Annotated in this window: 46 protein-coding genes, 1 tRNA gene, 1 pseudogene and 1 CRISPR repeat array (1 of these 49 running past the window's edge); of the genes and pseudogenes, 5 read left to right on the plus strand and 43 right to left on the minus strand. The window is 66.5% G+C overall.

What is annotated here, in order from left to right; all coding sequences use genetic code 11:
* From cas2e to SAHL_RS00100, 20 genes are all read right to left on the minus strand, one after another.
* A partial coding sequence (gene cas2e, locus SAHL_RS00005) for a type I-E CRISPR-associated endoribonuclease Cas2e (RefSeq protein ID WP_123589366.1) occupies window positions 1-194 on the minus strand: 194 nt, incomplete at its 3' end.
* Window position 195: 1 nt separating this feature from the next.
* On the minus strand, window positions 196-1,116 hold the full coding sequence (gene cas1e, locus SAHL_RS00010) for a type I-E CRISPR-associated endonuclease Cas1e (protein ID WP_123589367.1): 921 nt from the start codon (window positions 1,114-1,116) through the stop codon (window positions 196-198).
* Between the two features lie 22 nt (window positions 1,117-1,138).
* Window positions 1,139-1,843 carry a type I-E CRISPR-associated protein Cas6/Cse3/CasE gene (gene cas6e, locus SAHL_RS00015; protein WP_342782216.1) on the minus strand — a complete coding sequence of 235 codons (705 nt, stop codon included), beginning with the start codon at window positions 1,841-1,843 and terminating at the stop codon, window positions 1,139-1,141.
* Entirely contained in the window at window positions 1,840-2,583 is a 744-nt protein-coding gene (gene cas5e / locus SAHL_RS00020; RefSeq protein ID WP_221177761.1) for a type I-E CRISPR-associated protein Cas5/CasD, read from the minus strand. The genes cas6e and cas5e overlap by 4 nt, the downstream gene beginning before the upstream one ends.
* Window positions 2,583-3,656, minus strand: a complete 1,074-nt coding sequence (cas7e, locus tag SAHL_RS00025) for a type I-E CRISPR-associated protein Cas7/Cse4/CasC (protein ID WP_123589369.1) — start codon at window positions 3,654-3,656, stop codon at window positions 2,583-2,585. The genes cas5e and cas7e overlap by 1 nt, the downstream gene beginning before the upstream one ends.
* Window positions 3,657-3,691: 35 nt before the next feature.
* Window positions 3,692-4,369: a type I-E CRISPR-associated protein Cse2/CasB gene (gene casB / locus SAHL_RS00030; protein ID WP_123589370.1), complete on the minus strand. Its 678-nt coding sequence runs from the start codon at window positions 4,367-4,369 to the stop codon at window positions 3,692-3,694.
* The gene (gene casA / locus SAHL_RS00035; RefSeq protein WP_342782217.1) at window positions 4,362-6,080 is read right to left on the minus strand and encodes a type I-E CRISPR-associated protein Cse1/CasA; all 1,719 of its coding nucleotides are present in this window, start codon (window positions 6,078-6,080) and stop codon (window positions 4,362-4,364) included. Before casA ends, casB begins: the two co-directional genes overlap by 8 nt.
* A gap of 423 nt (window positions 6,081-6,503) precedes the next feature.
* Complete coding sequence (gene cas3 / locus SAHL_RS00040; RefSeq protein ID WP_123589371.1) at window positions 6,504-9,185, minus strand: CRISPR-associated helicase Cas3'; 2,682 nt, start codon at window positions 9,183-9,185, stop codon at window positions 6,504-6,506.
* A gap of 161 nt (window positions 9,186-9,346) precedes the next feature.
* Window positions 9,347-9,619 carry a type II toxin-antitoxin system RelE family toxin gene (locus SAHL_RS00045; RefSeq protein ID WP_123589574.1) on the minus strand — a complete coding sequence of 91 codons (273 nt, stop codon included), beginning with the start codon at window positions 9,617-9,619 and terminating at the stop codon, window positions 9,347-9,349.
* Entirely contained in the window at window positions 9,603-9,827 is a 225-nt protein-coding gene (gene relB / locus SAHL_RS00050) for a type II toxin-antitoxin system RelB family antitoxin (protein WP_123589575.1), read from the minus strand. The genes SAHL_RS00045 and relB overlap by 17 nt, the downstream gene beginning before the upstream one ends.
* Window positions 9,828-9,910: 83 nt before the next feature.
* Window positions 9,911-11,345: a CRISPR direct-repeat array (repeat unit 29 nt; unit sequence CGGTTCATCCCCGCGCATGCGGGGAACGG).
* 271 nt (window positions 11,346-11,616) lie between these two features.
* Complete coding sequence (locus tag SAHL_RS00055; protein ID WP_148045432.1) at window positions 11,617-12,798, minus strand: sensor histidine kinase; 1,182 nt, start codon at window positions 12,796-12,798, stop codon at window positions 11,617-11,619.
* 111 nt (window positions 12,799-12,909) lie between these two features.
* The gene (locus SAHL_RS00060; protein ID WP_123589373.1) at window positions 12,910-13,494 is read right to left on the minus strand and encodes a cyclodeaminase/cyclohydrolase family protein; all 585 of its coding nucleotides are present in this window, start codon (window positions 13,492-13,494) and stop codon (window positions 12,910-12,912) included.
* 104 nt (window positions 13,495-13,598) lie between these two features.
* A complete protein-coding gene (locus SAHL_RS00065; RefSeq protein ID WP_123589374.1) occupies window positions 13,599-15,407 on the minus strand; it encodes an IucA/IucC family protein in 1,809 nt (602 codons plus the stop codon).
* Complete coding sequence (locus tag SAHL_RS00070; protein WP_123589375.1) at window positions 15,404-16,012, minus strand: GNAT family N-acetyltransferase; 609 nt, start codon at window positions 16,010-16,012, stop codon at window positions 15,404-15,406. Before SAHL_RS00070 ends, SAHL_RS00065 begins: the two co-directional genes overlap by 4 nt.
* A 48-nt stretch (window positions 16,013-16,060) precedes the next feature.
* The gene (locus SAHL_RS00075) at window positions 16,061-17,386 is read right to left on the minus strand and encodes a lysine N(6)-hydroxylase/L-ornithine N(5)-oxygenase family protein (RefSeq protein WP_245968338.1); all 1,326 of its coding nucleotides are present in this window, start codon (window positions 17,384-17,386) and stop codon (window positions 16,061-16,063) included.
* 7 nt (window positions 17,387-17,393) lie between these two features.
* Window positions 17,394-18,977 (minus strand): pyridoxal phosphate-dependent decarboxylase family protein, encoded by a 1,584-nt coding sequence (locus tag SAHL_RS00080; protein ID WP_123589377.1) that lies wholly within the window; start codon window positions 18,975-18,977, stop codon window positions 17,394-17,396.
* Between the two features lie 143 nt (window positions 18,978-19,120).
* On the minus strand, window positions 19,121-21,400 hold the full coding sequence (locus SAHL_RS00085) for a TonB-dependent siderophore receptor (protein WP_184947062.1): 2,280 nt from the start codon (window positions 21,398-21,400) through the stop codon (window positions 19,121-19,123).
* A gap of 288 nt (window positions 21,401-21,688) precedes the next feature.
* Window positions 21,689-22,543: an SDR family oxidoreductase gene (locus tag SAHL_RS00090; protein ID WP_123589379.1), complete on the minus strand. Its 855-nt coding sequence runs from the start codon at window positions 22,541-22,543 to the stop codon at window positions 21,689-21,691.
* A 123-nt stretch (window positions 22,544-22,666) separates the two neighbouring features.
* Entirely contained in the window at window positions 22,667-23,488 is an 822-nt protein-coding gene (locus SAHL_RS00095) for a thioesterase family protein (protein WP_123589380.1), read from the minus strand.
* Window positions 23,489-23,872: 384 nt separating this feature from the next.
* A complete protein-coding gene (locus tag SAHL_RS00100) occupies window positions 23,873-24,520 on the minus strand; it encodes an HAD hydrolase-like protein (protein WP_123589381.1) in 648 nt (215 codons plus the stop codon).
* 190 nt (window positions 24,521-24,710) lie between these two features.
* Between SAHL_RS00100 and SAHL_RS00105 the strand changes: the two genes are divergently transcribed.
* Entirely contained in the window at window positions 24,711-25,097 is a 387-nt protein-coding gene (locus SAHL_RS00105) for a septal ring lytic transglycosylase RlpA family protein (RefSeq protein ID WP_123589382.1), read from the plus strand.
* A 652-nt stretch (window positions 25,098-25,749) separates the two neighbouring features.
* Here the strand turns inward: SAHL_RS00105 and SAHL_RS00110 are convergent.
* Both SAHL_RS00110 and SAHL_RS00115 read right to left on the minus strand, forming a co-directional pair.
* Window positions 25,750-27,408 carry an FAD-binding dehydrogenase gene (locus tag SAHL_RS00110; protein ID WP_123589383.1) on the minus strand — a complete coding sequence of 553 codons (1,659 nt, stop codon included), beginning with the start codon at window positions 27,406-27,408 and terminating at the stop codon, window positions 25,750-25,752.
* Window positions 27,409-27,469: 61 nt separating this feature from the next.
* A complete protein-coding gene (locus SAHL_RS00115; protein WP_123589384.1) occupies window positions 27,470-28,618 on the minus strand; it encodes an alpha/beta fold hydrolase in 1,149 nt (382 codons plus the stop codon).
* Between the two features lie 126 nt (window positions 28,619-28,744).
* Between SAHL_RS00115 and SAHL_RS00120 the strand changes: the two genes are divergently transcribed.
* From SAHL_RS00120 to SAHL_RS00130, 3 genes are all read left to right on the plus strand, one after another.
* On the plus strand, window positions 28,745-29,809 hold the full coding sequence (locus tag SAHL_RS00120) for an aldo/keto reductase (RefSeq protein WP_123589385.1): 1,065 nt from the start codon (window positions 28,745-28,747) through the stop codon (window positions 29,807-29,809).
* A 102-nt stretch (window positions 29,810-29,911) separates the two neighbouring features.
* On the plus strand, window positions 29,912-30,760 hold the full coding sequence (locus SAHL_RS00125) for a PHP domain-containing protein (protein ID WP_123589386.1): 849 nt from the start codon (window positions 29,912-29,914) through the stop codon (window positions 30,758-30,760).
* A gap of 86 nt (window positions 30,761-30,846) precedes the next feature.
* Complete coding sequence (locus SAHL_RS00130; protein ID WP_123589387.1) at window positions 30,847-31,677, plus strand: hypothetical protein; 831 nt, start codon at window positions 30,847-30,849, stop codon at window positions 31,675-31,677.
* A gap of 506 nt (window positions 31,678-32,183) precedes the next feature.
* Here the strand turns inward: SAHL_RS00130 and SAHL_RS00135 are convergent.
* The 8 genes and pseudogenes from SAHL_RS00135 to SAHL_RS00170 form a co-directional block, all read right to left on the minus strand.
* Window positions 32,184-33,752, minus strand: coding sequence for a sulfite reductase subunit alpha (locus tag SAHL_RS00135; RefSeq protein ID WP_221177762.1), 1,569 nt, complete (start codon window positions 33,750-33,752; stop codon window positions 32,184-32,186).
* Window positions 33,753-33,981: 229 nt separating this feature from the next.
* The gene (locus SAHL_RS00140) at window positions 33,982-35,913 is read right to left on the minus strand and encodes a NirA family protein (RefSeq protein ID WP_123589388.1); all 1,932 of its coding nucleotides are present in this window, start codon (window positions 35,911-35,913) and stop codon (window positions 33,982-33,984) included.
* A 49-nt stretch (window positions 35,914-35,962) separates the two neighbouring features.
* Window positions 35,963-38,635, minus strand: coding sequence for a nitrate reductase (locus SAHL_RS00145; RefSeq protein ID WP_123589577.1), 2,673 nt, complete (start codon window positions 38,633-38,635; stop codon window positions 35,963-35,965).
* Window positions 38,636-38,673: 38 nt separating this feature from the next.
* Window positions 38,674-39,903 (minus strand): annotated as a pseudogene (locus SAHL_RS00150) (NAD(P)/FAD-dependent oxidoreductase); the annotation flags it as partial.
* 13 nt (window positions 39,904-39,916) lie between these two features.
* A complete protein-coding gene (locus SAHL_RS00155; protein ID WP_123589390.1) occupies window positions 39,917-41,281 on the minus strand; it encodes an MFS transporter in 1,365 nt (454 codons plus the stop codon).
* Between the two features lie 9 nt (window positions 41,282-41,290).
* Window positions 41,291-42,610, minus strand: coding sequence for a CmpA/NrtA family ABC transporter substrate-binding protein (locus SAHL_RS00160; protein WP_123589578.1), 1,320 nt, complete (start codon window positions 42,608-42,610; stop codon window positions 41,291-41,293).
* 348 nt (window positions 42,611-42,958) lie between these two features.
* Window positions 42,959-43,531 (minus strand): ANTAR domain-containing response regulator, encoded by a 573-nt coding sequence (locus SAHL_RS00165; RefSeq protein ID WP_245965432.1) that lies wholly within the window; start codon window positions 43,529-43,531, stop codon window positions 42,959-42,961.
* A gap of 92 nt (window positions 43,532-43,623) precedes the next feature.
* Window positions 43,624-44,799 (minus strand): DUF6607 family protein, encoded by a 1,176-nt coding sequence (locus SAHL_RS00170; RefSeq protein ID WP_221177763.1) that lies wholly within the window; start codon window positions 44,797-44,799, stop codon window positions 43,624-43,626.
* Window positions 44,800-45,003: 204 nt separating this feature from the next.
* Here SAHL_RS00170 and SAHL_RS17665 point away from each other — a divergent pair, with 204 nt between their 5' ends.
* Window positions 45,004-45,168: a hypothetical protein gene (locus SAHL_RS17665; RefSeq protein ID WP_184947066.1), complete on the plus strand. Its 165-nt coding sequence runs from the start codon at window positions 45,004-45,006 to the stop codon at window positions 45,166-45,168.
* A gap of 898 nt (window positions 45,169-46,066) precedes the next feature.
* Here SAHL_RS17665 and SAHL_RS00175 read toward each other — a convergent pair.
* The 13 genes from SAHL_RS00175 to SAHL_RS00235 form a co-directional block, all read right to left on the minus strand.
* Window positions 46,067-46,276 (minus strand): hypothetical protein, encoded by a 210-nt coding sequence (locus SAHL_RS00175; protein ID WP_123589392.1) that lies wholly within the window; start codon window positions 46,274-46,276, stop codon window positions 46,067-46,069.
* 753 nt (window positions 46,277-47,029) lie between these two features.
* Window positions 47,030-47,103 (minus strand) — tRNA-Gln (locus SAHL_RS00180).
* 50 nt (window positions 47,104-47,153) lie between these two features.
* Complete coding sequence (gene rpsI / locus SAHL_RS00185; RefSeq protein ID WP_123589393.1) at window positions 47,154-47,546, minus strand: 30S ribosomal protein S9; 393 nt, start codon at window positions 47,544-47,546, stop codon at window positions 47,154-47,156.
* Between the two features lie 4 nt (window positions 47,547-47,550).
* Window positions 47,551-47,979, minus strand: a complete 429-nt coding sequence (gene rplM / locus SAHL_RS00190; RefSeq protein WP_123589394.1) for a 50S ribosomal protein L13 — start codon at window positions 47,977-47,979, stop codon at window positions 47,551-47,553.
* A 104-nt stretch (window positions 47,980-48,083) separates the two neighbouring features.
* Window positions 48,084-48,671, minus strand: coding sequence for a nitroreductase family protein (locus SAHL_RS00195; protein WP_123589395.1), 588 nt, complete (start codon window positions 48,669-48,671; stop codon window positions 48,084-48,086).
* A 4-nt stretch (window positions 48,672-48,675) separates the two neighbouring features.
* Window positions 48,676-49,245, minus strand: coding sequence for an LPS-assembly lipoprotein LptE (locus tag SAHL_RS00200; protein WP_123589396.1), 570 nt, complete (start codon window positions 49,243-49,245; stop codon window positions 48,676-48,678).
* 30 nt (window positions 49,246-49,275) lie between these two features.
* Complete coding sequence (gene leuS / locus SAHL_RS00205; RefSeq protein WP_123589397.1) at window positions 49,276-51,714, minus strand: leucine--tRNA ligase; 2,439 nt, start codon at window positions 51,712-51,714, stop codon at window positions 49,276-49,278.
* Window positions 51,715-52,039: 325 nt separating this feature from the next.
* The gene (gene lnt / locus SAHL_RS00210; RefSeq protein WP_123589398.1) at window positions 52,040-53,551 is read right to left on the minus strand and encodes an apolipoprotein N-acyltransferase; all 1,512 of its coding nucleotides are present in this window, start codon (window positions 53,549-53,551) and stop codon (window positions 52,040-52,042) included.
* Window positions 53,552-53,677: 126 nt separating this feature from the next.
* Complete coding sequence (locus SAHL_RS00215; protein WP_123589399.1) at window positions 53,678-54,541, minus strand: HlyC/CorC family transporter; 864 nt, start codon at window positions 54,539-54,541, stop codon at window positions 53,678-53,680.
* Between the two features lie 57 nt (window positions 54,542-54,598).
* The gene (gene ybeY, locus SAHL_RS00220; RefSeq protein ID WP_123589580.1) at window positions 54,599-55,066 is read right to left on the minus strand and encodes an rRNA maturation RNase YbeY; all 468 of its coding nucleotides are present in this window, start codon (window positions 55,064-55,066) and stop codon (window positions 54,599-54,601) included.
* 4 nt (window positions 55,067-55,070) lie between these two features.
* Window positions 55,071-56,063: a PhoH family protein gene (locus SAHL_RS00225; protein ID WP_123589400.1), complete on the minus strand. Its 993-nt coding sequence runs from the start codon at window positions 56,061-56,063 to the stop codon at window positions 55,071-55,073.
* 25 nt (window positions 56,064-56,088) lie between these two features.
* Complete coding sequence (gene miaB, locus SAHL_RS00230; RefSeq protein WP_123589401.1) at window positions 56,089-57,453, minus strand: tRNA (N6-isopentenyl adenosine(37)-C2)-methylthiotransferase MiaB; 1,365 nt, start codon at window positions 57,451-57,453, stop codon at window positions 56,089-56,091.
* An 86-nt stretch (window positions 57,454-57,539) separates the two neighbouring features.
* Window positions 57,540-57,671 carry the final stretch of a cyclic nucleotide-binding domain-containing protein gene (locus SAHL_RS00235; protein WP_184947069.1) on the minus strand. 612 nt of this gene lie beyond the right edge of the window, so the window shows 132 of its 744 coding nt (coding positions 613-744); its start codon lies off the right edge, out of view — the gene reads right to left on this strand; it ends in the stop codon at window positions 57,540-57,542.

Below are 57,671 nucleotides of genomic sequence, written 5' to 3' on the forward strand. Positions count from 1 at the left end.
TCGTGGCGGCTGGCCCAGGCCATGACCACATTGCCGTCCTCTGCCAATCCATTGATCTGTTCCCAGATCATTTCGCGTACGCGTTTGCTGACGTCGCCCACGTAAACGCCCGCGCGAACTTCGAGCAGCCAGACCGCGAGTCGCCCTCGCAGGCGTGGCGGCACCGCTTCGGTTACGACCGTCACCATGGCCATGTCAGCCGCTCCGGTGGCCGGCGTCGCCGAGCGAATCCGGGGTGGGGATTGCCGGCGGTACCTGTTCGGGCGCCGGTGGTGGCGGCTCGATCTCGCCGGCGGCGAGGATTTCCTCGATCATCGGTATCAGACGATTCAGCAGTTTCGTCTTGGAGAACGCATCGCGGCACGCTATTCGCACTTCGCGATCGGGTTTCGTTACACCGCGAGCAGCTACTTTGAAGGCGGCTGGCACGACGGTATCGAATTTGACGATGTCGGCGACGTCGTAGACGAAGCTCTGCGGCTTGCCGGTATGCAGAAAGCCGATGGCCGGTGCGTATCCGGCGGCCAGGATGGCGGCTTCGGTAATGCCGTAAAGACACGCTGTGGCAGCCGAGAGACTTTTGTTGATCGGATCCGAGGCGTCCCAGTTGTTGGGATCGTAGCGCCGCCCGCGCCATTGCAGGCCGTGCTGCTTGGCGAGTTGCTGATAGAGCTTGCGTACTCGGGCGCCTTCGATACCGCGAAGCTGGTCCACACTGCGCCGCGATGGCGGCGCCTCGCCGAAGCGCAGTTCGAACATCTTTCGAACGACCTTCAAGCGCAGGTCGTCCTCCAGCGCGAGCCGGGCCTGATACAACAACTTGTCCGAACGCGCCCCGCCCGGCTGGCCCGCGCTGTACAACCGCACGCCGGCTTCGCCGACCCAGATCAATAACGTACCCACGGTCGAGGCGAGCTTGACCGCAGCATGCGAAACGCGCGTCCCCGGTTCCAGCAATAGACAGGCGGTGGTGCCCACCGGAATATGCATGCGCTCGCCGTTGACCTCGTCGATAACGACGAACGCGCCGTCGCGCACGTCGATCTGGCCACGGCCGATGAAGATCATCGAACGACGTTCTTTGACGGGGATGGGCTTGAGGGGCATGTAGGCCATGGGAAGAGCCGGCGTCGAGGCGTCAGTCGACGCGACGAATCAGCATCAGGCCGCAACCGAATGCTTTGGCGCGACCAAAGCCGCGGGCCATCGCTTCGATAAACCGATCGGCGTCCGTAACTTCCAGTAGGCCACTATAATCGACACTAGAAAATTGAACGGTTCGATTCCCGCCGTTGCGCTTACTCAATTCGTGCTGCCGATAGGTTTCGACGGCAGTTTCAGCTCGCAGCGCGAAGCCCGCCTTATCGCCCTGCCTCGCCAACCACCGTATGGCGGCGGCTTCCATTGCAGCCTGGCATTCAGGGCTGTTGCGGTCAGCCTGCGGAAAACCGAATTTCGCATGCATCATCACGTCGCTACGCTGCGAACGTTTGCCGGCGCCGGCCGGGCGCGCAACCGTAGGGTTGGCGCGTAACTTGAATCCGAGCCGATCCCCCGACCGGAGCTGCGGATCGAAACGCTTGGATTCGACCTCAAGCCAATCGAATGATTGCGCTGGCTCGCGATCCGAGAGCACATAGAACAGCGGCAAACCTTTCGGCACGGCCGAGGGGCTTTGCTCGCTTTCGATTTCCTGGCGAAACAGAAACCGGCGTTGATCATCGTCCGAAAAGAGCTTCCAGAGCAATTGATGGGCCGCGTAGGCGTCGCCCACAAGGACACGCAGAAGAGTGTCGCGATCAAGCTGGTTCATATCCAATCGAACCCGTGATAACAGCATCATCTGCCTCCCGAGCCGCGGGCGTAGCGTCGAAATTCCAGACGCGGGCCGAATTGCCAACGGCGACGATCACGCGGCATATCCCACACATCGCTGGATTCGACACCGGCGGTATCGCCATCCAGATCTGGCGCCTCGCCTTCCCAGGCATAGAGCATGTCGTGTGCTGGCACGAGCACGTCTTTTGTTTCGCCGGCGATCGGTGGAAACGCATGATCCAGCGCTTCACGCCAGTTCTCGGCCGAGATGCAACGCGGCGCCAAGGGCGCGGCCGGCGGGCAGGCCCGGCGCCCAAAGTAAAGCGCGAAGCGTGGGCGCGCCAATGCCTCGGCCAGTTCGTCTAACAGACCTTCATCAGCGCCCGGGCTCGACCGCAGCGCGATAATCCATAGCCCGTCGCTGCGATAGTCGCGTTTGGAAATGATGGTACCGAGCTCGCTGGACGGGCGATCGAGTTCGTCGCGACGCGTATGGAAGCGCTGCCCTTTACGACTCGGCGGCATCTGAACCGTGTGATAGTCGCGCAAGAGGCGACCCGGCGAATACTGCTTGACCGCAAGCCGGATGTTTTGATTCAAGGTGTCCAGCCGCCCAGTTTCGTCGCGGCGAATACCCAATGCCGCAGCCAGTAGCCCCACAACGGCGGAACGGCCCGGGTAGCTGGCCGTAGGCCGTTCTTCGCCTACTGCCGGCGTGCCCCAACTGGCGAGCGGCGCATACAGCCGAAAGACGAGATAACGCATCACGCCCGGTCGCCCGTCACGAAATCACGCAGGCCGCCCAACGTGCCGTAACCGTCGAGCAGATTGAGCTGGGGCTCGCCCGCCTCGAGCGTGCAAAAGGCATAGCGCCCATCAGCGCCGGCCCCATAGACGTCGTCGAAACGTTGCGCCTGGACCTCGAGTCGCTGGATCGCCTCCATGCCGAAATCTTCGCCGCTGACCGGGCGCATGAACGCAACGGACAGACTGCGAGGCTGTTCGTCGCCGCGCTCTGCCAACGTATAAACAGCGCGGGCCCGCGAGCCGAAGCTGTTCTGCTTGCCCTTGGGCGAGGTCTTGGTAATCGCTTCGACGAGTGCTGCCACACCGCGATCGGCCAGGTCGGCGTCGCCGGCGAGGTTTTCGATCAGCTGTTGGCGATCGATGCAGATGTACGAATAGAACAGGCCGGCACCGAAACCGAGCTCGCCGATGTGACCGGCGCCGCGATCCTCATCACCCGGGTTGAGATCGTCGACCGCGGTGAAATAATCGTCCTCGACCTCGGCTGCGTGCACGGTAATGGCATGGGCCACTTGGCACGATGCATCCACGTTGTATTTAGGCGACGCGGCCAACATTCGGCCGAACAACGCAATGTCCACCGCCCGCGGCCGAGCGCGTAGCAGATCAAGCTCTGTTTTTTCTGGCGCACGCTTTTCTTCGGCCAACACGTCGCTCAAGTCATAAACGGCCTGCCATTCCTCGGGCGCCACGTGTACGAGTTGACGCGTTTCCACCTGATCTTTTGGGACGTCGCCGAATACACCGGCAATCTGATTGGACCAAGTGCGTGCTTTTTTCTCGTCGATGCCGGCGTCAACCAAACGTTGCTGCACGTGGGCGCCCAATCGCTTGGTGCGTGTACCCCGGTCGTCTCCCATGGCTGTCTGAAACACATCGGACGTGCGCCAGGTCCGTTTCAGACTTTGGGACGACACGCGAAGACGCTTGGCGCCGCCCATGATCGCCGTCTTGGGCCGGCCGAGATCATCGCGATTGAGGTTGGCCGGCGGATAGGCCGTCAAGACGTGCAGTTGAATGAAATCGCTCATTGGTTCCCCCGAAACTGAATAATGGAACGGCCCGCTCAGCCGTCGATGGATTTGTAGCGCGCGACCTGGCCGAAATAGGCCTCCGCCCAGCGGAAGGCCAACCGTTTGCCAGGGTCATCCGGCCACCGCTGCCCGGCCCGCTCGGCAAACCACAGCAAGACGTCGTCGGCCAAAAGCACTGGGCTCAACGACGAGCCGCGCAGCATGGCAAGCACGCGTCGCAGGCGGCGCACCAACTCCTCCGGACTGCGGCTTTCCTGCAATTGCTGGAACCGTAATGCGGACACGACCGGCTCTCCGGTGTCGCCCTGCTCCTTGCCTGCCTCGGCCGCGAACGATTGCCCGACCGCATCGCCCTTAACTTCGGCCAATAGCATGGCCACGCACGCCCACGCGGCGATATTCAGGTTATCTGCGTCGTCGCCGGCCGCTTTCTGCTGTGTGTACCAGAGCCGTCTAAAGCCTTCGGTCATGGCAGCGGCCTCGGGCGTTTCGCTGCGCCGCAGAACCGCTCGCAAACCCGGCGACCAGGGCCGGACGGCGAGACCGATTTTTTCCGCCTCTGCCGGAGTGAGCGCCAAACGCTGCCACCAGCGTCGAACCGCCCCGGCAGCCGCGGGTTGGCGACGCAATATGAGGCATCGATTCAATTCCGCACGCTCTCGCGCATTGGTCTCGTCTCGGCTCTGCTCCGGCGTCTCGGACTCAACCATTCGTTATCTCCTCGTCGGGCTGTCGGGTTTCATCGCGCGCTTTCAGATCGAATCCGCCGCGTTCCGCGAATAAAGCCACGGCATTTCGCTTCTTGGATTTCTTCGCGCCGCCAGCCAACCAGATACTCAACCAACGCCGCTCACGCACGCTGCGCTCCATCTGGCGCAGATCCGGCGCGCCGGAAAGCGCCTGCTCGTCGAACAATCGAAAGGCGGCGCGTCGCAGGGCGCGATACCACGCGCGGGCTGCTTCGGGTGGTAAGAAATTAATAGCGTCTTCGCCGTCGACCGCATCGCGCAGCGTGCGTATGAGCACGAAGAAATCGGCCTGTGTGGCCTGAAAAAACGCACCGGCGAGGTGGCTGGTATCGCCCCCGGCTTCCTTCGGGCGTTTGAACCAGGCATGCCGAATGCGATCGGAAACCTCGCGCGCCGTAGCCTGCGCCAGATCAACGCATTCGGACACCCATTCCCGAAGCACATCGCGCCGATCACCCGGTACCGCGACGAGCGGCATCTGCATATCCGTCCAGCCGCGCGCCTTCATGTTGTCGAGGTCGAAACCGTGAACCCACAAGCGCGCCTGTCGCGATAACACAGTGTCAGTCTTGCCGTCCTCGAACTCTTCCCAATAGAACGGGTACTTCGCGCCGATATAGTCGCGAACCACGACCGCAGGCAATGCGCCAACGCGCTCGTCATCATCGAAAACGAAGGCGCTCCAGTGACGATAATCGATGCCGCCGGGGCGGCCTTTCTGCGACCAGGGCGTCGTATCCGGCTTCTTGGGATCGTGGCGATACGGGGTTAGCGGATGCCGCCACGGGCCTTCGTAATTGATACCGTAATTCTTGGCACGCACTTCGGCGACCGTCGTTTCGCTCTCGCCGCCACAGATGTCGCAGACCGCAGCGTGCTCTTCGAACAACAAACGGAACCGGCGCGGCATCGACCAATAGACGTGCAGCGGATGCAGCATTTCCGGGTATTGAGCAGATCCGGCCTTCTCGCTGGTCGGTGTTGCGCCCATCCACGGGAAGACGGTCGCGTCGTCGGCTTGCGGCGCGGTGAACTGCTGCCCTTTCTGGGTGATCTGCGCCTTTGGCACGACATTCAGCCACAGCTTCTGCCATAGCGAACTATCCGGGTCGTCCGGCAGCACGAGCGTTGTCAACGGGCCGCCACCGCGCATACCGGTTCGAAACCCCGCTCCACCAGCTGGGCCGCTGGCTTGAATCGTGTACAGCGCGATCGCCGCGCAATCCGGGCAGAGCCGCTCGGCGACACCTCGCTTGATGAAGAAATCGGTATTGTTCTTTATGCCGTTCGCGCCGGGCGCGTCGACTAGCAGGCTCGATACCGACGACAACGAGGCGCTGTCGAGCGGATCTCTATCCTGCATGAAGCGCGGGCCAGTACCATCAAGGTTGAAAGCGCCTGCAAATGGGGTGAATAGCTCGGCCAGCTTCTCTGGCGACGGTGGTGACTCGTAAAGATCTAGCCATTCAGCTTCGCCCTCGGGCGATAAAGCAGTCTGCAGCAATCCGATTAAAAACTGATATGTCGCGCCGAGGAAGTCCGCGCGCGGCATAACGATGTCAGTCAAGTCGGGGCGTGATAGCTGACAAGGCTCGACTCTTAAAACGAGATCATCTCTTCGCTCCGCGAAAAGCCACTGGTCGCATATCAGATTCATAAGCCTCGCCCCCATACCTTCAACGTACCAAGCACGAAGATCATCTCACAATAATAAGACGAATGGTATATCTGCGGCTTGATTCTCAGCTGTAGGTCACGCACTATACGAACGTTCCCGTAATTAAGCGGGATGAACCGACGAATGGCATGTCTGCGGCAGCCATAGTCAACCGTTCCCCGCACCAGCGGGGTCTTAAATCCGCAATTAACGCACCGAACAGCTATGGTTATGACGAGGTTTATGTCTTATGTGGAAAGCCAGAGAACGAGCCGGAGTGATTAGAAACTCGAGTCAATCAAAGTCTTTGAACAAACAGCGTTCTAGGCCTGAGCACGCGACCTCATCAACAAGGCTGACCAAGGCACTAGCATTCGGTCACGAGAAACGTCCGGCAACCGCCGCCCTCGATGCAGGCACGGATCTCCCTGTTCCTCACTAGGGAATAATCGAAAGTCGAAGTCCGTATACGGCATCGTAAGCATTCGAGGGATCATCGGCGACGACCCAGGGCCGAGCGAACGCCAACGATCGATATCGTTGGACAAGTCGCTCCCAGGCCGGCTCTTGCACCGACGATAACTCGGCCAGCTTAGCGACTTGGCTCTCGCGCAAGCGGATCTGGCTCAGCGTCGCCGCGTGTGCGACCGCACCCGCCCACGGCACTAGCTCACCCGATTCCTCGCGAAGCAGCACGACCTGTCGGCTTGGCTCATCGGAGAGCCGCGTTCCGATTTCGCGCTCGGGTTGCCACCGATCCGGATTGCCGCCGTAGCCGGCGGGCAGATCGAGTGCATTGAAGCGGGCCATACTGCGATCCGCCATCGCCTTGCCTTCGCGTTCGTCACTGGCCTCGCGCAACCCCTCTGGCAGCCATGTTTCGGCCGGCTCACCGTAGACGTCCTCGATTAGTTTTCGCGCATCGCGCGGCAGATGCAGGCCATGACACTCGCGCAGTACGCGTTGCGTGAGCCAGCACAGCCCCGGGTCTCGATAGACGGCATGCGTGCCCGGCAAGCCGCGACGCAGCCATTCCGCATCCGGATCGTCGGCCCAGCTCGGTGCCAGCACGTGCATCGTGGGCGCGGCGCGTTCGCCGCGACCGTGCCGTTGCAGGCGTCCGGCGCGCTGAATCAGTGCATCGATCGGGGCCAGGTCACTGATCAGGCGATCGACGTCACAATCGAGGGATTCCTGGAACACCTGCGTGGCGACCAGCACCCGTCCAGATCGCTCGTCCGGCGTTGACGATTTGCCGAGGCAATCCAGCACCTGCTGCTCGATGCGCTGACGATCGATCATGGCGTAGCGCGCATGGAACAGCGTGCAGCGCTCGGAGTCTGAGTGAGCGCCGCGAACCAGCTCATAGGCCCGAATGGCGTCGTCCACCGTATTGCGCACCCATGCGATCGACTCGCCCCGCTCGACCGCGGCCATCACGACATCGAGCGCTGCCTGCTCATCGGCAAGCCAAGCTACGGCGACGTGTCGATGTGCGGCATCGGGCGTCGTCAGCGGTTGTTCCGCGATTGCACCATCCGATCCGACGGCGGTGAATAAGGGAAAATCATCCGCGCGCGGTGCCGACAGCGATGCCTGGCAGCCGCGCTGCCACGCCGCAACCAGCGCGGCTCGCATGGACTGCGGCAGCGTAGCTGTCAGTAGGATAGCGCTGCCACCCTCGCCGGCGTGATATTCGAGCAACGTTTCCAACAGCCGTTGCATGTAGACGTCGTAGGCATGCACTTCGTCGATGACCAGCACCTTGCCGGCCAAGCCGAACAGTCGCAGCGACTGATGTCGGAACGCGAGCAGGCCCATTAGCACTTGATCGATGGTGCCGACACCGACGTCCGCGAGAAGCGCTTTCTTTCGTGAATCCGCCAGCCAGCGATTACAGGCGGCGGCGTTGCTGGGCTCGCCGCTGGCGTGATCTCCCGTGCCTGCCAGCACCTTGTCGACGGCGTGTTGGAAAACCTCGTTGAGCTCTCGCGCGCCATGCGCAAGCACGCATGACGGTGCCGATTCGGCGGTAAAAAACCGTCGGTGCAAGGCACCAAGCCTCGCGTACATGGCATTCGACGTGGCCATCGTCGGAAGGGCGAAAAACAGCCCCCGCGCGTCACCGGCATCGAGCAAGCGCTGGGCGAGAATACAGGCCGCTTCGGTCTTGCCGGAGCCAGTCAGATCCTCGAGAACGAAAAGCTGCGAGCCACCACCGACCGGATACTGCTCCGCCTGTTTTTGCAACGGTGTCGGCACGATGTTCGAGCCGTCGAACCAGGCGTTCAATCCGGTAAACGGCACCGGCTCCGGCGCGCAATCCAGTCCACTGGCGCGCACCGCGTTGGCCGCCTGCGGCAATGCGAAATCGCGCCAGTAATCCGATAGCGCGATCTCGTTGGCCTGAAAATCGAAGAAGTCCTCGTTGGAACCGAGCCAATCGCTCGCGACTGCCCAGCCGGCAATCCGCCAGCTCTGTCGATTCCACTGCTCGCACCAGTTGGGGTCCAACAGTTGCTCGACCGGCCATTCCGGCGCCATGAGCTCGGCCCAGTGTTCGACAAAACTTGTGGCGGCGTTCGTGTCGTCAGCCGATTCATCGTTGGCAAAGAAACGCTCGACGCGATGGTTCGCAGCGTCCACAGGCTGGCCGTGATGGCCAAAAATCGGCGCAACCAGATGTGACAAGCCGGCACTCATCTGCGCGCGACTTTGTCGATCGACGCGAACATCCGGCCACCTCAGTACGCCCTCCCGACGCCAGCGCCGCTGGTTCGCTTGCCAGAGAACCGCCCCAAGGCAGTCATGCCGCACCGTGTTTTCGTAACGCTCGAGCGGTGGCACCAATGACACGCCCGAAACGACCGCCAGCCCTTGGAAGGAACGTGCGAATTTCCCGATATCGTGCAAACCCAGCAGAAACACCAGCAATCGGCGCAGACGACCCGGCTCTATCCGGAGCCGATGCGCCAATTCGCGCAAAAGAGGCGCTTGTGGTGCCAGCAATTGCCACCCGACGGCCGCCACATCCAGATTGTGATAAGGCAACAGATGACACGGCGCTCCAGGACCATCGTTACGTCGCGTCTTACCCCAGTAGAGAAAATAATTGCCCATCAGCCACTAGGTTGGGATGTTGCAGCTTTCCATCCTAACGAGCTTGACTGGCTCAAGAGACGTTCCACGCCGACAACGGCGATCACTTTCAGCCTTCGAGGCAAGCATTTGGTTAGCGAACCAGCTACCTATTATTCCGCTGCGCATGCGGCGACAGCGGTTTAGCGCGGCCGATAAACATGCTTCCGATGCGCAATACGAACAACCAGAACGCGAAGGACGTCATCCTGAATATCACATACAAGTCGATAGTCGCCGACGCGAAATCGCCAGTATTCCCGCAATTCGCCTTGAAGACTTTTTGCTAAGTGGCGGGGCTCATCCGCTACAGCCACACGCTCGCGCAAGTAATTAGAGATCCGCCGCGCTGTTGGCGGATCGAGCTTCTCCAGAGTCTTGCGCGCGGTCTCGGTCAGCTCAATCCGCCAGGCCAAGATCACGCTCTATATCGTCAAGATCGTAGGTGGCCTCGCTACCGTCTTCGAGACGGGTCATCACCTGATCAGCTAAATAAATATCTTCCAGATCCTCGATCTGGCTTTCAACGGCTTGGCGCACGTAAAACGTTTTCGTTCGCCCGGTCAGCTGCGCCAACCGAGCTAGCCGTGCATCCAGTTCGTCGTCAGCACGGAAATTGATCATTCGGCTCATAGTCGCACCCCGTATGATTTACATGTAAATCATACGAATTGAAACGAGAATTTCAACTCGTTTTCCAAGGCTCGCGGTTTATCCCCGCGCATGCGGGGAACGGACGACCTGGCCGACACCAAGCATGCAAAGTGGCGGTTCATCCCCGCGCATGCGGGGAACGGCCAATGGTCTAGTCGTGGGCCGCTTTGCGTGGCGGTTCATCCCCGCGCATGCGGGGAACGGCTCCACCAGTTAGGCCCCTGTTTTTACAGGGGCGGTTCATCCCCGCGCATGCGGGGAACGGGTGCAGGCGGCCCGGGCCGTCGCCGCGCAGCTTGGTTCATCCCCGCGCATGCGGGGAACGGGCCGGACGCCTGCTGCAACCCGCGCACGGCGCCGGTTCATCCCCGCGCATGCGGGGAACGGGCGCTGTAGCGCAAATCGACAAGACCGGGATCGCGGTTCATCCCCGCGCATGCGGGGAACGGGCATCGCTGGGGTGGGGATGACTAGGCAGCATGCGGTTCATCCCCGCGCATGCGGGGAACGGAGGGGCACACAGTTTGCGGATGCGGCGAGAGCCGGTTCATCCCCGCGCATGCGGGGAACGGTCGATGTGCCGCAGCTCGCGGGCTACTACGAGCGGTTCATCCCCGCGCATGCGGGGAACGGCGATACACGCCGCTGCCCAGATCGGTGCCGCCCGGTTCATCCCCGCGCATGCGGGGAACGGGCGACAGATTGCATCGAATTGCCTCGCGCATTCCGGTTCATCCCCGCGCATGCGGGGAACGGTCAAGGTATTGCGTCCGCATCGCATGCGGGATCGGTTCATCCCCGCGCATGCGGGGAACGGAGCCCGATATCGTGTCCCGAGTTTCACTAATACGGTTCATCCCCGCGCATGCGGGGAACGGACCAGTTTGGCGGCATTCTGCTGGATCAGCTCCGGTTCATCCCCGCGCATGCGGGGAACGGCGATTTCTCGGCGATATCGCGAGTAAATGTGCCGGTTCATCCCCGCGCATGCGGGGAACGGCTGCTGGTCGCCTAGTTCGGTAGTGAAGTGAACGGTTCATCCCCGCGCATGCGGGGAACGGATCCAGGCTTTACTCTGGGCCTGTGCGTCTTTCGGTTCATCCCCGCGCATGCGGGGAACGGCGTCGCATTCTTCGTAGGGCAATATTTCGATCTGGTTCATCCCCGCGCATGCGGGGAACGGACCGTCTATCAGCGCCCTTCGAAGCACTATTACGGTTCATCCCCGCGCATGCGGGGAACGGCGTGTAAATCCGCAGCGCGACGGCCATTACATCGGTTCATCCCCGCGCATGCGGGGAACGGCCACTCTGTGCCGTACCTGAGGCCGCAAGCCACGGTTCATCCCCGCGCATGCGGGGAACGGGCGCTCGATAGTTGGCCGCCGGTAAACGTGTTCGGTTCATCCCCGCGCATGCGGGGAACGGCGTGGCCGCTGCGATTCGGGCCGACGGACGCACGGTTCATCCCCGCGCATGCGGGGAACGGTCTAAATGTAAACGGCTGTTTATATTATTGAAAACAGACCCTGAATTTTCCACCAGACAAACTGATCAGTTATTGATCATTTCCGATTGTTAAACATCAGGCCTACGCAAGGCCGCAAACCGTGCCGACGTACGGCTAATCGAAAGACCGCCAGCACAGCGGGTTATTGTTCCTTGCTAAGACAATCCTCGACCATCACGGGGCGCATCGCCAAGCAGCACCTTTGGCGATGATTCGGGCGAATCGGGTTCGTGCCGCGCCGGGGCCCGGCCTACGAGTCGCCGGAATCGTGGGCTTGCATTGCTGTTTCGGGCACGCGGATTCGGACGGTGGTGCCGTTGTTCTCGTATATCTCGATCCGAGCGCCGAGCTGGTCGCCGAGCGAGGATATGAGCTCGCGGCCGAGGCCCTGCGGAGCGTCGTCGGGCATGCCGCGACCGTTGTCGGCGACGACCACGAGGATGTCGCCGTCGGCGTGCTCGAGGGTGACGTGCACTTCGCCGCCCGAGCTATCGGGAAAGCCGTGCCGGGCGCTGTTGGCGATGAGTTCGTTGACCATCAGTGCCAGCGGAATGGCGCGATCGAGGTCGACGAACACGGCGTCGACCGACGAGCGCACGCGCACGGGGTGGTCGTCGTTGCTGTAGAAGGCGTCAAGTTCACCACAGATCTCGTGCAGATAGCCGCCGAACTCGATGTCGCGTGTCTGCCCGTCCCGATAGAGACGGTTGTAGATGCGCCCGAGCGCGGCCACACGGTTGCCGACGGCTCGAAGACGGGCCTTGGCGTTGGCATCGTCCAGACGCGCGGTCTCGACCGCCAGCAGGTTGCTCACGACCTGCAGGTTGTTCTTGACGCGGTGGTTGAGCTCGTCGAGCAGGGTGTTCTTCTCCTCGATCAGCGCGTCCTTCTCGCGCAGCGCCTGTTCGAGTTCGGACTCGATCCGCCCCCGCTCGATGCCGGAGGCGAGCACATGGGCCAGCGACTGCAGAAAGTCGACGTCGTCCTCGTCGAAGGTGCCGTCGGCGGAGGCGTCGGCTTCGAGCACGCCGAACGGCTCGCCCGTGCCCTGGATGATGACGTTGATCGCGCGGGTCACCCCGTGTTCGATCAACAGTTCAGGGGTGCGGAACCGTTCCTCGCTGGACAGATGGTTGCTGACGACCGGCTCGCCGGTGCGCAGCGCGTAGCCGGCCGGCGAGTCCATGCCGGCGCCCACGGTGGCACGGCCGACCACGCCTGGCTGCCAGCCGATGCCGGTATAGACACGCAGCCACTCGTCATCCGGCTCGTACTTGAGCACTTTCGCCAGATTCGACTGCACGCCCTCGGCGGCGATGCGGGTCGCCTCCTGGGCGAGCACTGCGAAATCGTGGCTGTTCAACGCATACAGCCCCAGATCGGATACCAGGGACTGCTGGCGCAGACGGTACTCGAGGCCTTGCTGTCCCATCGTCTTCACCCTCTGACCGGCGCCACGGCAGATGCGGCGTCGTTTTCGCAAAATACTGTACGTGGACGGCGATCACGCACCGATGCCCGGATCCGGGCGAGGACGCGAAGCTTAACCGCTTGCCGACAAACGCTCCAGCGCGTGATCCGCGGCCGTCTGTAATTGTTCGCGTGTGCGTGCGAGCGCCTCGCGTTCGCCGGCATCGTCGAGGTTACGCACGTTGGCGTCGACGTTCAGCAACACCACGGCGAGCCCGGAATGCAGCAGGCGTGCGCCGGCGTCGGTATCGCTGTGCAGGCTCTCGCGGGTGAGCCCGCGCGCGGCCACCGCCAGTTCGAGCGCCTCCAGACAGCAGCGAGCGGTATCCACCGGTACGCGGTTGATGCGTTCGACGGCCGCCTGCAGCGCGCCCTCGCCCGCCGTGTCCCGGCGCGCCGCGAGGTAGGCGTTGAACGCCTGCACGTCCTCATCGGCGTAATCGCCGAGCGCGGCGAGCTGGGCGTCGGCGCGCTCGATCAGCCGTGCGCGCTCGGCCCAGGCCGCCTTGGACTCGCTGATACGCAGCCCCTTGAGCACGAGCGCCAGGCCGATCGCTGCGGAACTGGCCGCCGCCGCGCCGCAGCCGGGCATGGAGCGCGACTCGATCGCGTCGCGGAATTCGCCGAGAGTCATCTGCCAGAGACTGTGTTCGGCCATGGTATGCGTTTGTGCCGATCGACCAGACCGGCATTATCCCATGTCCGACCCACGAGCCAAGCGCTCGTTAACCGGCGCCGGGCGCCGGTCGGACACGCGGCCGGCTAGAGATCGGCGATCGGATTGGCCAGCGTGCCGGCGAACTGCAGATGGCCGGCCGGATCGTCGAGATCGATCATCTGGGCGTTGTTGCGCAGCTGCAGCCGATTGAGACAGGAGCGCTTGAACGCGGGCGCGAACAGGTCGTAACGCGCGAACTTGTCGGCGAACTCGGGATGCGCGGCCTGGTAGGCGCGCACGCAGTCGGCCACCCGCTGCCAGAACGCCTGCGGCGGATAGCCGCGCTCGTCGGCGAGGATGTCCGCGATATAGCGAAAGATCAGATCGAACAGATCGGTGAACAAGCTCAACACCTTGAGCTCTTCCGGCACCTCGACCGCCAGGCGGGCGACCTCGCCGGGCAGTTCGACGTCGGTGTTCATGATGCCCACCTCCTCGGCGATGTCCTTCATGATCGCGCGCACCGGCACGTTGTCCTCCAGCACGAGAATGATGTTCTCCCCGTGCGGCATGAACACGAGATCATGCGCATAGAAGCAGTGCAGCAACGGGCTCATGTAAGCGTCGAGATAGCGCGCCAGCCAGGCGTCGATATCCAGCGGCGAGGCGTCGACGAGCTCGCCGATCACCGAGGCGCTTTCGGCGTCCCGATGCAGCAGCGCAGCCATGGTCATGAGCCGCTGCGAGGCCTCGACCTGGTTGTACGGGCTTTCGCGCCAGAGCGCCGCGAGCATCTTGTTGGCGCCGTCGGTACTGGGCGCGGCGGCTTCGAAATGCGGATGGCGATAGCCGATGGCGGCGACTTCGCGCAGGATCGTGAATCCCTTGTCACACAGGTAGGCATCGCCGCGCAGCAGACGATCGATCCAGTCGTTGATCTCGGGCGTGCCGCGCATGTAGTACGGCGACAGCCCGCGGGTGAAGCCCATGTTGAGGATCGATAGCGCCATCTTCACGTAGCAGCGCGTGGGCGCGTCGCGGTTGAAAAGCGTGCGGATGGACTGCTGTGCCTGGTAGGCATTCTGGCTGAAGCCGAGGTACACCAGCCGCTCGGCCGCGATCTCGCCGGCGAAGGCGTAGACGATGCGGTTGTGCCACTGCCACGGATGCACGGGCATAAAGCGATAGTCGTCGGCGTCCAGCCCGCGCGCTTCGAGGCGCTCGGCGAAGGCCGTGCGATCGGCGGCGTCCAGTTCGCCGGCGAGATGCTCGGCGTAGCTGCGGTCCGCGCTGCACGTGAACTGTGCACGGCTGACGTGGGCCGCGACCCAGACCAGGCGTATCGGCGCGGCGGCCTCTGGCGTATAGGCGCGGTAGTCGATGCTGTCGAAACCCACGCGCCCGCTGTTGGCGATGAAGGCGGGATGGCCCTCGGTCATCGCCGCCTCGATCTGCTGGAAGTCGGCATCGACGACATCGCGCGCCCGTAGCCCGCCGGCGGCGAGCTTCCAGGCCAGGCTGTAGAGGGTGGCGGTGATCTCCTCGAGATACGTCGGCAGGGCCGCATCGCCGATGCCCAGCTGCGCGCGCAGTTCCAGCACGAGTTCGACGGCGTCGAGCGGCGCGGGGGCGCCGTCGACGGTCTTTTCCAGTGTCGCGGGCTCGATATGCCAGTGTTCGAGTGCGCGCACCGTGGCACGAAAACGATAGCGCACCCGCGCATCGTGGGTGGTCAGCGTGTAGACGGCCGAATCCGCGGCGTGCGGCTCGGTCTCGGGTACGGGGGCGATCAGTAGCTCGTGGCTGAACTCGGCGAGCATCTTCACGACCAACCGGGCGTTCGCGCGGGCCCAGGTGCCGGCATCGAGATGGGCGATGGCCTGTTCGGTTGCGACGATAGGCATGCGGCTCATGAGCGGGTCCTTGCTGCGGCGGCGGGGGCGTTGTGCGGGTGGGCCCGCGCGGCGGCATAGTCCGCACGGGTGCAGGTGGCGAACCACGCGGTCTTGCCGGGCAGTTCGACGCGGCGGTGATAGACGAAACCGGCGCGGCGGTTGATCGGATGAATGCCTTCGTTGGCGACGTCCGGCTCGACCACGACCCGCTCGACCTGCGCATCGGCGAACAGGCAATCCATGATCTGGACGAACACCGCCCAGGTGAAACCGGGAATGCGCCTGTCCGCCGGGGCGACGAGCACGTGCATGCCGATATCGCCGGGCTGGACGTCGTAGTGCGCGCCGATGGCCTCGGCAGCCGGGGCGTAGCGCTCCATGAGAAATGCCGGCACGCCGTCATGCAGACCGATGAAGGCATCGAAGTCGAACGACGCGGCGAGCCGCAGGAAGTAGTCGCGAACCTGCGGCGCGGTCAGCGACTGCATACCCCAGAAGCGGGCGTGGTCGCTGCGCAGCCAGTCATGGGCCGTCGGTACGTGGCGCTCGATATCGAACGGCGTGATTGCCAGTTCGCCGATACCGGGAATCCGGCACGCCTGTATAACGCGGGTGTCGGTCAAGCTCGTCTCCTGTCAGGGCATGCAGTCAGTGCCGCGCGGCGAGGCGATTCAGGCCGGCGTACGGCGACGATTCACGGCCGGCGTATCCGGCGTTTGCACCGCAAACTGCTGAAAGGCGATACGCCGCTCGATCGGGTAATGCTCGACGCCGGTGAGCGCACGCAGAATGCAGGCGTTGCGATAGCAGGCCATGCCCAGATCCGGCGTGACGAAGCCGTGGGTATGGATCTCGGCGTTCTGAACGAAAATCTCGGCGTTCGCGTGGTCGACGGCGTAATCGCGCGACACGTCGAAGCGCCCCTGCTCGTCCCAGCGGATCCGATCGGCGATGCCGTCGATATAGTCCGGCACGCGATACGCAAACCCGGTGGCCAGCACCAGCGACGCGCTGCGATGGGTGAAACCCGCGCCCTGCTCGTGCTGAACGAAATCCAGTTCGATCGTGTCTCGAACGGCGTCGTGGCGGGCGTCGCGCAGTTCGACGTTGGCCTGCAGGCCGACGTCCAGGGTGCCGGCCACATCGCGCTCGTACATGAGGTCGTAGATGGCGTTGATCAGCGACTCGTCGATGCCCTTGTAGAGCGATTTGTGGTCCTCGCCGAGCCGGTGGCGGCGGTGTTCCGACAGGCCGTGGAAATAATCGACGTACTCCGGCGAGGTCATCTCCAGGGTGAGCTTGTCGTAGTTGAGCGCGAAAAAGCGCGGCGAACGGGTGAACCAGTCGAGCCGGTAGCCGTGCCGCGGCTGTTCGGCCAGCAGCGCATGGAAGACCTCGGCCGCGCTCTGGCCGCTGCCGACCACGGTGATCGACTCGCCGGCCTGCAGGCGTGCGCGCTCGTGGGCGAAGGCGCTGGCGTGCACCACGCGCCCGCCCAGTTCGCGGCAGCAGGCCGGCACATGCACGTCGGGCCCGGTGCCCAGCACCAGCGCGCGGGCGCGCAGTTCGCGGCGGGCGCCGGTGGCCGTATCTTCCAACGTGAGCGTGTAGCAGCCGGCCGCGGCGTCGTGGGCAAGCGCCACCACGCGCGTGCCGAACACCAGATTGTCCAGGCGTTCACAGACCCAGCGGCAGTACTGGTTGTACTCCGCGCGCAGCATATGGAACTGCTCGCGGATATAGAACGCGTAGATGCGCCCGGTCTGCTTGAGATAGTTGAGAAAGCTGTAGTCGCTGGTCGGGGCGGCGAGTGTGACCAGATCGGCCATGAACGGCGTCTGCAGGGTCGCGCCCTCCAGCAGCAGCCCGGGATGCCAATCGAAGTGATCGTTCTCGTCGATGAATACGGCGTCGAGATCGTCGATGGGCGCGGACAACGCAGCCAGGCCCAGATTGAACGGCCCGATGCCGATGCCGGCGACGTCGTGAATGTGCATGGCGGGCTCAACCATGACGGCGCCACTGCGCGTTGACGGCGGCCGAGCCCGGCACCGCGCCGACCTCGTTCGCCCGGCCATATTCGAGCACGAGATCGACGATCTCGCGCATCTGTTCGACCGTGGTCGCGGCGTTAAGCAGCGTGAACTTGAGATAGCGCCGGCCGCCGACCCGGGTCGCCGCGATCATGGCCTCGCCGTCGCGCGCGAGCTGCGCCCGGATCGCGCCGTTGAGGCGGTCGAGTTCGGCCTCGGACGTGGTCAGGCACGGCCGGTAGCGGAACACGATCGTGCTCAGCTCGGGCCGATGCAGCAGTTCCAGGCGCGGCTCGGCGAGCATGAGCTCGCAGGTGGCCCGTGCAAGCGCGATCGCGCCGTCGAAGGCCGCGCCCACCGCGTCCGCGCCGACCGTGCGCAGGGTCAGCCACAGTTTGAGAGCGTCGAAGCGCTTGGTCGTCTGCAGCGACTTGTTGACCTGATCGGGCGTGCCAGCCGCGGCCGCCTCGCGCGGGTTCAGATAGTCCGCATGATGGGTGACCAGACCGAGCTGCGCGCCGTCGGCGACGATGAACGCACTGCAGCTGACCGGCTGGAAGAACGACTTGTGATAGTCGACGGTCAGCGAATCCGCGCGTTCAAGCCCGGCGATGCGCGCCCGATGCGCGATCGACACCAGCAGCCCGCAGCCGTAGGCCGCATCCACGTGCAGCCAGAGATGCTGCGCGTCGCAGACCGCGCCGATCGGGCCGAGATCGTCCAGGCTGCCGAAGTCGGTGGTGCCAAGCGTGGCCACCACGGCGATCGGGATATCACCCTGCTCGCGGCTGTGCGCGATCGCACGCTCGAGCGCGGCCACGTCCATGCGCCGGGCGCCGTCGCAGGCCACGCCCACGACCGCCTCGTGGCCCAGGCCCAGCAGCGCGGCGGCCTTGGCCAGGCTGAAATGACTCGCCTCGGAGACGAAGATTCGCAGGCGCGAGGCCGCCGCCGGCAGCCCGTGCGTCTGCACGCGGCCGTGGCCATATTCGCGCGCGCACCAGGCATCGCGCATGAGCAGCACGGCCATGAGATTCGATTGCGTGCCGCCGCTGGTGAACACGCCGTCGGCGGCCTCCGGCAGGCCGGCCCGGGCCGCCGTCCAGGCGATGAGCTTCTGCTCGATGAAGGTCGCACCTGCGCTCTGGTCCCAGGTATCCAGCGACGAGTTGATCGCGCTGAGCACCACCTCGGCCGCGACCGACGGCACCAGCACCGGGCAGTTCAGGTGCGCCGCATAGCGCGGATGATGAAAATACACCGCGTGGTCGAGATAGAGCCGGCGCAGCTCGTCGAGCGCGGCCGGCATATCGCCCGGCGGCGTATCCAGATCGAGCGCCTCGAAATCGGGCGCCAGCTCGTCGGGCCGCACGCCGCTGTGCACATGCCGCGCCCGACGCAGGGCCGCCGCGACCGCGTCCGCCGCCTGGTGGACCTGATCGCGATAAAGGTCGAGATTGTGTTCGTTGAACAGCTGGGCGGAACGGGCGATCTCCGGATCGCCCGTGGCATCGGCACCGTCATGTATCGACGGTACCGGGGTCGAGGTGCGCATGGCGCCACCCTCCGTGTCGAGATAAAAACACTTCGCCCCGCGCGCCGCGGCGCGCAGGCCCTGCCCCTCGTTCTTATTTCGATATCCGAACCGCGCCCGCCGCCGTGACGACAGCGGGCCGCGGCCCTGCGGCCGACTACCGCCTAGAACTGATAATCCAGCGTCGCGATCACCTCGCGGGCGTAGCCGTAGTAGCAGTTCGTCTGGCTGAAGCAGGCTTCGACATATTCCTTGTCGAAGACGTTGTTGGCGTTGAGCCGCAGCGTGGCGCCGTCCATCGACGGCGCGAATTCGCCGAGCTTCACGCTGACCATGGCGTCGGCGAGCGTGTAATCGGGCACGGTCAGCGTGTTCGCGCTATCGGCATAGCTTTCGCCGACATAGCGCACGCCCGCGCCCACGTCGATCGCAGGCGTAAGATCGTATTTCGCCCAGGCCGAGGCCAGGTCGTCCGGCGTGCGGGTGAAGGTGTTGCCTTCGATCACGCCCAGGTCGGGGAAGTTGTCGGCATACTCGACGTTGCTGTGCGAATAGGAGGCAATCACGTTGATGCGGTCGGTGATATCCGCCCGCGCCGACAATTCGATGCCCTGGGATTCCACATCGCCCACGCTGTCGAAGCGCGCCGGTTCCACCTGGAATCGCTGCTGCACGTTTTCCTGGGTCAGGTCGTAGACCGCCAGCGTAAACATGGCGTCGACGCCCGGCGGCTGGTACTTCAAACCCGCCTCGTACTGGTGGCTTTCGACCGGCGACGCGATCTCGCCGTTGAACGGCGTATAGGCGCTGGGGTTGAATCCTTCGCTGTACGACACGTACGGCGACAAGCCGATCTGCGATTGATACAGCAACGCCGCGCGGCCGGTGAAGGCGTCGTCGCTTCGCTCGAGGCGTTCGCCGGTCGAGCCGGTGGTGTATTCACGTTTGAGATAGTCCTGACGACCGCCGAGGACCAGATGGAAGCGATTCCATTCCATCTGATCCTGCAGATAGAGGCCGACCTGGCGTGTCTTTCGATCGTTGGCCGGCGCGAGACTGTCGTCATCGAGGATCGGATCGCCGCCGTAATCGGGATCGAACGACTCGAGCGGGCTCGCGAGGTAGCCGCTGGCGTAGCGAACCGAGTTTTCGCGTTCTTCGTAGCCGAAACCGGCCACCATCCGGTGCTCGATCTCACCGGTATCGAAACCGAACTCGGCGTAGTTGTCGAAGCTGATCGAAGTCAGATCCTCTTCCGCGCGGGAGTAGAAGCGATCGAGAGCGTTGGGTGAAAACTGGTCGTAATAGCCGGCCGGGATTCCGGGCGTATTGTCCTCGCGGAAATCCAGCGTTGCCTGCGGCACATCGGCAAGAAAGCCGTTCTGATAGACCTGTTCCAGCGACGTTTCGACCTCGGCATAACGCCCCTTCGAGGTCAGCGTCACGTTGTCGTTGACTTCGTGGTCGAGGTGGAAGGAGAACATATTGATATCGCGATCGAAGGTTTCGTAATTGCGTGCGGCATCGACCCATTCATCATCGACCGTGCGCCCGAAACGCCCGCCGTCGACGCTGATGTCGTAGGGCACCGAGCCGTGAAAACCGCCCTCGGGATCACGCTGGACATAGGCCTGGAGCAGCAGCGAGGTGTCGTCGGCGAGATTGAAGTCCACCTGCGGCATGATCGTGAAGCGCTCGCGCTCGACCACGTCGTACTGGGTGTCACTGGTCTCCCCGCTGACCGTCACGCGGTAGTTGCCGATCTCGGGATTCGGCAGCGGCCCGGTCAGATCCAGACCGGCGCCGTAGGTGCCGAAGCTGCCGCCGTAGACGCGCGCCAGGCCCTGCTGCTCGGCCAGCGGCTTCTTGGTCACGTAGTTGACCAGACCGCCGGGCTGCGCGCGGCCGTAGAGCGCCGACAGCGCGCCCTTGATGACGTCGATGCGTTCGACAAAGAACGGGTCGATCTGGATATTGGAATAGGCGCCCGGATCGTTGGCCAGGCGCAGGCCGTCCAGGAAGGTGTTGTTCACGTCGCCGCCGGGAAAGCCGCGCAGCGCGATGGTGGTCTGGCGCGAGGACGAACCGGCCAGGCCGGTGAACACGCCGGGGGTGTAGCGCAGCGCGTTGTTGATGGTGCGCGCGCCCTGGTCCTCGACCTGTTCGCGCGGGACCACGTCGATGGCCTGCGGGGTCTGGATGAGCGGCGTGTCGGTCTTGGTGGCCGCGCGGGTGGCGTCGGCCGAATAGCCGGTGGTCGGCGCATCGGCGCTGTTGATCGCCTCGCCCTGGACCATGAGCGGATCCAGGGACTGCGAGCCCAGACGGTCGTTCGTCGCAGCGCCCGAGCCGCCGCTACCGATTTCGCCCAGCGACTCGGTGCGCTGGGCGTCGCCGTCCGTGTCGCCCACCTGGGCGAGCGCGAGCACGGGCAGCGCCGACATGCCAAGCCCGAGTGCACCGCATGCCAGGACGCGAACCCACGGCCGCGCCCCCGCGTGATCGCGACCAAACTCTACCGTATACATCCCCATTCTCCCTGGTGAGCGAGCCCGGCCCCATCAGGACGATCGGCCGGGCCGCGTGATAATGAGAATGATTATTATTTAAACCGTACGCATGGGTCAAATAAGACGTATTCGCAACCGTGGGGCGCGCTGTACCCGGGCTCGGCGCCTGCCGATAGGCGGGCACCGGGCCCGCGGGGCTGGATCGCCGCGCCGGCCGCGCGCTCAGGTGTTGAGGATCACGCCGCCGTTCAGATGCAGCGTCTGACCGGTCATGTAGGACGATTCCCGGCTGGCGAGATAGACGTAGGCCGGGCCGATCTCGCTCGGCTGGGCGGCCCGGTCCATCGGCACCTGGCCGCCGAAGTGCGCGGTCTTCTCGGGCCCGAAGCTGGCGGGTATGAGCGGCGTCCAGACCGGCCCGGGCGCGACCGCGTTCACGCGGATGCCCTCATCGACCAAGGACTGCGCTAGCGACCGCACCAGGCCCTGGATCGCGCCCTTGGTGGCCGAATAGTCGATCAGGGTGTCGCTGCCCTTGAAGGCGTTCACCGAGGAGGTGGCGATGATGGTGTCGCCTTCGCCCATATGTGGCACCGCGGCCTTGGCCATGTGGAAATGGCTGAAGATATTGGTCTGGAAGGTGCGCAGCAGCTGGTCCTCGGGGATCCGGGTGACGTCGTTCCAGTCGTACTGTTCGGCCGCGTTGTTGACGAGGATGTTGATCCGGCCGAAGCGCTCGAGCGTGCGCTCGACCACCTCGCGGCAGAAGGCCGCATCGCCCACATCGCCGCGCAGCAGTTCGCAGCGGCGCCCGCGCGCCTCGACCAGCCGCCCGGTCTCGCGCGCGTCGTCGTCCTCGTCGAGATACACCAGCACCACATCCGCGCCCTCGGCGGCATAGTGCACCGCCACCGCGCGGCCGATGCCGCTGTCGCCGCCGGTGATCACGGCCACGCGGTCCTGCAGCCGGCCGGTGCCCTGATAGTCGGCGCGGATGTACTCCGGCTCGGGCGTCATCTCGCCCTCGTCGCCGGGCTGGGTCTGCTGCGACTGGGCGGGGAACTGCTTGTCACTCATGGGGCGAACCTCGATTGCGAAAAGGTCCGTCCAAGGCTAGGTCGTGGCCGCGGAGACGCCTATACGCGTTATTCCCGATGCGCCGCGGCGGCCGGCGTGCCGCTCAAGCCACGGGCGCGGCGTTCAATAGAAGATCGCCACGTTCTGGCGGCCGGCCACCACCGGTTCGCCCGCTCGATTCCATATCGTCATCGCCTGCGAGGAATAACCGTCGCGCGTGGCATCGGCGGTGCTCCGGCACAGCCACCAGCCGTCGTCGGTGCGCGGATCGCCGGTGAGCAGATCGAACATCCAGGTCATGGTACTGATCGGCGCCGGCTCGACGAAGCTGGCCATGGCGGCCGGCGGCAGCGCGTCGGCCAGCGCCACCAGGCCGACGAGCGAATCCGCCATGGCCGTGTCCTTGTGCTGCAGCCAGACGGTGAAGTCGGCGGCGTCCGCACCGGACATCGGCAGGCCGCCGGCCGCATGTCGGCTGTTGAAATGCTGCGCGAAGTTGGGGCCGAGATGGCGGCCGTCGACGCCGCGACGAAAGAAGGGATCGCTGGTTTCCGGCCCGCTGACGGCCGGCGCGAGCGGGCCGCCCGCGGCCAGGCGCGAATCCCGCGCCGCACCGAAGCACAACGCCGCACGCACGGCGAGCCGACCGTCGCTGACGATATCCACGCTCACGAATGCGGTGGATTTGCCGCGCCGGTCCAGGACCGGCCGCAGCTCCACGTCGCTGCCCGCCGGCCCGATGAACGTGAGCTGGACCGAGCGCAGCGGCGGCAGCGCGTCGAGCGCACCGTGGGCCGAGTGCAGCGCCAGCGCCGCGGACAGGCCGCCATAGACCGCGCGCCCCTGCAGCCAGTCCGCGGGGACCTGCACTCGATGGCCGCTCTCGGTGGCCGTAAACCCGGCCAGCAGTTCGGACAGTGGCGTGCGCTCGGCGGATTCACTCATGCAGTCGACTCCCGGTCGAAGTGGGCAAAGCGCGCTAGCCTAGCGCAGCCGCGCGCGCGGGCCCAGATGCACCACGGCGCCCGGCCCGTCGGGGCGGGCCGCCGATGAACCATCGACCCCGGGCGCACTGCGGCGTTGCCCGTCCGGATCGTGGCGTGCCACGACCCGGGCTCGCAACGCCGCCAACCGCCCATGGTCATTGCATGAGCGGTCCAACTCGCCGGAACAAGCGACCACGAATCAACAAGATACGGCAATCCAGCGTTGTAGCACGCTGGTGCAGAGTGACTGCTCGGCGCGCATGACGCGTCGTCTTGCCGCCCATGGTCTATTTTTCAGGACGCGACGCGCTTGGCGCCGACGCGTACGAAACCTCAGCAGCCCCTATACCACGAGCGTGCGCCGCATCTCGGCGAGCGACTCGAAGAAATAGGCCGGATGCTCGGCCAGCAACTCCTCGCGGCTGCCGTAGCCGTAGCCGACCGCAGCACTGGCGATGCCGTTGTGGTGCGCACCGATCAGATCGAACCGGCGGTCGCCGATCATGAGCACGTCGGCGGCCCGCAGTTTTTCCTCGCGCAGGATATGGGCGATCAGCGCGTGTTTCTCGGCCCGCTGGCCGTCGAGCTCGCTGCCGTAAACGTTGCTGAAGAACCCATCGAGATCGAAGTGGGCCACGATCTTGCGCGCGAAGAACCAGGGCTTGGAGGTGGCCACGAACAGCTGGCGCCCGCCCCGCTTGAGGGCGGCCAACAGATCGCGGATGCCGTCGTAGGGGCGGTTCTCGAACATGCCGTCGCGGGCGAAACGCTCGCGGTAGTCCGTCACGGCCTGCCAGGCGCAGGCATCGTCCATGCCGTAAAACTGCATGAACGCATCCTTGAGCGGGGGCCCGATGAAGCACTCCAGCCGGGCCAGATCGTCGATCCGGATGTTCTGGCGCGCCAGCGCGAACTGCACGCAGCGCGTGATGCCCTCGCGCGGGTCGGTCAGCGTGCCGTCCAGATCGAACAATAGTACCTTGTGTTGCATACGCACCTGTCGGACGCCCTCGAACTGGGGAGGACGCTTTGTGTTGTCTACGCGCGCGCTCCGGCCCCCCGGCCTGTTCGCTCATAAGCAAGAACCCGGCCGATTCTGCCGGGCGCGGGCGGGCGGCCGCCAGCACCGACCCGCCGGCGGGCCCGTCCGCGGCTTCGGTGCGCGCCGCATCCGGGTCTGGATGCTGGTCGTCACCGTCCTCGCCGGCTGTGCGGGGCCGCGCCCAGCGCCAACGCCGGACGGCGTTGCCGAGCCGCCAGCCGAGGCCGCCGCGCCCGTCTATCAATCCGGCGAGGCCACCTACTACGGCGCCCGTTTCGCCGGGCGCACGACCGCCAGTGGCGAAGCCTTCGACCCGCGGGCACTGACCGCCGCCCACCGCCGTCTCGCCCTGGGCACACGCGTGCGGGTGACCAACGTCGACAACGGACGCACCGTCACCGTGCGCATCAACGACCGCGGCCCCTATGCCGACGGCCGCATCATCGACCTGTCGCGCGCGGCCGCCGAACGGCTTGGCATGATCGAAAGCGGCGTGGCGACCGTGGAGCTGCGGCGTATCGACTGAACCCGCGGGACAACCGCGCCCCGCTAGGCGCGATCGATACGCGCCGGCCCGCAGGGGTGGGCGGGCCCGCCGGCCATCTTCTGACACGGCGGCTCGCCACCGCGAACGGGGGGCGATGCTGCGACGTCGGGCGATCCGCTCTGCCGGGCCGGAATGCGGCGTCCGTCACGACCCGGCACCACGACGCCGGGCCGTGTCGTGCCGTCCCTGTCGCCTATCGCCACGGCGTTTCGCAGCGGCGACACCGCCTGGCCCGGCGTCGGACACCCTCTCGGCTGGCGACCCCGGACCTGCCAGTGCACTGGCCTCGGTCAACGCGGCATGCCGGACCGGGCGCGAGGCGCGGTAGCGCTCGACCGGCTCATCCGCCGTCTTCCGCCGCATGGGTAGCGCTTGTCCGTGATTCGATCGTGCGGCGCGAGGCCAGGTTGGGCGGCACGACGAGGCGTCGTCTGCGCCAGCGGGCTACAACGCTGGGTTGGCGCACCACAGCGCTTGGCCCTTCGGATTGGACCGCCCATGAACAATCAACCCGGGGCGCGCTGCGGCGTTGCCCGTCTTGATCGGGGCGCGCCACGATCGGCGAATCGCGCCTTGCCGCGCGCGATGTGCGATCTCTCAATGCGGCGCTCGTATGACGTGTTACCAGGCGCTAGACCTGTCCCGCGGCGTGGCGCCCCGCACAGCGCCCCGAGAAGATGCAGCCGCCGAGAAAGCTACCCTCGAGCGCGTTGTAGCCGTGATGGCCGCCCCCGCCGAAGCCGGCCACCTCGCCGGCGGCGTAGAGCCCCGGTATCGCCGTCATGTGGGCATCCAGCACCTGGCCGTCCACGTTGGTGTGCAGCCCACCGAGCGTCTTGCGCGTGAGGATATGCAGGCGCACCGCGATCAACGGCCCGTTGGCGGGATCGAGCAGTTTGTGCGGCGTGGCGGTGCGGAACAGCCGGTCGCCGATATAGCGGCGCGCGCCGTGGATGGCCGTGATCTGCGCGTCCTTCGAATAGGGATGGTCGATCTCGCGGTCCCGGGCGGCGATCTGGCGCGCCAGCGCGTCGCGGTCGATGCGATCGTTGCCCGCCAGCCGGCTCATGCCGGCCACCAGCTCATCCAGGTTGTCGGCGACGACGAAATCCTCGCCGTGCCGCTTGAAGGCCTCGACCGGCGCCGGCGCGCCTTTCGACAGACGGCTCTTGAGCACTTCGGACCACCGCTGCGACGTCATGTCCGGATTCTGCTCGGAGCCGGAGAGCGCGAACTCCTTCTCGATGATCTTCTGGGTGAGCACGAACCAGGAATAGTCGTGGCCGGTGGCCAGGATGTGCTTGAGCGTGGCGAGCGTATCGAAGCCCGGCAGGCAGTGCGCGGGCAGGCGCGCGCCGTCGGCGTCGAACCACAGCGACGACGGCCCCGGAATGATGCGGATGCCGTGGGCCGGCCAGATCGGGTTCCAGTTGGCGATGCCCTCGGTGTAGTGCCACATGCGATCGCCGTTGATCACCTCGGCGCCGGCCGCCCGCGCGACCTCCAGCATGCGCCCGTCGACGTGGTGCGGCACGCCCGAGAGCATGTGCCGCGGCGGCGCGCCGAGCCGCTCGACCGGCCAGTGACGGCGCACCAGCTCGTGGTTGCCGCCGATGCCGCCCGAGGTCACGATCACCGCGCCGGCGGCGTACTCGAAGGTGTCGACGACATCGCGGCTGGAGCGCTCGCCGCGGGCCACGCCGTCGTCGGCCAGCACTTCACCGGCCACGCCCGTGACGCGGCCGGCGGTCGTGAGCAATCGGCTGACACGATGGCGAAACGCCAGCCGCAGTCGCCCCTCGGCCTCGTGGGCACGCACGCGACGCTCGAACGGGGCGACCACGCCGGGCCCGGTGCCCCAGGTGATGTGAAAACGCGGCACGGAATTGCCGTGCCCGTGTGCGAGGCCGCCGCCGCGCTCCGCCCAGCCCACGACCGGAAACCAGCGCATGCCCTGGGCAGCGAGCCAGGGGCGCATCTCGCCCGCCGCGAAGTCGACGAAGGCCTCGGCGGCGCGCCGTGGCCAGTAGTCCACCGGCCGGTCGAAGGCCGCGGATCCCAGCCAGTCCTGCAGGGCGAGCTCGGCGCTGTCGCGGATGCGCATCCGGCGCTGCTCCGGACTGTCGACGAGAAACAGCCCGCCGAGCGACCAGTGCGCCTGGCCGCCCACTGAATTCGCGCCTTCCTGCTCCACGATCAGCACCTGCCGGCCGGCATCGGCCAGTTCCGCGGCCGCGACCAGACCGGCCAGGCCCGCCCCGACGACGATCGCATCCACTGTGGTTGCCATGGCGGTTGTCTCCCTGTCGCCGCGCCCGCTCGCCGCGAGTGTATCGCGCCGATCCGCGCCGTTAGTCACGCGCGATCAGCCAGTCGGCGATCCGGCCCCAGGTCTCGGTCCGTGCCGTGGCGCTCCAGACGATGCCGACATGGCCGCCGCGAACGGTCTCGCAGGTGATGTCCGGGCTGGCCACGAAACGCGTCATCGCGCGGCTGCACGCCGGGGTGACGATCGCGTCGCCGCGGCCTGTGATGTTGTAGATGGGCACGTCGACCGCAGCCAGCGTCGGGGCCTCGCCCGCCACCGGCAGCCGCCCGGAACCCAGTACGTTGTCCACCCAGAGCCGATCGATGAAGTCCGCCACCACGCCGCCGGGGTAGGCGACCATGTCGTCCAGAAAGGCGGCCTGCGTGGCATGCGCTCGCACCGCCGCTTCGTCATCCAGATTGCGCAGCAGCCGAAGATAACTCTTCGCGCTGGCCGCCGGGCTGGTGGCCTTGAACACCAGTGCGTTGAGCCAGCCGGGGGATCGCAGCAGCCCCGGCGGCAGCCGATGGGCATCGAGGCCGGTCCAGCGTCGCAGCCATCGCGCCCGCCGCGACAGCGCCCGGTAACGTTCGCCGAGGACGCCGTTGTCATGATAGTCCACGGGCGTGCCGACCAACACCAGATTCGCGATATCGCCGGGTGCCGCCTGCGCCGCGTGGCAGAGGCTGAACAGGCCGCCGAAGCTCCAGCCGTGGAGGGACACCGCGCGCACGCCGCTGTGCGCGCGGACGCGCTCGAGCATGGCCGGCAGCAGCGTCCCGAAATAGTCTGCGAGGCCGAGCCGGTCCTCGGCCCGGCCGGGCTCGCCCCAGTCCACCAGATACAGCTCGAAGCCGCGGGCACGCAGATAGCGCACGAGGCTGCGCTGTGGGAACAGATCGTAGACCCGCATGTTGACCGCCAGGGGCGGCACCAGCACCAGCGGCGTGCGAGGCCCCTGCCGGGCCGCCGGCTGCCGGCTGCCGAGGCCTTCGATACCGGAGGCCGCCAACGGCGGGTAGTAGCGCAGGCGCACCGTCCCCCGCGAATGGATCACGGTGAACGGCGTCTGCCCGGCCTCGATGAGTGAGCCGCGATCGAACAGATACCGGCATGCGTGTTCGAGGCGCATCCCGCTGCGCCTGAGCCGTGTGGCGACGCGGTCCCGGACCGCGGTGATCGACGAAGCCATGCCGTTGCATCCCCCAGGGCTTATCCGAAAAGGCGTCATTTTAGCTTGCCGCGATCGGATCGCCTGATTGAATCCCGACGTGGTCGCACTAACGTATGGGCCATACAGCTATCCACGGAGCATTCCATGCAGTACCGCACCCTCGGCAACTCGGGCCTGCGCGTCTCACAGCTCACCCTCGGCACCATGACCTTCGGCGGCGAAGGCTTCATGGCCAAGGTGGGCGACACCGACGTCGACGGCGCCCGCCGGCTGATCGACCAGAGCATCGACCGCGGGGTGAACTTCTTCGATACCGCCAACATGTATTCGGCGGGGCTGTCCGAAGAGATCCTGGGCAAGGCCCTCGGCGACAAGCGCAACAACGTGCTGCTCACCACCAAGGTGCGCTTCCCCATGGGCGACGGGCCCAACGATGGCGGCCTGTCGCGCCTGCATATCCGCGATCAGGTCGAGGCCAGCCTCAAGCGACTGAACACCGACCATATCGATCTCTACCAGATGCACATGTGGGACGGCGTGACGCCGCTCGAGGAAACGCTGCAGACGCTCGACACGCTCGTCGGCCACGGCAAGATCCGCTACTACGGCATCTCCAACTTCTCGGCCTGGCAGGCGATGAAGGTGATGGCCGTCTGCGAGCGCGAAGGCTTCACCAAGCCGATCAGCCAGCAGATCCACTACACGCCGCAGGCACGCGAGGCCGAGTACGAACTCATGCCGATGGCCCACGACGCCGGGCTGGGGACCATGATCTGGAGCCCGCTGGCCGGCGGTCTGCTCTCCGGCAAGTACCGCCGCGATCAGGCCACGCCCGAAGGCACGCGTATTTCCGAAGGCTGGGACGAGCCGCCGATTCACGACGAAACGCGCCTGTTCGACCTGATCGAGACACTCGTGGAAGTCGGCGACGCCCACGGCGTATCCGCAGCCCAGGTCGCGCTGGCCTGGATCACCGCCCGTCCGGGCGTGACCACCGCCGTGATCGGCGCACGCAAGGCACATCAGCTGGAAGACAATCTCGCCAGCGCCGAGCTCGAGCTCAGCGACGATGAACACGCGGCGATCGAGAAGGTCAGCCGGCCGCATCTGCTCTATCCCTACTGGCACCAGGCGCTGCACGCCTCCGATCGCTTCAGCGCCGCGGATTGGGTGCTGCACGCGGACCACGCCGAGGACTACCAGGGCTGAACACCGCACGCGGCCGGCCAGCCCCGGCAATCCGTCGAGAAGGCGCCGCCCACGCGGCGCCTTTTTTGTGGGCGCGGGCCATCCGCATGCGACCATGCGCCGGTGATCGACCTGCACGCCCATTCCACCCGTTCCGACGGCCGCCTGACGCCGGGCGCGCTCGTCGCCCGTGCGGCCGAGGCCGGCGTGACGACTTTCGCGCTGACCGATCACGACACGATCGACGGCCTGGACGAGGCCCGAACAGCCGCCAATACGCACGACATCACGTTCATCGATGGCGTCGAGGTTTCGGTGACCTGGCAGCGTCGGACCCTGCACGTGGTCGGCTTGGCGTTCGACCGCGGCAACGCCGCCCTTACCGAGGGCCTGGCGACGCTGCAACAAGTGCGGCGCGATCGCGCCAAACGTATCGCGGCCAAGATCGAGAAACTCGGCGTCGCCGATGCATGGAGCCGCGCGCAGGCGCTGGCCGCGGCCGGCCAGATCACGCGCCCGCATTTCGCCCGTCTGCTGATCGAGGACGGCGTCTGTCGCAATAACAACCAGGCGTTCAAGAAACATCTGCGTCCGGGGCGCGACGCCCACGTCACGGTCGAGTGGGCATCGCTGGACGACGCGGTGGCCTGGATTCAGGGCGCGGGCGGCATCGCGGTGCTGGCCCACCCTTTCGGCTACGGCTTTTCCGCGGCCTGGCGCCGGCGCGCTCTCGCGGCCTTCGCACAGGCCGGCGGCGACGCGCTCGAGATCTGTACCGGCACCACCGACCGCCAGCAGGAAATCACCGCCGCCCGCGACGCCGCGCAGCATGGCCTCGCGGGCTCGGCGGGCTCCGACTTCCATGCGCCCGAGCAGTTCTGGCTCGGCCTCGGCCGGCTGCGCGCACTGCCGGGTGGCCTGCCCGCGGTCTGGCATGACCCCCGCTTTCCAGGAGCCGACGCCGCGAACTGAGCGAAGGCGCGAACCCTACGCGCCCGCGTTGCGACGGCCGCGCCCCGCGCGCACTATGCCAGCGGGGAGAACAACAACGAATTACTGTGAACCACTTCCACATTCGCCGCTCACGCCTGCGCGCGTGTCTGGCCGGCGCGGCCGTATGCCTGGCCGTGGCCGACCTGGTCAGCCCGGCCAGCGCGGACGTCGGCCCGGACGACGAAATCTATTCGCCGCGGGTCGAGGCCGGCGAGTTCGAGGTGGGCGTGCGTTATTACGACCTCAGTGGCAACGGCCAGGGCGCGGGCGACGGTGCGAACGCAATCCACGAAACCCACGAAACCCGCCCCGAGATCGGCTATAGTCCGACCGGTTTCTGGCGTGCGAGCGTATCGCCGGTCCTCGTCAACGGCCCGCGCTCGGCGACTCACCTGCACCAGATCCAGATCGAAAACGTGTTCGCCCTGCCCGGCAACGGCGACGGCCTCTGGCCGAACACGGGACTGTTCCTGTCCTATGAGATCGGCACCATCGACGATTCCGAGGATGAACTCGTGCTCGGCCCGGTGTTCGAGAAACGGCTCGCTCACTGGCTGCTGAGCGCCAACATATTTCTCGACCGGGCCATGGTGAGCGCACCCGACGTGGGTCTGAGCTATGGCTGGCAGGCCCGCTGGCACCCGCCCGCCGGGCCGCTCGATCTCGGCGTGCAGGGCTTCGGCGAACACGAGTTCCTGGCCGAGGACGACGAGGACGAGAACCCACATGCGCCGCGTTACGCGCCGGGCCATCGTGCCGGCCCGGCGCTGTTCGGCGAGCTGGCGATGGGCGGCGACGCACAGCTGGACTACCAGCTCGGCCTGCTGTTCGGCCTAGACGACGACGCCGCTGACCGTACCCTGCGGCTGGCGGTGGAGTACGCGTTCGCGCGCTAGCGCCGGGTCGTCACGCCGCGCGGCGCCACCCGGCGCTTTGCGGCTCCTCGATCCGGGGCGTGCTATACCCACCGTGCAGGCGCAGAAGCGGCGGCGCGGGTACATACGGCTGCGCTTGGTATCGGCCGGTTATGGCCCCCCGAGATCCAAACAACCGCCGCGCGCCTTGTTTTTACATCTGGCCCGACGACCCGGCACTTGGTCGGACTGGTTCGGACGCCGTCGCGGGCCTTCGCCTGACGAATACGCGCATCGCTTTCGTACCCCAACCCGACGCCAGCGTCTGCCGGTTGGATCGTGTGTTCGGCCGCCCGGCAACCTCCAATCGCCACCGGCGGTATCGACTCGCCACGCGGTCGAACCGGCGTCACGGGCCTCGTCGTCACGGCCCGTGAGGCGGGCGTCGGCCGTTGCCGGCCCGAGCTGCGCCTGCCTCCGCGATATTGCTCGGCCGATAGCGGGTGCGGTGCTACGCGTGTTCGATTCCCCTCAGGTGAACAGCAGTCCTAGTAAACGTCGCGCAGATAACGATGCTCCGATGACAGCGTTGCGACATAGCGCTTCGCGTCGGCCTCGCTCATGCCGCCCTGTTCGGCCACGATGTCGTGCAGGGCCGCATCAACGTCCTTGGCCATGCGCTCGGCGTCGCCGCAGATATAGATCACGGCACCGGCTTCCAGCCAGGCCCAGAACTCGCGCGCCTGTTCGCGCATGCGGTTCTGCACATAGACCTTGTCTTCCTGGTCGCGGGAGAAGGCCAGCGTCAGGCGGCTGATCAAGCCGTCGTGGCGCCAGGCTTCGAGCTGGTCGCGATAGATGTGGTCCTTCGCGCTTTCCGGGTTGCCGAAGAACAGCCAGTTGCGCCCGGCGTCACCGCGCGCCTCGCGCTCCTGCAGAAAGGCAATGAACGGCGCGATGCCGGTGCCCGGGCCGATCATGATCGCGGGGTGATCGGGGTCGGCGTTGACGCGGAATTCGTCGGAGCGCTGGATATAGACCGGCACTTCGCCGTTGCGCGACAGGCGCTTGGCCAGGAACGTCGAGGCCACGCCCTTGTAGCCACGCCCGTAGACCGCGGTCTTGACCACCGCGACGGTGGTATGGATCTCGTTGGGGTATTTACGCGCCGAGGAGGCGATCGAATACAGCCGCGGCTGTAGCGGGCCGAGTTCGTCGACCAGTTTCTGCACGTCGGGGCGTGCGCTCGGGTACACGCGCAGCAGTTCGAGCAGGCTCTGGCCTTCCTCCGCGCCTCGCTCGGAGAGCATGCGCAGGTCGTCCGCTTCTTCCGCGTCGCTGGCGGAGGCAGCCAGCAACGCGATCACTTCGTCGCTCGGCTTGGTGATATCGACTTCCTTGAGCAGCACCTGGCGCAGCAGCTTGTTGTCGCCGTCAGGGGCTTTGACCTTCTCGCCGCCGGAGGCCTCGATATCGGCGAGGATCGCATCCACGGTGCGCGGGTCGTTCTCGGGATAGATGCCCATCGAGTCGCCGGCTTCGTATTTGATGCCGGAATCTCCCAGATCGATGACCACGTGGCGGGTGTCCTTGCTCGAGCCTTCGGCGTTGAGCGGCGTACTCGCCTTGAGCTTGGCCATGTACGGGTTGTCGCGCGTGCCGAGGGGGCCTTTCTTCTTCGGCTTGGGCGCGGGTTTGGCCTCTTCCGCCGGCGCATCGGCCTTGCTCGCGTTCGCCTCGCGTTCGGCGACGAGTTCCTTGAGCTTGCGCTCGGTCTCCTTGGCGCCGGGTACACAGCGATTGAGATCCTCGCCCTCGAAGGCGATGGCCTCGGCGTAGGTCTTGCACAGATAGCCGCACTGGCCACAGTCGAGCTGGGCCATCGCGGCCATGAGCTGGCGCTCGTGGGGCTTGCCCTCGGCCAGTTCCATACGTTCGTCCATTTCCATGGCCGGGTCGTGCCAGGGAAAGGATTCCTTGGCCTCGCCGCCGCCCTGCTCGGCGCCGCCGAGCGAACCTTCCCAACCGGCGAGCGCGGCGATCAGGCCGTTGAGCCATTCGCGCTGCTCGGCTTCGAACGGCGCGTCCTCGGGAATCAGATCGACTTGTGTGGGCATGTTCTACCTCGTGCTGGGGCCTTGTCTCGTGCCCGCTTCAAACATTTTCGTAGATGGACACAGAGTTGAAAGCGGTGATATTCATCTCGACAGCGGCTCGCTAACAGGCTGTTGTCGGATTACGCCTTCGGCTAATCCGACCTACGCATACAGCCGGCAAAAGCGCTTCTCGCGACCATTTGTCGTCTTCGTCTGCGTTCATCCAAGAACGATTGATCGATTTTCAAAGTCAGGCCGTGCGTTGCGTATCTTCGCTGGCGTCGTCCGGCGTACGGTCGTAATCATCCGTGGCCGCGTCGTCGCGTTCGCTCTTGACCGCTTCGGGCGTGTCGGCCCGGGCTTCGGCTTCGGAATAGGCTTTCTCTTCGGATTCGCGCTGTGCCTTGCCCGCTTTCTCCGAGCGTTCGGCGAGCCGGGCCTTGAGTTCGTCGATATCCTGCCGGCGCGCGTAGGCCACGAAGCGCTCGCCGGCGCGGCGCTCGTCGAGATAAAGCCCGAGCAGGTTTTCCAGATAGGCGTTCAGGTGCACGACCGGAATAGCCGTCGCCAGCTCGCGGGCGATGCCCTGCTCGTCTTCGTAGCCGCCGCCGATATAGACATGAAACCCGTCGACCTGATCGGCCTCTTCCGGGTCGTCGGCGTCCGGGTCGGCCACGCGCGCGCCGAGCAGGCCGATATCGCCGACATAGTGCTGGGCACAGGAATTCGGGCAGCCGGTCATATGGATATTGAGCGGTTCGTCCAGCTCGAGTGTGTCCTCGAGATGATCGACCAGCTTGAGGGCGTTGGCTTTCGTCTTGGCATTGGCGAACTTGCAGCCGAAGCTGCCGGTACAGGCGACCATGCCTGTCCGCGCAGGGCTGGCATTCACATGCAGACCAAGTTTTTCGATGCCGGCGACCAGCGCCTTCATGTCCGACTTCTTCACATTGCCGAGCACGAGGTTCTGCCAGACCGTGGTGCGCATCTTGGAATCCGCATGGCGATCGGCGAGATCGGCCAGGCCGTGCATCTGCGGAATCGTCAGTCTGCCGACCGGCAGCACGACGCCGACATACTGTTTATCGTCGCCCTGATCGTGGATACCCACATGCCCGGCCTTGTCGACCGGGGCGCGTGTCTCGCAGCGCGACAGCGGATAACGCCGCAGCGTGAACGGCAGCTGCTTCTGCACCTGACGCATGAACTTGTCGAAGCCCCAGCGATCGAGCACGTATTTCAGCCGGGCCTTGTCGCGGCTGGTGCGATCGCCGCTCGCCAGAAACACGTGCAGCACCGCGTGGGCGACGGCCACACATTCCTCGGGCTTGAGCATGACGCCGGTATCGCGGGCGAAATCCTGGTGGCCGGTGATACCGCCCAGGCCCATGCGGAAATACGGGCGTCTCGGCAGGGGCCCGTCGGCCTTCGGCAGCACGGCCGAAAAGCCGATATCGTTGGTGCCTTCGAGCGCGCTGATGCGCCCGCCGCCGTCGAAGGCAATATTGAACTTGCGCGGCAGGCCGTAGAGTTCGCGGTGATTGATGATGTGGTGATGCATGGCCCGGCAGTAGGGCGTGACATCGATCAGCTCGTCGGGATCGATGCCGGCCAGTGGGCTGCCGGTGATGTTGCGCACGTTGTCGCCGCCGCTGCCCTGGTTGAGGATGCCGACATCCTGCAGGCCCATCAGTACGTTGACCGGGTCTTTCGGGCCGATCTCGCGAATCTGCAGATTGGCGCGCGTGGTCACGTGCGTATAGCCGCCGCCGTAGGTCTCGGCCAGATCGGCCACGGCGCGGAACTGGTGCGACGAGAAGATGCCGCCCGGCATGCGCAGCCGGCACATATAACTGTCCTGATTGGGTGCGACATAGAACATGCCGCGGCCTTTCATCAGGAACACATCGTCGCCTTTCGGGTATTCGCCCAGATTGGCGAGCGCCACCATCTCGTTCCACATGTCGTTGGGGTTGAGATCGGCCTTGGCGGTCTCCTGGCTCGTCAGCTCGCCGCCCATGGCCTGGGCCCGAATGCGCGCCTGGCTATGAAAATCGTCCGGGCGCAGGCGCTTGCCGGTGGTCAGGCCGGTCATCCCGGGCACGCCGCGGGCGATATGCAGCCCGGCGGTCACGCCCTTGAGATAGCGCTGCTGTTCTTCGTCGAAATCCTGTGTGCTCATGATGGGTCGATCCGTGTGGTCGAACGGTTGTCGATGAAATCGGGATAAATCATTCGCCCGCCTGCGCTTCTATCAGCGCGGCGATCTCCGGCTTGCAGGAACCGCAGTTCGTGCCGGCTTCGAGTGCTTCGCCAACGGCGGCTACCGAGTCCAGCCCCTGTTCGTTGATCGCGCGCACGATCGTGTTGCGCCCCACGCCGAAGCAGGAACACACCTGCGGGCCGGGATCGGCGCCGGGGTCGGCCGGGCGCCCGGCGAGCAGGCCCATGCGTTCGTCTTCGGCGACCGGCTCGCCGGTGAACAGGCTGGCCAGCCAGCTGCGATCGGGCAGCGCGGCCGGCTCGGGGGCGACGAACACGCAGGCCTCGATATGGCCGGCGTCCATATGCGCGGCGCGATAGCGCCCGCCCGCCGTATCCGCGGCTTCCAGCCAGTCGGCCGTGCGTTCGCCCACGCCGATCCAGCTGCGTGCGGTCGCGGCCCAGTCGCCCGGTGTGTGCAGGCCGGCGATTTCGTAGCGATAGAAACGCTCGCCCGGCACTTTCACCCAATAGTCGATACTCGCCTCGGCCGCCAGCAACAGCGGGCGGCTGGCGAGAATGAAGCCGTGCCAAGCGGCTTCGAACGGTGCGATGGCCGCGGGCGTGTGCTTGAACTCCGGCTCGCCCGAGATCGGGCAGACCGCCGGATTGGCGAGCGCGCCGACCCGGGCGCGGGCCGCGAACTGGTCGTTCCAGTGCATGGGCACGAACAGCGACCCCTCGCGCTGGCCGGCCGTGACGATCACGCGTACATGCGCCTCGCCCAGCGTGGTCGAGACCGCCGCCAGCGCACCGTCGGCCACGCCATACCGCTCGGCATCCCGCGGATGTACTTCCACGAACGGCTCGGGAATATGGGCGGCCAGCCGCGCGGACTTGGCCGTGCGCGTCATCGTGTGCCAGTGATCGCGCACGCGGCCGGTATTCAGCGCCAACGGCCATTGATCGCTGACGGCGTTCGCCGGGCCTCGCGGCGTGACCGCGACCAGATGGGCCTTGCCGTCGCTCGTCGGATAGACGCCGTCGGCGAATAGGCGCCGGCTGTCTTGCTGAACGGGCATCGCGCCGGCGGCGCGCAGGGCCTGCGTGCTAAACACCGGCCAACGCAGCGGCTCGAGCATGTCGTAATCGTCGTCGGCGAGATCGGCCAGCCCGTCGAGATTGAGCACGCGCTGGCCGTCGTTCTCGAACGCGGTGAGTTCGGCATGCTCGCGAAAGATCGCCGCCGGGCTGTCGAAATCGAAGCCGTCGAAGCCCATCCGGCGCGCGACGTCGCAGACGATGTCCCAGTCGGCCCGTGCGGCGCCGGGCATCGGCAAGAAGGCGCGCTGGCGCGAGATGATGCGCTCGGAGTTGGTGACCGTGCCGCTCTTCTCGGCCCAGGCGGCGGCCGGCAGCAGCACATGGGCGCGATCGACCGTATCGGTATGGCGCATACAGTCCGACACGGCCACGAACTCGCAGGCCTCGAGCGCGCGTTTGGCGCGATCGGCATGCGGCAGGCTCACCAACGGATTGGTGGCCATGATCCAGACCGCCTTGATCTCACCGCGCTCGATCGCCTCGAACAGTTCGACCGCCTTCAAGCCCGGCTCGCGCGCGATCGTGGGCGAATCCCAGAAACGCTGGACACGATCGGCGCCGTCGAAGCCCATATGCGCGGCCAGCGTGCTGGACAGCCCGCCCACCTCGCGCCCGCCCATGGCATTCGGCTGGCCGGTGATCGAGAACGGGCAGGCGCCGGGCTTGCCGATACGATCGGTCAGCAAGTGGCAATTGATAATCGCGTTGACCTTATCCGTGCCGGCGGACGACTGGTTCACGCCCTGAGAGAACACGGTGACCGTGCGCTCGGTCGCCGCGAACAGCTCGAAGAAGGCCGACACGGTGTCGGCGTCGATCCCGCAGGCTTCGGCGATCGTATCGATACCGCCCAGGTTTCGCGCTTCGTCGATCGCGTCTTCTGCGCCGGGCAGATCGCTCGCAAAACCGCGCTCGGCCAGATGGGCCAGCAGGCCGTTGAACAAGTGCACGTCCGTGCCGGGCGCGAGCGGCAGATGCAGATCGGCGCCTTCGGCCGTGGCCGTACGGCGGGGATCGATGACCACGAGTTTCTTGTTCGGGTCATGCTCTTGTGCGGCGACGATGCGCTGATGGACCACCGGATGGCACCAGGCGGTGTTGGAGCCGACGAGCACCACGAGATCGGCGATTTCCAGATCCTCGTAGCAGCCCGGCACCACGTCCTCGCCGAAGGCGCGCTTGTGACCGGCCACGGCCGAGGACATGCACAGCCGCGAGTTGGTATCGATATTCGCCGAGCCGATATAGCCTTTCATCAGCTTGTTGGCGACGTAGTAGTCCTCGGTGAGCAGCTGGCCGGAGACATAGAACGCCACCGCGTCGCGACCGTGTTCGGCGATGATCTCGCCAAAGCGGGCCGCGACTTCGTCGAGGGCGTCGTCCCAGCTCGCACGCCGGCCGTCTACCATCGGGTGCAGCAATCGCCCGTCGAGGCCCACCGTGTCGGCCAGGGCGGTCCCCTTGGAACACAGGCTGCCGAGATTGGACGGATGCGCCGCGTCGCCGGCCACGCTCACGGCGCCGTTCTCGACCACGGCGTTCACGCCACAGCCCACGCCGCAATACGGACAGGTCGTGCGCGTGGTCACACTATTCATCAGGCCGCCTCCGCGTCGGCGCACGCGTTCTGCGGCCTATAGGCCGGGCCGAACAGCAGCAGATCGCGAAAGTCGGAGACGTCCACGCCCTCGCGCATGAGCTTGAAATACCAGCCGCCGTCGCGGGTATCGCCATAGAGCACGACGCCGACGATACGATCGTCGCGCAGCACGATGCGCTTGTAGACGCCGCGGCGGACGTCGGAAAAAGTCAGCGCCTCGGTACTTTCGGCGTCGGCGAAATCGCCCGCGGAATAGACATCGATACCGGTGACCTTGAGCTGGGTGGCGGTCGTCGAGCCGCCGTAGTGGCTGTGCCCGCGTTGAGCCAGATGATTGGCACAGACCTTCGCCTGATCCCAAAGCGGCGCGACCAGGCCATAGACCGAATGGCGATGCTCCACGCATTCGCCGACCGCATAGATCCGCGGGTCGTAGGTCTGCATGGTGTCGTTGACCACGATGCCTTTTTCGCAGTACAGCCCGGCCGTTTTCGCCAGTTCGACGTTCGGGCGAATGCCGACCGCCATCACCACGATATCGGCATCCAGAGTGGAGCCGTCGGCGTCGTCGAACTTCAGGCCCATCACGCGGCCGGCCTCGTCGCCGAGAATGGCCGCGGTCTTGGCGCCCATACGAAACGACAGTCCGCGCTGGGCCAGCGAATACTGCAGCAGGTCGGCCGCGATCGGGTCGAGCTGGCGCTCCATGAGCGTTTCCATCAGGTGCACGATGGTCACGTCCATACCGCGCCGATGCAGACCGTAGGCGGCTTCCAGGCCCAGCAGCCCGCCACCGATGACCACCGCCTTGCCGCCCTTTTCGCTCGCCTCGACCATGCGATGCACATCGCCGATATCGCGAAAGCTGATCACCCCTGCGAGCGTATGGCCGGGCACGGGCAGGATGAACGGCGTGGAACCGGTCGCCAGCAGCAGCCGGTCGTAGCCGATCTCGCGGCCGGTGTCGGAGACGACCATACGCCGGCGCCGGTCGATCGCGACCACGGCTTCGCCCGTGTAGAGGGCGATGCCGTGGTCGTCGTACCAGTCGCGGCCGTGGGTCTCGATCTCTTCGAAGGCCTTGTCGCCCGCCAGCACCGGCGAGAGCATGATGCGGTTGTAGCTGGCATGCGGCTCGGCGCCGAACACGGTGACGTTGTAGCGCTCGGGCTCGGCCTCGAGCACATGCTCGAGCGTACGCACGCCGGCCATGCCGTTGCCGATCACGACCAGATCGAGCTTCGGTTGGGTGGCGGTCTCACGCATTGCGAAACCCGGCCTAAGCCGGCTCCGGCTTGCCGCCACGCGCCTTGATCGGGTCGTCGCCGGATGAGGCGGTATCGAAGGCCGCCTTCTCCTCGGCCAGCACCTCGGGCGAGAAGCGCACGAAGAAGGTGAACAGCGAGCACACCATCACCGCGAAGCCGAGAAACATCAGCCCCTGGGCGTAGCTCAACGATTCCGCCTTGAACAGAAAGCCCGCCAGCACCGCGCCCGCGTTGCCGCCCGCGCCCACGATGCCGTTCACGCCGCCGAGCGCCTTTTTATTCATGAACGGCACCAGCCCGAAGGTCGCGCCCTCCGACATCTGCACGAACAGGCTGAACACGATCATGGTGGTGATGGCCGTGGCCAGCACCTCCATCTGAGAAAAGGCCACCAGCGCGATGCCCTCGATCAGCATCGCCGCGAACAGAAAACGCACGCGTCCGGTCAGGCCCATATAACGCGCCGACAGGTCCGAGAAGAAGCCGCCGAGGGTGCGCGCGAAGATGTTCATCAGACCGAACAGGCCCGCGATCAGGCCGGCGGTCTTGAGATCGACATCGAAGTTGTCGAAGAAATAGATCGCGGCGACGTTGTTGATGGTCAGCTCGACGCCGAAACAGCCCGCATAGACCACGAACAGCGCCCAGACGCGATAGTCGGCCGCGGCCTTCTTGAAGCTGGCCATGCCGCCGTTTTCGCGGTCGGCCGGCGGAATCTTGCCGGCGGCGCGCAGGTCGGAATAATTGCCGTCCGGCGCGTCCTGCGTGAACTTGAGATACGCCAGCCCCAGCACGAACAGCATGATGCCGGGCACCACCATCGCCAGCCGCCAGCCCACGGCCTCGGTCACGCCCAGCGATACGATCATGGTGAAGATCAGCGGCATGATCAGCTGGGTGGTGCCGCCGCCGAGGTTGCCCCAGCCCGCGGTGGTCGCATTCGCCGTGCCCACGATATTGGGCGCGAACATGACCGCGGTGTGGTACTGGGTGATCACGAACGACGCGCCGATCGCGCCGATGCACAAGCGCGCGAACAGAAACGTCTCGAAGCTGTCGGCGAAGCCGATACACATCACCGGGATCGAGCCAAGGATGAGCAGCGTGGAATAAGTCTTTCTAGGTCCGAACTTGTCGCACAGCGGGCCGATGAGCAGGCGCACCAGCACCGTGATCGCCACCGAGGCGATAATGGTCGAGCCGACCATCGACTTATCCAGATTCAGATCCTCGCGCACCACGGCCATGAGCGGCGCGATGCCGAACCAGCCGAAGAAGCACAGGTGAAAAGCCAGCCAGCTCATGTGGAAGGCCCGCATCTGCACCGACTTGAAGTCGAACAGGCGGATGCGGGTGGCCTTGTTGGCGAGTTCCATGACGATCTCCTAGCCGGCGACGGATGAACGGTTCGAGGGATTGACCTGTGCGAGTTCGGCGAGCCGCGCCGTGCGCGCGGTCGGCTGGGTCTCGGCGATATAGCCGAGACAGTCGGCGGGATCGAAGACGCGCCCGTCGAAGAAGCGATCAGGCCCCATGGCGATGGCGCCGTCGTTGGTCGCCAGCGCCCAGCCCTCGGCATGCCGGCCTTCGGACTTGGTGTCCGTGTCCGGACAGGCCACGCCGATGTCGGCCACCGCCTCGCGATAGATGCCGGGTCGGTAGACGGCCGCGGCGGTCGCCGCGATGTCCAGCGCGCCGACAATCTGGCCCCAGCGCAGCATCTGGGTGATGAACCACATCGCCTGCGAGCACCAGGGAAAGTTGGCGGCGTAGCGATGGAAGACATTGAAATCGGGCAGCGACACGCTCGTCGCCTCCCGCGCGTGGCGAAATTCGCCGACGAGCGGTCCCCGGATGGCCTCGGCGGGCGCATCCAGGCGATCCGGCGCAGCCAGCCGCGTCACGATGCCGCGGCGGTTGGCCGGCTCATCCAGCCAGCGCGCGGCCCGCACCAGGGCCCGCACCAGCGCACGATGCGTGTTCGGATGGCGTTCGGCCCAGTCGCGGGTCACGCCGAGCACCTTTTCCGGGGCGTTGCGCCAGATCTCGTAACCGGTGATCAGCACGCGGCCGAGGCCGGCGCGCACCGCCATCTGATTCCAGGGTTCGCCCACGCAGTAGCCGGCGATGCGTCCGGCCTCCAGATTCGCGACCATGCGCGGCGGCGGCACGACGATCAGCCGCACGTCGCGATCCGGATCGATGCCGGCCGCGGCCAGCCAGTAGCGCAGCTGATAGTTGTGGGCCGAGGCCGGATGCACCATGGCGAAGGTCATCGGCGCCAGCCCCGCTTCGCGATCGGCGTCGATCACCCGCTTGAGCGCCCGCGCCGTACACGGACGCTCGCTCATCGCCTCGGGGTCGGCCGCCACCAAGCGGCCATACAGCGCCTCGGAGACAGTGATCGCGTTGCCGTTGAGGCCCAACGAGAGCGCCGTGACCATCGCCTGTGGCGGCGCGCCGACACCGAGGGTCGCGGCGATCGGCATGCCCGCGAGCATCTGGGCGCCGTCCAGCAGGCCGAAGGCCACCTTGTCGCGGATGGCCGCCCACGAGGCCTCCCGCGAGAGTGTGACCGTCAGGCCCTCCTCGGCAAAGAAACCCGCGCTCTGCGCGGCGATCAGGGGCGCGCAATCGGTCAGCGGCACGAAGCCCAGAGTCAGGGCGCTGCGCTCGAGCGGGCGGTGTGATCGGGATGGCTTCATCGCGTTCCGGGCCTGGGTGTCGTGTCCGCCGGTCGCGGACACAAAAAAGCCCGGCTCGCTGCATGCAGTCACCATGCGGCGTCACCGGGCTCCCTTGCCCCCCAACCGATTGTTTCGCGCCGGGCCGGATGCGGGCCTCTTTCGGCCCCGACCGCCATTGATCGGAGACATGCCGGCGCGGCTTAGTGGGACTGATGCAGCAACCGTGCCAGACCGCCTCAGATGCCTCAGAGCCCTGTTTCAGAAAGCTTTGGGCGCCAGCATCGCCGCCGCGTCACAGCCCGCCTCCGCCCGATCACGCTGCCCTGTCGACGTGCAGCCTGCACCGATGCCGTGCAGCGGCGACGCCTACTCGGCCGCCCGCGTCATCACGCGGCGGGCGATCTCGGCCAGGGGCAGGCTGTGGTCCATGGCCGTCTTGCGCAGGCGCGCATAGGCCTGCTGCTCGCTCATCGCCTCGCGCTCCATCAGCAGGCACTTGGCGCGGTTGATCACCTGACGGTCGGCCAGCGTTTCGCGGGTTTCGGCCAGCTCGCGTCGCAACGTCTCGACCTGCTGGAACTGGCGCACGGCCACGTCCACGAGCGATCTCACCAGCGCCGGCGAGAGCCCTTCCATGACATAGGCGCTGATGCCCGCGGCCGAGGCCTCGGCCATCAGCCGCCGATCGTCCTGCGAGGAAAGCATGAGCAGCGGTTTGGGATAACGCTCGCCCAGCGTGGCGACGTCCTCGAGCACGTCGCGCGACGGCGAGTCGGCGCCGACAATCACCGCATCGGGCGCCAGCCGCTCCATCGCATCGTAGAGATCGGCCTCGTCGCTGACGACATCCACGACGTCATAGCCGGCATCCGCGATGACGGCTCGCAGCGTCGACAGGCGCGCCGACCGGCGATCCACAAGCAGTACGCGTAGGGCCACGGCCATCGTCCGATTAACCGACGTGTTCTGCTGGAGCAACAAACATGCCACGCCGAGCCGGCCCGTCCGGCGGGCGCGCATGATCGGCCGTCTCAGCCGCTCGGATCGCTCTGCACGTAGCGCCCGAGCGTACGGTCGATGAAGCGCCGCGCCGCCTCGGCGTCGTAGGTCCGGCCCTCGGCGAGCGCCTGCGCGTAGTCGAACAGCGGAGCGAAACGGGGCGTGCCGTCGCGATGCCGACGGATCGAGACCGCGTCGGCATCCGTCTCCAGACAGCGCCAGTAGGCACGCACCTCGGCCCAGAACGGCGCGGTACGCCGCCAGTACCGCGCGCCGGCCGAGAAGTCGAAGTCGACGATGCGTCGATACCGGTTCACGCCCTGCTCGCGGGCCAGGCGATCGGCCGGCTCGCCCGCCTTGTCGAGCACGACCTTCTCGTTGTCCTGGCCGTGCACCCAGCCGGTGGGCAGCACGGTGATGCGGTTCGTGCCCACGAGCACGTCGTAGTCGCCGCGCACGCCGGACTCGCGCCGCGGCAGCGGCCGCCAGGTGCGATCGCTCTGCCACACGGACCGACTGTCGTCGTGATGCCAGCGCCCGGCGGCTTCGTAGCGCGGCGCATCGTCGACCTGGTAGACCGCCTGGGTCCAGCGTCCGGCGGCACGATCGGCGGCCACGCGACGCGGCGCCCATCGGCGCTCGCCCGCGAAGACGAACAGGTCGCGATCTTCGTGGCGCCAGTCCTGCCGCCAGTGCTTCATCACGACGGGGCCCTGCAGACGCGTTTCGCCCGTGTCCTCGTCCGGGGCTTCGTAGTACATGACCATGAGATGCTGCAGGCTGATGAAATCGCCGTCGTCGGCGATCACCCGCACGCGCTCGGTCGCCCAGGATCGATACGGCGCGGCGCGCTCGTAGCCGGGCGCGTAGCCGATCGTTTCCACAAACTCGAAATCGACCCGGTAGTCACCGGCCAGCGCCAGGATCGCGCGCCGGTCGCGTTCGAAGCGACTCAGGTTCGGGGCCTGCAACCGCGCCCAGGCGGCGCTCGGCGTGTCGGCCAGTTCCACCGGCGCGCCGGCGGACGTGCCGCCGCGCGCCGCGGGCGCGCAATCGTCCAGCGTCGACCAGCTGAACACATGCCGCTCGACATCACATGCGGCGATCGCCGCCGATACCGGGCCCAGGCACAGCAACAGGGCGCCGATAACCGCCAGCGCCTCCCGCCGGACCCGGCGCCCCGGCCTTCCGTATTCCGTTCTCGACATCACGCATCTCCCGCGCTCCGGCACCAGCGGTCGATCCTGCCATGCAGAGCTGCGTATGGCTCGTGCCGCAGCCGACATTCCATCGTGCATGACGCAATCGATGTGCAGGACGCTTATCGAGCGAATGCAAAATACAATATCGCCTGTTGAAATAGCGCCCGAATGACTACACAATAATGTGGCCTACAATACATTTGCCGCCCTATGCTCATTGCCAGTCTGAGCGTCGCCTGCATCGTGGCCACTGCCGCCGGCGCGGCGCTGACCTATCGACGCCACGCCCGCCGCCGTACGCGGCTCGACGCGGAGCTGGCCTACCACCGTATTAAGAAGCCTACGCACGCCGACGCGCCGCGTTCGACCGACTGAGGCCGGCCCGCCGGCTCGGCCGCACCGACGCCGACGGACGGCGTCCGCCCAGACCGGCTGATCGACACGTACCCCGCTACCGACATCATCCGGGCGTCGACAGAGACGGTGTCAGCCGGTCAACCGCCCCACGCATGCCAGCAAACCCCGACCGCATGCCAGATGGAGTCATCGGCACCTGCTGACGACGTCGATGCGATAGCCCGTCTATTCGCGAGGCGCATTAGCCACGAGGGCAGACGCGAACCACTCGACCAGCCGGGTCCGCAAGCGTATCGGTGCGGATCGCGTCACCGCGGAAGCCGGGCTCTTGCGGGTCAGCCGCGGCGATCCGTCTGCCGTTCCTGTCGTGATTCAGCACGCGGGGAGACCGAACCAGCCTCGTCCGGCAACAGCCCGTGAGTCGGTCGACGGCGTGCTGGGAACAGCGGAGACCCTTGAAGGCTTCCTTCCGGCGGGAGAACGCACGGCAACGGGCCACGGTCGCGCAACGGGCCGTGGAAGCGAGCGGTTGCAGGCGTATCGCCCCGCGGCCGCTGTGATGGCATGGCGCGCGCCGGTACGCTCTTCACGGGGCGCTCGTCGGAGATCGTCGGCGTCGCCTCGTACGCGGGCTACGACCGATGTGATTGACGTCGGGTCACGCTCGACTCGATGCGAGCGGATCGTCGCCCAGCGTTCACGTTCGGAATCACGCGCACCACAGACACCGGCGCGGCTACACGCGGCCGCCGACCGGGTGTTTCGAGCAACGCGGCCTCATTGGGGCCACGCGTCGCGGGTTCGTACCGCGCCGTCCGGGACTGGCATCGATGACTGGGGCCGGTCGCGGCTGGCTGTGCGAACCGGCCCCGCTCCCAGGCGAAGGGGCCTCGAAGTCCCCCTCACGGATAGCGCTTCACCCCGTCATTGTGGCCATCTCGCGACCCATCTGGATGGCCTCCTCTCGTGTCTGGGGCGTGCGCGAGCCGGTGGAGCGCTGCGGTTCGGTGTTGTCGTCGAAGCGCACCTCGACTTCCCAGCCGCCATCCACTTCGCGCCCGAGAATCTCGAAGCCGCGGTCCGCATCCCGTTCGAGCGTATCCCAGTCCGTCAGATTACGTTTCATAGTGTTAAAACCCAGTGTGTCGAGGCGATAGTCTAACCGTCACGGCAAGCCGGCCCAACGGGGCCGACACGATCGGGCAACGCCCGGCAGGGCCGGTTCGTCTCCCAGGGCCGCCGAGCGCGGGATCGTTCGATGATCGAAAACGGCCTCAGCACGGGCGCCTGGCCGATGCGCGGCTCGTCGTCGTTGCCAACCGCATATCCGGGCCCCACGAAACACCTTGCCCATCGCTGCGCCGATCTTGGGCTTCGCGCCAGGCCGAAGCCGTCTCTCGAGGATGACTCCCGCACACCGCGCGAGCCGGCGGCGAGGCGGATTCAACATCGCGGCACGCTGAGATGATGCAATATTCGATTGGAGTCATCCCCGGCCGGCGCCGCGCGCCCGTTCGGCGCCGCCGTCGCGACGCTCCAGCGTGCTCGCAGACAGATTCGGTCGCGCCTGCACTGCGCTCACCCGGCCCGGCGGCGCGAACGCACCATCGCCCGACCCTATATCGAGCCCTTCGTACGCCCATCGAACCGAGGGGTCGCCAATCAGCGCCTGTTCGCCGGCAGACAGAAAGCCACCGATAGGCGGGCTCAAACTACGTAACGCTGACGACAGGCCGGGGGCTCGAGGGCCGGATGGCTCGCAGCCGCGCCGCCCGACCGTCCTCACCAGTCCCGGATTCGCCCATCGAATCGAGCGGTTCCCACAAGCGCTTTCTTCCGGCCAGACAAAAAAAGCCCGCCGATAGGCGGGCTTCTGGTCTGGCTGGGGGAGAGGGATTCGAACCCCCACTGACGGAGTCAGAGTCCGTAGTCCTACCATTAGACGATCCCCCAGTAACCTGGGCCGGCCGGGCAACGCGGGGCTGCCCGGCCGTGTCTCGTCGCTAGCGCTTGGAGTACTGCGGCGACTTGCGCGCCTTGTGCAGGCCGATCTTCTTGCGCTCGACCTTGCGCGCGTCGCGGGTCATGTACCCGGCAGCGCGCAGCGGGGCGCGCATCATTTCGTCGTACTGCACCAGGGCGCGCGACAGGCCGTGGCGGATGGCGCCGGCCTGACCGTTCGGACCACCACCGTTGACCGTGATGTTGATGTCGAAACGATTGGTGGAATCGGTCACCTCGAGCGCCTGACGCACGATCATGCGCGACGTCGGCCGACCGAAGTATTCGTCCAGCGTCTTCTTGTTGACCGTGATCTGGCCACTGCCCGGCTTGATGAAAACGCGCGCGGTGGCGGTCTTGCGACGGCCGGTGCCGTACGACTGTTCGGTTGCCATATGCTTAAATCTCCAGCGTCTGCGGCTGCTGTGCGGCGTGCGGATGCTCGGCGCCCGGATAGACGCGCAGCTTGCGGCCCATCTGCCGGCCGAGCGGGTTTTTCGGCAGCATGCCCTTGACCGCGCTCTCGATCACGCGCTCCGGGTGGGTCGCCAGCTGGTCTTCCAGCGTGATCGACTTCAGGTTGCCCACATAGCCGGTGTGACGGTGATAGACCTTCTGCTGCGGCTTCTTGCCGGTGACCTTCACCTGCGAGGCGTTGATGACCACGATGTGGTCGCCGACATCCATATGCGGGGTGAACTCCGGCTTGTGCTTGCCGCGCAGACGGAAGGCGACCTCGGAGGCGAGCCGACCGAGCGTCTTGTCGGCAGCGTCCACGACGAACCAGTCGCCGGGCACTTCGTCCTTTTTCGCGGAAAACGTCTTCATTGCATATCCTGGAGCGAACGCGAACGTGCAGCCACCCGTGGCTGCGGAAAGCGCGCAATTCTAATGCGCGCGCGCCGGATTTGCAACGCCGCCGCGCGGCCGATTCACGGGCAGGAGAAAACGATCTCGCCGAGGTCGCGGCGCTGGGTGCGTGGACGCCGTTTCGGGTAACCGTACCAGATCAGGCCCACGCAGTATTCGCGGGCCGGATCGGCGCCGAGCATCTCGAGGAAACGCGTCTCGCGGGTGACCGTCCCGCTCGTCCACTTGCTCTCCACGCCGGCGCTGTGCAGATACAGTGAGAGGTTGTGGATCGCGCAGGCGCAGGCGCCGTAGTCCTCCTGCGCAGTGACCGGGTCGTCGTCGCGCACGCAGGTCACCGCCAGCCAGCCCGGGACACGGCGCCAGCGCTCGCGCTTGGTGGCGGCCACGTCGTCGCCCTTGCGCTCGGCCACCAGCGCCGCGTTGAGTTCGACGATGTCGGCCTGGGTGCGGGGGCCGATGAGATAGAAGCGCCACGGCTGGGTTTCGTGATGGTTGGGCGCCCAGCGCGCGATCTCGATCGCCTCGCGCACGAGCGCGGGGTCCGGCACCGTGTCGCGGAACTGATCCACCGAGCGGCGCCCGCGCAAAAAGCGCGCGGCGTCGGCCGGCTCTATCGGGCTGGCCTCGAGGGCGGCGCGGTCGACCATCGCCTCAGGCGCCCTTGTCGCCGGCGGCCGCGCCGAGCCGATCGTTGGCATCGGCGATGCGCAGCAGAATCAGGTCCGCCAGCTCCCGGTGCATGCTGGTCAGCAGATCCCGCTGTTCGGCTTCGGCGGCCAGTCGCTCGGTGTCGTCGAAACTGTAGTTGCGGGTGACCGACAGGGTCTCGCCGGACAGCTGGGTGGCGCCGTTGACGCTGTAGTCGAAGCGCACGCGGGTGGTCAGCTCGTACTCGGCGACGCGGCCGTCGCGCGGGCTCACGGACACGATGCGCTGGTTGTTGTCGATCTCGGCGATGTCGAGCTGGGCGGCGGCACCCGACTCGCCCAGCACGCCGCGCTCGCGCAGCCGTTGCTCCAGCGTCTGCACCAACGGCGGGTCGCCCACGCGGTAATCGTCGCTGTAGCTGACGTGCATGCGCTCGACGCCGCTCGGCAGCGGCGAGGCGCCCTGCAGATGAAAACCGCAGCCGGCCAGCGACACCAGCACGGCGAGCGCCGCCAGAAGGGGCGGCCAGGCCCGGCGGCGCGGGCTGATGGCGGTCGGCGATGGGCGTTTCATAGCGGCACGTCCTTGGCGTTACGGAGCGATCTATACCACGAGATTGACGAGCTTGCCCGGCACCACGATGGTCTTCTTGATCGGCTGGCCGTCCACGAAACGGGCGACGTTGTCGTCCGCCCGCGCGGCCGCGGCCACCGTATCGCGATCGGCGTCGGCCGGCACCTCGATGCGGGCACGCACCTTGCCGTTGACCTGCACCACGAGGGTGAGACTGTCTCGGGTCAGCGCGCCTTCGTCGGCCTCGGGCCAGGCCACGTCCAGCAACAGATCGTCGTGGCCGAGCTCGCGCCAGAGCACGTCGCAGACATGCGGGGTGATCGGCGCCAGCATCCGCACGATCGCCTCCAGCGCCTCCTGGCGCACCGCATGCTGCGCCGGATCGGCGTCGTCGACGCGGCCCAGCGCATTGCACAGTTCCATGATCGCGGCGATGGCCGTGTTGAACGTGTAGCGCCGGCCGACGTCGTCGCCGACCTTGGCGATGGTCTCGTGCAGCTTGCGACGCAGCGCCCCGGCCTCGCCTTCGGCGGTGCCCGCCGGTGCCACCACGCCGCGGTCGACGTGGTCGGCGACCAGACGCCAGAGCCGCTTGAGAAAGCGATGCGCGCCCTCGACGCCGGCATCCGACCATTCCAGCGACTGATCCGGCGGCGCCGCGAACATGGTGAACAGGCGCACGGTGTCCGCGCCGTAGGTCTCGATCAGCGCCTGCGGATCGACCGTGTTGCCCTTGGACTTGGACATCTTGGCGCCGTCGGACAGCACCATCCCCTGGGTCAGCAGGCGCGAGAACGGTTCGTCGGCGTGGCTCAGGCCCTCGTCGCGCATGACCTTCTGGAAGAAACGCGCATACAGCAGATGCAGAATGGCGTGCTCCACCCCGCCGATGTACTGATCCACCGGCAGCCAGTAGCCGGCCCGGTCGTCGAGCATGACGTCGGCGTCCGGGCAGGCGAAACGAGCGAAGTACCAGGACGACTCCATGAAGGTGTCGAAGGTGTCCGTCTCGCGCCGGGCCGGCTTGCCGCAGGCCGGGCAGTCGCAGTTCACGAACTCGGGCATGTCCGGCAGCGGCGAGCCCGCGCCCTCGGGCGTGACGTCCTCCGGCAGCACCACCGGCAGATCGGCCTCCGGCACCGGCACCGCGCCGCAGTCGTCGCAGTGGATGATCGGGATCGGCGCGCCCCAGTAGCGCTGGCGCGACAGGCCCCAGTCGCGCAGGCGGTACTGGGTCTTGCGGCGGGCCACGCCGCGCGCCTCCAGCCGGTCGGCGATGGCGTTGAAGGCGGCGTCGAAGTCCTTGCCGTCGTCCTCGCCCGAGTTGATCAGCACGCCCTTGTCGGCACTCGCGCCGCGACCGATATCCGGCGCGTTGCCCTCGGCATCGGCGACCACCGGCACGATCGGCAGGCCGTAGGCGGTGGCGAACTCCCAGTCGCGCTGATCGTGCGCGGGCACGCTCATCACCGCGCCCGTGCCGTAACCCATCAGCACGAAATTGGCCGCGAAGATCGGCAGCTTCTCTCCCGATAGCGGGTGAATCGCCTCGACCGGCAGGCGATAGCCTTTCTTGTCGCGCGTTTCCAGCCCGGCCTCGGCGGTGCCGCCGGCGCGGCATTCCTCGACAAACGCCGCCAGTTCGGCGTCGGTATCGGCGGCGGCCGCGACCAGCGGATGATCGGCCGCCAGCGCCATGTAGGTCGCGCCGTGCAGCGTGTCGGGGCGCGTGGTGTAGACCGTCAGCGGCTCGTCCTGGCCGGCCACCTCGAAATCGATCTCCAGACCGGTCGAACGGCCGATCCAGTTGGCCTGCATGGTCTTGACCGCCTCCGGCCAGCCGTCGAGCTTGTCGAGATCGTCCAGCAGTTCGTCGGCATAGTCGGTGATGCGCGCGAACCACTGCGGAATCGCACGCTGTTCGACGATCGCCCCCGAGCGCCAGCCGCGACCGTCGACCACCTGTTCGTTGGCGAGCACGGTCTGGTCGACCGGATCCCAGTTGACCACCGATTCGCGGCGGTAGACCAGCCCCTTCTCGAACAGCCGCGTGAACAGCCACTGCTCCCAGCGATAGTAGGACGGGTCGCAGGTCGCGAACTCGCGCGACCAGTCGTAGGCGAAGCCGAGCTGGGCAAGCTGCTCGCGCATGGCGGCGATGTTCTCGCGCGTCCATTTCGCCGGCGGCACGCCGTTCTTGATCGCCGCGTTTTCGGCCGGCAGGCCGAAGGCGTCCCAGCCCATCGGCTGGAGTACGTTCTTGCCGCACATGCGCTGGTAGCGCGAGATGACGTCGCCGATGGTGTAGTTGCGCACGTGCCCCATGTGCAGCTTGCCGCTGGGATAGGGGAACATCGACAGACAGTAGAACTTGTCGCGATCGTCGCGGACGACCTCGAAGGCGCGCGCCGCGGTCCAGCGCGACTGCACGTCGGCCTCGATCGCCTCGAAACGGTAGGTGGCATCCATGGGCGGTATTATCGTCTCGTCGCTCGCGGGCGCAGCGACATCGGGTCGAAACAGCCCGCTAGTCTAGGCGGTGTGGCGTTTTCGTGCGAGCCCGCGACAGGCGCTGCCCGGCGACGACACGAGGCGCGCAGCAATTGCGCGCCAGCGCGCCGCAACGTTGGATCGCCGGGAACGGCGCCTGTGGGCAAGCCTCGGGCCGCGAATCACGCCGTGGGTCGGCGCGCGCCTCGATCAGGCCCCGCCACGGCCGGCGCACCACGCCTGTCGGCAGCGAGGTGCGGCCGCGAGGCGACGCCCGCACGTCACCCGAGAACCCCCGTCCGGGTCACCGCGCCCGCCGCCGGATCGCGGTCAGCGCCAGGCCTGCTGCGACCAGCACGAAGGCCGCCAGCCACAGCGGCCGGTCGCGCAGCCGCATGTAGGGCGTCAGCCCGTCACGCGGCTGCACCGTGGACTCGATGGTCGCCACGGTGAACTGATCGGTGCGTTCGCGCACGCGCCCTTCGGCGTCGATGATCGCAGAGATGCCGGTATTGGCCGCGCGCAGCATCGGCCGGCCCGCCTCGAGCGCCCGCATGCGGGCGATCTCCAGATGCTGCGGCGCGGCGGTGGTGCCGGAGAACCACGCATCGTTGGTCACGTTGACCAGCACCCCGGCCGCCGGCAGCGCCCGGGCGATCTCGTAGCCGAAAGCGTCCTCGAAGCAGATCGACAGCCCCAGGCGCAGACCGGCGGCCTCGATCGGCGCCTGTTCGTCGGGGCCGAAACCGAGATCTGAAAAGCGCATGTCGATGCCGTCGAGCCAGTCCTTGACGAACCCGGGCACTGGGAAATACTCGCCGAAGGGCACCAGGTGGCGCTTGTAGTAGCGCCCCTCGCCCGCGCCGAGGGCGAGCACTGCATTGTAGTAGGCGCCGGTGGCGTCATCCGGCACCAGCGTGCCCGCAAGCACGGTCTGATCGCGCCCGGCCGCGAGCGCTGCGATATCGTCCAGATAGTCGCGCACGCGATCGGCCGGCGCGGGAACCGCGACCTCGGGCCAGACCACCAGGGGCGCGTCGCTGGCCTCGGTCATGTCGCGGTAGCGCGACAGCGTCTTCGCCAGCGTGTCGCGCCGCCATTTGACCTCCTGCGGGAAATTGCCCTGCAGGATGTCGACCCGCACCGGCTCACCGCTCGGCTGTGTCCAGTGCCCGGCCGCCGGCAGCCACCACAGCGCCACCGGCGCGATCGCGATCAGCAGCACCGCGACCGTCCGGCCCGCGATGGTGCCCGCGAACAGCAGCGCGATGGTGCCCGCCGCCGCCATCATCAGGAAACCCAGCAGATACACGCCGCCCAGCGGCGCGATCGCGGTGACGGGCGCATCGATCAGCGAATAGCCGAGCGACAGCCAGGGGAAACCGGTCATCACCCAACTGCGCACCAGTTCGGCCAGCAGCCAGGCGCCCGGCACGAAGACCAGCGCCCAGAGCGTGCGCGGCAGCCGCCGCGTGGCGCCCGCGAAGGCGCCCACGAGCATCGGGTAGAGCGCCAGATAGATCGTCAGCAGGCAGACCAGGCCGATGGCCATGATCAGCGGTGCGCCGCCGTAGTAATAGGTGGAGACGAATGTCCAGTAGATGCCGCTGCCGAAATGGGCGAGCCCGAACACAAACCCCCGCCAGGCGCCGCGCCGGGCGCTGGCCCGCCACCACAGCGCCACCAGGCCAACCAGCGCGACCAGCGTCAGCCCGTAGTAGCCGAACGGCGCGAAGCCGAGCGTCGCCGCGCCGCCGAGCAGCGCCGGCGCCAGCACATCGAGCAGCAGAGCCCGGCCGGAAATACGAGACGCCATCTAGCGCCCGCCGAGCCGGCACGCCCGGTCCGGCGACGAAACGCGCCCGGCGGCCGGCGGTGCGATGCTGGATGGTGTCGTCACAACGGTCTCCCTAGCCGACGGAGGCGGGCTGCAGCCTCGGCGCTACTCGGCGGCCTCCGGCAGAATCGTCATCTGGAACAGATGGATGCGGCGCGAATCGGCGCGCTGGACGTTGAACTGGAAACGGTCGATGGTCGTGGTCTCGCCGCGCTTGGGCATGTGCCCGAACTCGTGCACCACGAGGCCGCCGATGGTGTCGAAGTCCTCGTCCGAGAAATCGGTGTCGAAGTACTTGTTGAACTCGTCGACCGGCGTGAGGCTGCGCACCTGGAAGCGGTTCTTCTCCTGCCGCAGGATATAGGCGCCCTCGGCCTGGTCGTATTCGTCGTCGATGTCGCCCACGATCTGCTCGAGTGCGTCCTCGATGGTGACCAGCCCGGCGACGCCGCCGTATTCGTCCACCACGATCGCCATGTGATTGCGCGAGGCTTTGAATTCCTTGAGCAGCACGTTGACGCGCTTGGACTCCGGCACATAGACCGCCGACCGCAGCACGTCGCCGATCTCGAACTCGGCGCGCCCGCCGGGCGACTCGGCCAGCTGGAGCATGTCCTTGGCCAGCAGGATGCCGGCGACCTCGTCGCGCGATTCGCCGATCACCGGGAATCGCGAGTGGCCGGACTGGATCGCCGTGGCCAGCACCTCGGCGATGTCGGCGTCGGATTCGACCACCACCATCTGCGAGCGCGGGATCATGATGTCGCGCACCTGCAGCTCCGAGACCTTGAGCACCCCCTGCATCATCCAGAGCGCGTCCACGTCCAGCAGTTCGTTCTCCTGGGCTTCGGTGAGCACGGCCACCAGCTCGTCCCGATCGCGCGGCGGCCCGGCCAGGCTCATGCCGATCTGACGCAGCCAGTTGCCGCTGCTACTTCGGTTGGATTCCGATTCGTCGTCTTCGCTCATGCTCGTTCTGCGGCTACGGCCGCCCTCCTTGTGTCACCGGCCGTAGCGGCAGGTCAATCAGTCACGTTCGAGATAGGGGTCATCGTAGCCCAGCCGCGCCAGCACGCGGCGCTCGGTGGACTCCATGACATTCGCCTCATCGTCGCCGATATGATCGAAGCCGAGCAAGTGCAGGACACCGTGCACGACCATGTGCGCGACGTGGGCCGACAGCGTCTTGCCCTGGGCCTCGGCCTCGGCCTCGACCACCGGCGCGCAGATCACCAGATCGCCCAGCGCGGCGAAGCCCGGCAATCGCACGTCCGCAGGGAACGAGAGCACGTTGGTGGCGTACGGCTTGTCGCGATAGGCGCCGTTGAGGCGCGCGGATTCGGCCCGATCCACGATGTGCACGCCGAGCTCCACCGCGGTCTCGGCATCGAAGGCCGCGACGGCTTCGAGGGCGGCCGTGGCGGCCGTCTCGATGCGCGTGGGGTCGAAGGCGTCGCCGGCAGCACCCGCGCCGGCGACTTCGATGTCGAGCATCATCTCAGCCGCGACCGGACTCCGTGCCCTCGCCGTGCTCGGCGTCGTCGGCCCGGTCATAGGCCTGGACGATGCGCTGGACGAGCGGATGCCGGACGACGTCGCGCGCGGCGAAGCGGGTCACGCTGATGCCTTCGATGCCGCCGAGAATACCCACGGCGTGGCGCAGCCCCGAGCGCTTGGACGCGGGCAGATCGATCTGGGTCATGTCGCCGGTGACCACCGCGGTCGAGCCGAAGCCGATGCGGGTCAGAAACATCTTCATCTGCTCGACGGTGGTGTTCTGGGCTTCGTCGAGGATGATGTAGGCCTCGTTGAGGGTGCGCCCGCGCATGTAGGCCAGCGGCGCGATCTCGATCACCTGACGCTCGATCAGGCGGCCGACCCGATCGAAGCCGAGCATCTCGTAGAGGGCGTCGTAGAGCGGCCGCAGATAGGGGTCGATCTTCTGGGCCAGATCGCCGGGCAGGAAACCCAGACGTTCGCCGGCCTCCACGGCCGGGCGCACCAGCAGCAGGCGGCGCACGCGCTCGGCCTCCAGCGCGTCCACCGCCGCGGCCACCGCCAGAAAGGTCTTGCCGGTGCCGGCGGGGCCGATGCCGAAATTCAGATCATTGGCCTTGAGATTCGCCAGATAGCGGCGCTGATTGGGGCCCCGGCCGCGGATCAGCCCCGTGCGCGTCTTGATCACGATCTCGTCGCCGCCGTCGGCCGACTCGCCGCGCTCCTGCCGGGCCGAGCGGGCGACCACGTGCACGCTGTCGGGGGTGACCTCGCCGGCGGCGGTCGCCGCGTACAGTTCGTTGAGCGCATCGACCGCGGCCGCGGCGTCCGCCTCCGGCCCGGAGACCTGGAAATGGTGGCCGCGGTTGTGCACGCGCACGCCCAGGCTTTCCTCGATCACTCGGAGATGGCCGTCCTGGGCGCCGCAGAGGCGGGCCAGCCGCTCGGTATCCGGCGGCGCCAGCTCCAGCGTCTTGCGCACGCTGTCGTTCAAGGCGTAGGTCCCTTCACAGCCCGCATCAGACGACCGCCGCGAGTTCGGGCTCGCGGGTCGCGACCCGCCCGCGCAGCGAGTTGTCCAGCGCCTCGGTCACTTCGACTTCGACGAAATGCCCGACCATGCGCGGATGGCCGTCGAAGTTCACCCAGCGGTTGGAGTCGGTGCGGCCGGCCATCTGACCGCCGCCACGCTTGGATTCGCGCTCGACGAGTACGCGCTGGGTGGTGCCGACCATCGCCTGCATGTACTGGCGGTTGAAGTCGCCGATACGCGCCTGCAGGCGCGCCAGGCGTTCTTTCTTGACCTCGCGCGGGGTGTCGTCGGCCATATCGGCGGCCGGCGTACCGGGACGCTTGCTATAGACGAAGGAAAACGCGGCGTCGAAGCCGATGTCCTCGACCAGCTGCATGGTCTGCTCGAATTCTTCTTCGCCCTCGCCCGGATGGCCGACGATGATGTCGGTCGACAGGCTGATGTCCGGGCGCACCGCGCGCAGCTTCGCGATGCGCTCGCGGAAATGCTCGGCCGTGTAGCCGCGCTTCATCTGTGCGAGCACCGCGTCCGAGCCGGACTGCACCGGCAGGTGCAGATAGTTGGCCAGTTTCGGCACCCGCGCATACGCTTCGATGAGCGCATCCGAGAACTCCAGCGGGTGGCTGGTGGTATAGCGAATCCGCTCGATACCGTCGATCTCGGCCACGAACTCGACCAGCATCGCCAGATCACAGACCGAGCCGTCTTCCATCGGCCCGCGGTAGCCGTTGACGTTCTGGCCCAGCAGCGTGATTTCCTTGACGCCCTGCTCGGCAAGTTCCGCCACTTCGAGAATCACGTCGTCGAAGGGCCGGCTGATCTCTTCGCCACGCGTGTAGGGCACCACACAGAAGCTGCAGTACTTCGAGCAGCCTTCCATGATCGACACGAACGCGGTAGCGCCTTCGGCCTTGGCCGGCGGCATATGATCGAACTTGTCGATCTCCGGAAAGGCGATATCGACGATGCCGGCGCCGTTGTCCTGCACGGCGTCCAGCATCTCGGGCAGACGGTGCAGCGTCTGCGGGCCGAACACCATATCCACGTAGGGCGCGCGCTCGCGGATGGCGTGGCCTTCCTGCGAGGCGACACAGCCGCCCACGCCGATCACGATCTCGGGCCGGGCTTCCTTCAATTCGCGCCAGCGGCCGAGCTGCGAGAACACCTTCTCCTGTGCCTTCTCGCGCACGGAACAGGTGTTGAGCAGAATGATGTCAGCGGCTTCCGGGCTGTCCACGCGCTCGGCGCCGCGCTGCTTCGCGAGCACGTCGACCATCTTGGCCGAATCGTACTCGTTCATCTGGCAGCCCCAGGTCTGGACGAAGACTTTGGGTTGGGTCGCGCTGGTCATGGCCCGTCCGGCCCGATTCCGGGCGAATTCAAGCAAGCCGCATAGTGTAACGGATATCGCAAGGCGTTCGATCTATCGTAGCGGTTTCACTGGTCCGCCACCCAGGCGCCCTGACTCGAACGGGCGCGCAGAGCCTCCGGGTCGACAATATCCACGTCGTTGTGGCGTATGCGAATCACGCCATCGCGCTGCAGGCGCGTGAGCACACGGCTGACCGT

Origin of the sequence: Salinisphaera orenii subsp. halophila YIM 95161 (assembly GCF_003732545.1) — a bacterium.
Taxonomy (GTDB): Bacteria; Pseudomonadota; Gammaproteobacteria; order Nevskiales; family Salinisphaeraceae; genus Salinisphaera; species Salinisphaera orenii_A.

Bases quoted from the DNA above. Each gene is read 5' to 3' on its own strand.
- cas1e (WP_123589367.1), bottom strand. From the start codon at position 1,116: ATGGCCTACATGCCCCTCAAGCCCATCCCCGTCAAAGAACGTCGTTCG.
- cas6e (WP_342782216.1), bottom strand. From the start codon at position 1,843: ATGATGCTGTTATCACGGGTTCGATTGGATATGAACCAGCTTGATCGC.
- cas5e (WP_221177761.1), bottom strand. From the start codon at position 2,583: ATGCGTTATCTCGTCTTTCGGCTGTATGCGCCGCTCGCCAGTTGGGGC.
- cas7e (WP_123589369.1), bottom strand. From the start codon at position 3,656: ATGAGCGATTTCATTCAACTGCACGTCTTGACGGCCTATCCGCCGGCC.
- casB (WP_123589370.1), bottom strand. From the start codon at position 4,369: ATGGTTGAGTCCGAGACGCCGGAGCAGAGCCGAGACGAGACCAATGCG.
- casA (WP_342782217.1), bottom strand. From the start codon at position 6,080: ATGGGGGCGAGGCTTATGAATCTGATATGCGACCAGTGGCTTTTCGCG.
- cas3 (WP_123589371.1), bottom strand. From the start codon at position 9,185: ATGGGCAATTATTTTCTCTACTGGGGTAAGACGCGACGTAACGATGGT.
- relB (WP_123589575.1), bottom strand. From the start codon at position 9,827: ATGATCAATTTCCGTGCTGACGACGAACTGGATGCACGGCTAGCTCGG.
- SAHL_RS00055 (WP_148045432.1), bottom strand. From the start codon at position 12,798: ATGGGACAGCAAGGCCTCGAGTACCGTCTGCGCCAGCAGTCCCTGGTA.
- SAHL_RS00060 (WP_123589373.1), bottom strand. From the start codon at position 13,494: ATGGCCGAACACAGTCTCTGGCAGATGACTCTCGGCGAATTCCGCGAC.
- SAHL_RS00065 (WP_123589374.1), bottom strand. From the start codon at position 15,407: ATGAGCCGCATGCCTATCGTCGCAACCGAACAGGCCATCGCCCATCTC.
- SAHL_RS00075 (WP_245968338.1), bottom strand. From the start codon at position 17,386: ATGCACATTCACGACGTCGCCGGCATCGGCATCGGGCCGTTCAATCTG.
- SAHL_RS00080 (WP_123589377.1), bottom strand. From the start codon at position 18,977: ATGCGCACCTCGACCCCGGTACCGTCGATACATGACGGTGCCGATGCC.
- SAHL_RS00085 (WP_184947062.1), bottom strand. From the start codon at position 21,400: ATGTCGGCGCTGCCCGTGCTCGCGCTCGCCCAGGTGGGCGACACGGAC.
- SAHL_RS00090 (WP_123589379.1), bottom strand. From the start codon at position 22,543: ATGAGTGACAAGCAGTTCCCCGCCCAGTCGCAGCAGACCCAGCCCGGC.
- SAHL_RS00095 (WP_123589380.1), bottom strand. From the start codon at position 23,488: ATGAGTGAATCCGCCGAGCGCACGCCACTGTCCGAACTGCTGGCCGGG.
- SAHL_RS00100 (WP_123589381.1), bottom strand. From the start codon at position 24,520: ATGCAACACAAGGTACTATTGTTCGATCTGGACGGCACGCTGACCGAC.
- SAHL_RS00105 (WP_123589382.1), top strand. From the start codon at position 24,711: ATGCTGGTCGTCACCGTCCTCGCCGGCTGTGCGGGGCCGCGCCCAGCG.
- SAHL_RS00110 (WP_123589383.1), bottom strand. From the start codon at position 27,408: ATGGCAACCACAGTGGATGCGATCGTCGTCGGGGCGGGCCTGGCCGGT.
- SAHL_RS00115 (WP_123589384.1), bottom strand. From the start codon at position 28,618: ATGGCTTCGTCGATCACCGCGGTCCGGGACCGCGTCGCCACACGGCTC.
- SAHL_RS00120 (WP_123589385.1), top strand. From the start codon at position 28,745: ATGCAGTACCGCACCCTCGGCAACTCGGGCCTGCGCGTCTCACAGCTC.
- SAHL_RS00135 (WP_221177762.1), bottom strand. From the start codon at position 33,752: ATGCCCACACAAGTCGATCTGATTCCCGAGGACGCGCCGTTCGAAGCC.
- SAHL_RS00140 (WP_123589388.1), bottom strand. From the start codon at position 35,913: ATGAGCACACAGGATTTCGACGAAGAACAGCAGCGCTATCTCAAGGGC.
- SAHL_RS00145 (WP_123589577.1), bottom strand. From the start codon at position 38,635: ATGAATAGTGTGACCACGCGCACGACCTGTCCGTATTGCGGCGTGGGC.
- SAHL_RS00155 (WP_123589390.1), bottom strand. From the start codon at position 41,281: ATGGAACTCGCCAACAAGGCCACCCGCATCCGCCTGTTCGACTTCAAG.
- SAHL_RS00160 (WP_123589578.1), bottom strand. From the start codon at position 42,610: ATGAAGCCATCCCGATCACACCGCCCGCTCGAGCGCAGCGCCCTGACT.
- SAHL_RS00170 (WP_221177763.1), bottom strand. From the start codon at position 44,799: ATGTCGAGAACGGAATACGGAAGGCCGGGGCGCCGGGTCCGGCGGGAG.
- SAHL_RS17665 (WP_184947066.1), top strand. From the start codon at position 45,004: ATGCTCATTGCCAGTCTGAGCGTCGCCTGCATCGTGGCCACTGCCGCC.
- SAHL_RS00175 (WP_123589392.1), bottom strand. From the start codon at position 46,276: ATGAAACGTAATCTGACGGACTGGGATACGCTCGAACGGGATGCGGAC.
- rpsI (WP_123589393.1), bottom strand. From the start codon at position 47,546: ATGGCAACCGAACAGTCGTACGGCACCGGCCGTCGCAAGACCGCCACC.
- rplM (WP_123589394.1), bottom strand. From the start codon at position 47,979: ATGAAGACGTTTTCCGCGAAAAAGGACGAAGTGCCCGGCGACTGGTTC.
- SAHL_RS00195 (WP_123589395.1), bottom strand. From the start codon at position 48,671: ATGGTCGACCGCGCCGCCCTCGAGGCCAGCCCGATAGAGCCGGCCGAC.
- SAHL_RS00200 (WP_123589396.1), bottom strand. From the start codon at position 49,245: ATGAAACGCCCATCGCCGACCGCCATCAGCCCGCGCCGCCGGGCCTGG.
- leuS (WP_123589397.1), bottom strand. From the start codon at position 51,714: ATGGATGCCACCTACCGTTTCGAGGCGATCGAGGCCGACGTGCAGTCG.
- lnt (WP_123589398.1), bottom strand. From the start codon at position 53,551: ATGGCGTCTCGTATTTCCGGCCGGGCTCTGCTGCTCGATGTGCTGGCG.
- SAHL_RS00215 (WP_123589399.1), bottom strand. From the start codon at position 54,541: ATGAGCGAAGACGACGAATCGGAATCCAACCGAAGTAGCAGCGGCAAC.
- ybeY (WP_123589580.1), bottom strand. From the start codon at position 55,066: ATGCTCGACATCGAAGTCGCCGGCGCGGGTGCTGCCGGCGACGCCTTC.
- miaB (WP_123589401.1), bottom strand. From the start codon at position 57,453: ATGACCAGCGCGACCCAACCCAAAGTCTTCGTCCAGACCTGGGGCTGC.